General features: G+C 69.7%; 37 protein-coding genes, 1 tRNA gene and 2 pseudogenes. 18 read left to right on the forward strand and 22 right to left on the reverse strand.

Annotated elements, in window-relative coordinates; genetic code table 11:
- Nucleotides 1-1,610, forward strand: a pseudogene (locus Q0480_RS10620) (vitamin B12-dependent ribonucleotide reductase); the annotation flags it as partial.
- A gap of 243 nt (nucleotides 1,611-1,853) precedes the next feature.
- Here Q0480_RS10620 and Q0480_RS10625 read toward each other — a convergent pair.
- On the reverse strand, nucleotides 1,854-2,276 hold the full coding sequence (locus tag Q0480_RS10625) for an OsmC family protein (protein ID WP_299132731.1): 423 nt from the start codon (nucleotides 2,274-2,276) through the stop codon (nucleotides 1,854-1,856).
- A gap of 187 nt (nucleotides 2,277-2,463) precedes the next feature.
- On the opposite strand from Q0480_RS10625, the gene Q0480_RS10630 reads away from it, so the two are divergent.
- Entirely contained in the window at nucleotides 2,464-2,787 is a 324-nt protein-coding gene (locus Q0480_RS10630; RefSeq protein ID WP_299132733.1) for a 2Fe-2S iron-sulfur cluster-binding protein, read from the forward strand.
- A 388-nt stretch (nucleotides 2,788-3,175) separates the two neighbouring features.
- Nucleotides 3,176-4,660 (forward strand): nucleobase:cation symporter-2 family protein, encoded by a 1,485-nt coding sequence (locus Q0480_RS10635; protein ID WP_299132734.1) that lies wholly within the window; start codon nucleotides 3,176-3,178, stop codon nucleotides 4,658-4,660.
- 60 nt (nucleotides 4,661-4,720) lie between these two features.
- Here the strand turns inward: Q0480_RS10635 and purD are convergent, their stop codons facing one another.
- On the reverse strand, nucleotides 4,721-5,971 hold the full coding sequence (gene purD / locus Q0480_RS10640) for a phosphoribosylamine--glycine ligase (RefSeq protein ID WP_299132735.1): 1,251 nt from the start codon (nucleotides 5,969-5,971) through the stop codon (nucleotides 4,721-4,723).
- Nucleotides 5,972-6,042: 71 nt separating this feature from the next.
- On the opposite strand from purD, the gene xseA reads away from it, so the two are divergent.
- Nucleotides 6,043-7,539, forward strand: coding sequence for an exodeoxyribonuclease VII large subunit (gene xseA, locus Q0480_RS10645; RefSeq protein WP_299132736.1), 1,497 nt, complete (start codon nucleotides 6,043-6,045; stop codon nucleotides 7,537-7,539).
- Nucleotides 7,540-7,567: 28 nt separating this feature from the next.
- Here the strand turns inward: xseA and Q0480_RS10650 are convergent, their stop codons facing one another.
- Nucleotides 7,568-7,978: a hypothetical protein gene (locus Q0480_RS10650; RefSeq protein WP_299132737.1), complete on the reverse strand. Its 411-nt coding sequence runs from the start codon at nucleotides 7,976-7,978 to the stop codon at nucleotides 7,568-7,570.
- Between the two features lie 140 nt (nucleotides 7,979-8,118).
- Here Q0480_RS10650 and argS point away from each other — a divergent pair, with 140 nt between their 5' ends.
- The 6 genes from argS (at nucleotide 8,119) to Q0480_RS10680 (ending at nucleotide 14,936) form a co-directional block, all read left to right on the forward strand.
- On the forward strand, nucleotides 8,119-9,864 hold the full coding sequence (gene argS / locus Q0480_RS10655) for an arginine--tRNA ligase (RefSeq protein ID WP_299132739.1): 1,746 nt from the start codon (nucleotides 8,119-8,121) through the stop codon (nucleotides 9,862-9,864).
- A 74-nt stretch (nucleotides 9,865-9,938) separates the two neighbouring features.
- Nucleotides 9,939-10,880 carry an SPOR domain-containing protein gene (locus Q0480_RS10660; protein ID WP_299132740.1) on the forward strand — a complete coding sequence of 314 codons (942 nt, stop codon included), beginning with the start codon at nucleotides 9,939-9,941 and terminating at the stop codon, nucleotides 10,878-10,880.
- Nucleotides 10,881-11,879 (forward strand): glycoside hydrolase family 3 protein, encoded by a 999-nt coding sequence (locus Q0480_RS10665; protein ID WP_299132741.1) that lies wholly within the window; start codon nucleotides 10,881-10,883, stop codon nucleotides 11,877-11,879.
- The gene (locus Q0480_RS10670) at nucleotides 11,872-12,663 is read left to right on the forward strand and encodes a ScpA family protein (RefSeq protein ID WP_299132743.1); all 792 of its coding nucleotides are present in this window, start codon (nucleotides 11,872-11,874) and stop codon (nucleotides 12,661-12,663) included. The genes Q0480_RS10665 and Q0480_RS10670 overlap by 8 nt, the downstream gene beginning before the upstream one ends.
- Entirely contained in the window at nucleotides 12,660-13,310 is a 651-nt protein-coding gene (locus tag Q0480_RS10675; RefSeq protein ID WP_299132744.1) for an SMC-Scp complex subunit ScpB, read from the forward strand. The genes Q0480_RS10670 and Q0480_RS10675 overlap by 4 nt, the downstream gene beginning before the upstream one ends.
- A 123-nt stretch (nucleotides 13,311-13,433) precedes the next feature.
- The gene (locus Q0480_RS10680) at nucleotides 13,434-14,936 is read left to right on the forward strand and encodes a tyrosinase family protein (RefSeq protein ID WP_299132746.1); all 1,503 of its coding nucleotides are present in this window, start codon (nucleotides 13,434-13,436) and stop codon (nucleotides 14,934-14,936) included.
- Between the two features lie 29 nt (nucleotides 14,937-14,965).
- On the opposite strand, the gene Q0480_RS10685 is transcribed toward Q0480_RS10680, so the two are convergent.
- The 6 genes from Q0480_RS10685 to Q0480_RS10710 all read right to left on the reverse strand — a co-directional run bounded on the left by Q0480_RS10685 (nucleotide 14,966) and on the right by Q0480_RS10710 (nucleotide 20,586).
- A complete protein-coding gene (locus tag Q0480_RS10685; RefSeq protein WP_299132747.1) occupies nucleotides 14,966-16,090 on the reverse strand; it encodes a 2'-deoxycytidine 5'-triphosphate deaminase in 1,125 nt (374 codons plus the stop codon).
- A tRNA-Pro gene (locus tag Q0480_RS10690) sits at nucleotides 16,063-16,139 on the reverse strand. Before Q0480_RS10690 ends, Q0480_RS10685 begins: the two co-directional genes overlap by 28 nt.
- 315 nt (nucleotides 16,140-16,454) lie before the next feature.
- A complete protein-coding gene (locus Q0480_RS10695) occupies nucleotides 16,455-17,102 on the reverse strand; it encodes a thiamine phosphate synthase (RefSeq protein ID WP_299132748.1) in 648 nt (215 codons plus the stop codon).
- Nucleotides 17,103-17,115: 13 nt separating this feature from the next.
- Complete coding sequence (eno, locus tag Q0480_RS10700; RefSeq protein WP_299132750.1) at nucleotides 17,116-18,393, reverse strand: phosphopyruvate hydratase; 1,278 nt, start codon at nucleotides 18,391-18,393, stop codon at nucleotides 17,116-17,118.
- Between the two features lie 92 nt (nucleotides 18,394-18,485).
- Nucleotides 18,486-19,562: a GTP-binding protein gene (locus Q0480_RS10705; protein WP_299132752.1), complete on the reverse strand. Its 1,077-nt coding sequence runs from the start codon at nucleotides 19,560-19,562 to the stop codon at nucleotides 18,486-18,488.
- A gap of 43 nt (nucleotides 19,563-19,605) precedes the next feature.
- A complete protein-coding gene (locus tag Q0480_RS10710; RefSeq protein ID WP_299132753.1) occupies nucleotides 19,606-20,586 on the reverse strand; it encodes a zinc ABC transporter substrate-binding protein in 981 nt (326 codons plus the stop codon).
- A gap of 190 nt (nucleotides 20,587-20,776) precedes the next feature.
- Between Q0480_RS10710 and Q0480_RS10715 the strand changes: the two genes are divergently transcribed.
- The 3 genes from Q0480_RS10715 to Q0480_RS10725 are packed head-to-tail and all read left to right on the forward strand — an operon-like array spanning nucleotide 20,777 to nucleotide 22,880.
- Nucleotides 20,777-21,283: a transcriptional repressor gene (locus Q0480_RS10715; RefSeq protein ID WP_299132756.1), complete on the forward strand. Its 507-nt coding sequence runs from the start codon at nucleotides 20,777-20,779 to the stop codon at nucleotides 21,281-21,283.
- Nucleotides 21,280-22,077 (forward strand): metal ABC transporter ATP-binding protein, encoded by a 798-nt coding sequence (locus Q0480_RS10720; RefSeq protein WP_299132759.1) that lies wholly within the window; start codon nucleotides 21,280-21,282, stop codon nucleotides 22,075-22,077. The genes Q0480_RS10715 and Q0480_RS10720 overlap by 4 nt, the downstream gene beginning before the upstream one ends.
- The gene (locus Q0480_RS10725) at nucleotides 22,074-22,880 is read left to right on the forward strand and encodes an iron chelate uptake ABC transporter family permease subunit (protein WP_299132761.1); all 807 of its coding nucleotides are present in this window, start codon (nucleotides 22,074-22,076) and stop codon (nucleotides 22,878-22,880) included. Before Q0480_RS10720 ends, Q0480_RS10725 begins: the two co-directional genes overlap by 4 nt.
- Nucleotides 22,881-22,890: 10 nt before the next feature.
- Here Q0480_RS10725 and Q0480_RS10730 read toward each other — a convergent pair whose 3' ends face one another.
- On the reverse strand, nucleotides 22,891-23,118 hold the full coding sequence (locus tag Q0480_RS10730) for a hypothetical protein (protein ID WP_299132764.1): 228 nt from the start codon (nucleotides 23,116-23,118) through the stop codon (nucleotides 22,891-22,893).
- A gap of 154 nt (nucleotides 23,119-23,272) precedes the next feature.
- On the opposite strand from Q0480_RS10730, the gene Q0480_RS10735 reads away from it, so the two are divergent.
- The gene (locus Q0480_RS10735; protein WP_299132767.1) at nucleotides 23,273-24,109 is read left to right on the forward strand and encodes a universal stress protein; all 837 of its coding nucleotides are present in this window, start codon (nucleotides 23,273-23,275) and stop codon (nucleotides 24,107-24,109) included.
- Between the two features lie 31 nt (nucleotides 24,110-24,140).
- Here the strand turns inward: Q0480_RS10735 and Q0480_RS10740 are convergent, their stop codons facing one another.
- The 3 genes from Q0480_RS10740 to Q0480_RS10750 all read right to left on the reverse strand — a co-directional run bounded on the left by Q0480_RS10740 (nucleotide 24,141) and on the right by Q0480_RS10750 (nucleotide 28,098).
- Nucleotides 24,141-25,349, reverse strand: a complete 1,209-nt coding sequence (locus Q0480_RS10740; RefSeq protein ID WP_299132770.1) for an aminopeptidase P family protein — start codon at nucleotides 25,347-25,349, stop codon at nucleotides 24,141-24,143.
- Nucleotides 25,350-26,508: 1,159 nt separating this feature from the next.
- On the reverse strand, nucleotides 26,509-27,306 hold the full coding sequence (locus tag Q0480_RS10745; RefSeq protein WP_299132773.1) for an amino acid ABC transporter permease: 798 nt from the start codon (nucleotides 27,304-27,306) through the stop codon (nucleotides 26,509-26,511).
- Between the two features lie 9 nt (nucleotides 27,307-27,315).
- Nucleotides 27,316-28,098, reverse strand: a complete 783-nt coding sequence (locus Q0480_RS10750; protein WP_299132775.1) for a transporter substrate-binding domain-containing protein — start codon at nucleotides 28,096-28,098, stop codon at nucleotides 27,316-27,318.
- A gap of 187 nt (nucleotides 28,099-28,285) precedes the next feature.
- On the opposite strand from Q0480_RS10750, the gene Q0480_RS10755 reads away from it, so the two are divergent.
- The 4 genes from Q0480_RS10755 (at nucleotide 28,286) to Q0480_RS10770 (ending at nucleotide 30,908) form a co-directional block, all read left to right on the forward strand.
- Nucleotides 28,286-28,999, forward strand: a complete 714-nt coding sequence (locus Q0480_RS10755) for a CDP-alcohol phosphatidyltransferase family protein (RefSeq protein ID WP_299132789.1) — start codon at nucleotides 28,286-28,288, stop codon at nucleotides 28,997-28,999.
- A gap of 15 nt (nucleotides 29,000-29,014) precedes the next feature.
- Nucleotides 29,015-29,635: a uracil-DNA glycosylase family protein gene (locus Q0480_RS10760; protein WP_299132776.1), complete on the forward strand. Its 621-nt coding sequence runs from the start codon at nucleotides 29,015-29,017 to the stop codon at nucleotides 29,633-29,635.
- A gap of 125 nt (nucleotides 29,636-29,760) precedes the next feature.
- The gene (locus tag Q0480_RS10765; protein ID WP_366940845.1) at nucleotides 29,761-30,117 is read left to right on the forward strand and encodes a DUF1428 domain-containing protein; all 357 of its coding nucleotides are present in this window, start codon (nucleotides 29,761-29,763) and stop codon (nucleotides 30,115-30,117) included.
- An 8-nt stretch (nucleotides 30,118-30,125) separates the two neighbouring features.
- Complete coding sequence (locus tag Q0480_RS10770; RefSeq protein ID WP_299132779.1) at nucleotides 30,126-30,908, forward strand: SseB family protein; 783 nt, start codon at nucleotides 30,126-30,128, stop codon at nucleotides 30,906-30,908.
- Nucleotides 30,909-30,920: 12 nt separating this feature from the next.
- Here the strand turns inward: Q0480_RS10770 and Q0480_RS10775 are convergent, their stop codons facing one another.
- The 9 genes and pseudogenes from Q0480_RS10775 to Q0480_RS10815 all read right to left on the reverse strand — a co-directional run.
- Complete coding sequence (locus Q0480_RS10775; RefSeq protein ID WP_299132780.1) at nucleotides 30,921-31,856, reverse strand: glyoxylate/hydroxypyruvate reductase A; 936 nt, start codon at nucleotides 31,854-31,856, stop codon at nucleotides 30,921-30,923.
- Nucleotides 31,856-33,004 carry a rod shape-determining protein RodA gene (gene rodA, locus Q0480_RS10780; RefSeq protein ID WP_299132781.1) on the reverse strand — a complete coding sequence of 383 codons (1,149 nt, stop codon included), beginning with the start codon at nucleotides 33,002-33,004 and terminating at the stop codon, nucleotides 31,856-31,858. Before rodA ends, Q0480_RS10775 begins: the two co-directional genes overlap by 1 nt.
- Nucleotides 33,001-34,938, reverse strand: a complete 1,938-nt coding sequence (mrdA, locus tag Q0480_RS10785; protein ID WP_366940844.1) for a penicillin-binding protein 2 — start codon at nucleotides 34,936-34,938, stop codon at nucleotides 33,001-33,003. The genes rodA and mrdA overlap by 4 nt, the downstream gene beginning before the upstream one ends.
- Nucleotides 34,935-35,471: a hypothetical protein gene (locus Q0480_RS10790; RefSeq protein WP_299132782.1), complete on the reverse strand. Its 537-nt coding sequence runs from the start codon at nucleotides 35,469-35,471 to the stop codon at nucleotides 34,935-34,937. The genes mrdA and Q0480_RS10790 overlap by 4 nt, the downstream gene beginning before the upstream one ends.
- Nucleotides 35,468-36,385, reverse strand: a complete 918-nt coding sequence (gene mreC, locus Q0480_RS10795; protein WP_299132783.1) for a rod shape-determining protein MreC — start codon at nucleotides 36,383-36,385, stop codon at nucleotides 35,468-35,470. Before mreC ends, Q0480_RS10790 begins: the two co-directional genes overlap by 4 nt.
- A 68-nt stretch (nucleotides 36,386-36,453) precedes the next feature.
- On the reverse strand, nucleotides 36,454-37,494 hold the full coding sequence (locus Q0480_RS10800; RefSeq protein ID WP_299132784.1) for a rod shape-determining protein: 1,041 nt from the start codon (nucleotides 37,492-37,494) through the stop codon (nucleotides 36,454-36,456).
- A gap of 180 nt (nucleotides 37,495-37,674) precedes the next feature.
- Nucleotides 37,675-39,249 (reverse strand): SUMF1/EgtB/PvdO family nonheme iron enzyme, encoded by a 1,575-nt coding sequence (locus tag Q0480_RS10805; RefSeq protein WP_299132786.1) that lies wholly within the window; start codon nucleotides 39,247-39,249, stop codon nucleotides 37,675-37,677.
- Nucleotides 39,249-40,445, reverse strand: a complete 1,197-nt coding sequence (locus tag Q0480_RS10810; RefSeq protein ID WP_299132788.1) for an ABC transporter permease — start codon at nucleotides 40,443-40,445, stop codon at nucleotides 39,249-39,251. Before Q0480_RS10810 ends, Q0480_RS10805 begins: the two co-directional genes overlap by 1 nt.
- Nucleotides 40,442-40,634: pseudogene (locus tag Q0480_RS10815) on the reverse strand (ABC transporter); the annotation flags it as partial. The gene Q0480_RS10810 and the pseudogene Q0480_RS10815, both read right to left, overlap by 4 nt.

Consider the following 40,634-nt stretch of genomic DNA (forward strand, 5'->3'; position numbering starts at 1 on the left):
GCGACACCACCGGCATCGAGCCCGACTTCGCGCTGGTGAAGTTCAAGAAGCTGGCGGGCGGTGGCTATTTCAAGATCATCAACCGCGCCGTGCCGCAGGCCCTGCGCAATCTCGGCTATCCCTCGGCGCAGGTCGAGGAGATCGTCGCCTACGCCGTCGGCCACGGCACGCTCGGCAACGCGCCCGAGATCAATCCGACCGCGCTGATCGGTCAGGGCTTCGGGGCGGAGGAGATCGCCAAGATCGAGGCCGCGCTGCCGACCGCGTTCGATATCCGCTTCGTCTTCAACCAGTGGACGCTGGGCGAGGATTTCTGCACCCGGGTTCTCGGCATCCCGGCCGAGAAGCTGCGCGATCCGGCCTTCGACCTTCTGCGCCACCTCGGCTTCGGCCGGGCGCAGGTCGAAGCGGCCAACGCCCATGTCTGCGGCGCGATGACCCTGGAAGGCGCGCCGCATCTGCGTCCCGAGCACTATGTCGTCTTCGACTGCGCCAATGCCTGCGGCAAGATCGGCACGCGCTATCTCAGTGTCGACAGCCATATCCGCATGATGGCCGCAGCGCAGAGCTTCATCTCCGGCGCCATCTCCAAGACGATCAACATGCCGAACGAGGCGACGATCGGCGACTGCAAGGCCGCCTACGAATTGTCCTGGTCGCTCGGGGTGAAGGCCAACGCCCTCTACCGCGACGGCTCGAAGCTCAGCCAGCCGCTGTCGGCCGCGCTGATCGAGGATGACGAGGATCTGGAGGAGATTCTGGCTCAGGCGCCGCAGGGCGAGCGGGTCACCGTGCTGGCCGAGAAGATCGTCGAGAAGATCATCGTGAAGGAGATCGAGAAGGCCAATCGCACCCGCCTCCCCGAGCGCCGCAAGGGCTACACCCAGAAGGCGATCGTCGGCGGCCACAAGGTCTATCTCCGCACCGGCGAGTATCAGGACGGGTCTCTCGGCGAAATCTTCATCGACATGCACAAGGAAGGCGCCGCCTTCCGGGCGATGATGAACAACTTCGCCATCGCGGTGAGCGTCGGCCTGCAATACGGTGTTCCGCTTGAAGAATTCGTCGAGGCCTTCACCTTCACCCGCTTCGAGCCGGCGGGAATGGTGCAGGGCAACGACTCGATCAAGAACGCCACCTCGATCCTCGACTACATCTTCCGCGAGCTGGCGGTCTCCTATCTCGACCGCACCGATCTCGCGCATGTGAAACCGACGGGCGAAAGCTTCGACGACGTGGGGAATGGCGAGGGCGAGGGTCGGAACGGCAACGTCCGCGAGATCCGGGGCGAGGTCGCGCAGCATTCGATCGACGTGATCAAGCAGCTGTCCTCGACCGGGTATCTGCGCAAGCGGCTGCCGCAGGAGCTGGTGCTGCTGCAGGGCGGCGCCTCGGTGGCGGGGGCTTTCGATCTCGGTGGCGCGCTCAGCGGGCTCGCCGTGCGGAGCGAAACGCTGACGGCCAGCGTCACGGCGATCGACCCGCGCGCCAAGGCGCGGATGCAGGGCTACGAGGGCGATCCCTGCGGCGAATGCGGCAATTTCACGCTGGTCCGCAACGGCACCTGCATGAAATGCAACACCTGCGGCGGCACCAGCGGCTGCAGCTGACGGATGCGACGCCCGCGCCCGGGTGAGGCGCGCGGGTCTGGCAACAAGGCCGGGGGGCAAGACCGGTCGAGCAGACCAAGAAGACGTGCCTGACGCCTAAAGGGAAAGAGGGGCCGCGCGGCCCCTCTTTTCGTTTGGCCGGGGCGCGGTCAGGAGGTCGGGCGGCGACGCGGGGGCGAGAGCGGGATCGTGGGCCGGCGCGGCGGGATGGTCGCCGCCGCGCCGCGAGATCCGCGGCTCGGCTCAGGCCAGGGCCGCGTCCATGGTGATGGCGGCATTCAGCACCTTGGAGACCGGACAGCCGGCCTTCGCGCCCTCGGCGGCTTTCCTGAAGGCTTCGGCGTCCGCGCCCGGGATCTTCGCGCGCACCGTCAGATGCACGGCGGTGATCGAGAAGCCGCCCTCCACCGGAACCACCGTCACCTCGGCCGTGGTGGCGATTTCGTCCGCCGTCATGCCGGCGGCGCCGAGCGCGCCCGACAGCGCCATCGAAAAGCAGCTGGCATGCGCCGCGCCGATCAGTTCCTCCGGATTCGTGCCCTTCGCGTCGCCGAACCGCTTGGCGAAGCTGTAGGGCACAGCCGAAAGCACGCCGCTCTCGGTCGAGACCGTGCCCTCGCCGCTCTTGATCTCGCCGTTCCAGACCGCCGATCCGCTGCGCTTCATGAAAAATTCCTCCGATGCTGGGCGGCGCCCACCGGCGTCGCCGGCGCACCATGTAGCAAGGCGGAGGCGGGCGGCCAGTCAAAAAGGAAACCCGGGCTGAAACTCCCGCGCCGCCGCGCGGCGTTTCGGGGATGGCGGCGCGCGGTTGGCGTCATTAGATATGGCGCGGCGCGGCGAGGAAAGGCGAATGGCAAAGATCACCTATATAGAATTCAACGGCACCCCGCATCAGGTCGAGGTCGCGACCGGCATGACGGTGATGGAAGGGGCGCGGGACAACAGCATCCCGGGGATCGAGGCCGATTGCGGCGGCGCCTGCGCCTGCTCGACCTGCCATGTCTATGTCGATCCGACCTGGGTCGATCGCCTGCCGCCGAAGGACGCGATGGAAGAGGACATGCTGGATTTCGCCTGGCAGCCCGATCCGGAGACCAGCCGCCTGACCTGCCAGATCAAGGTCACGGATGCGATCGACGGCCTCGTCGTACGGATGCCCGAGAAGCAGATCTGAGAGTCCGTTTGAAAACCCGGACGGGTTGGTCCGGCGGGTCTTTTCGCGCCCCGTGACATCCGGCCGGCGCACAAAAGTCCCCCGCCGGCCCTCCGCCGTCGAATTTCCAAACAGACTCTGCGCGCGGCGGCCTTCGGCGGCGGCCCGTCGTCTCGCGCTTGCTCCGAAGTACGGGGTGAAACAACTGCTCAAACGCGCGGCAGTTCGGGCATTTAGCCGGACTTTCAGCCATTTCCGGAAGAAGTTTCGCCCCCCGCGTGCGTCGCGTTTCTGGACATGATGAATCTGTGAACGGATTATCTTCTCCGCGAGGGAGCGTCTCCGTGCCGGGTCGGTCGCGGGGCGTGGGCCGGGTGGTCTCCCTTGGGGCGCAACGAGGAGATCGCAGATGGCGCAAGCCGTTCATTCCGTAGACGAGGTGCTGCCGGCGCCGAAACTGTTCACGCTCGGCCTTCAGCATGTGCTGGTCATGTACGCCGGCGCCATCGCCGTGCCGCTGATCGTGGGGCGCGCGTTGCAGCTCGCGCCGCAGGACGTGGCGTTCCTGATCTCCGCCGATCTCTTCGTTTGCGGCGTGGTCTCGATCATCCAGTCGCTGGGGGTCGGCCCATGGTTCGGCATCCGCATGCCGGTCATGATGGGCGTCACCTTCGCCAGTGTCGGACCGATGGTCTCGATCGGCATGGCCAATCCCGGTTCGGACGGCGCGCGGTTGATCTTCGGCGCGATCATCGGCGCCGGTATCCTCGCCATGCTGATCGCGCCGCTGATCGGCCGGATGCTGCGCTACTTCCCGCCGGTGGTGACAGGCACCATCATTCTCGTGATCGGCATCTCGCTGATGCGGGTCGGCATCAACTGGATCTTCGGCAATCCGGTCGGCCCGACCGCGCCCCGGATCATCAATCCCGAGCACGCCGCCTGGCTGACCGCGATCACCGACGCGGCCACGGCCGGCGCGGAGATCCCGGCGCCGCCCGCCGGCCTCGCCCTCGCCCCCAAGGTGGACAACCCCGCCTATGCGCCGATCGGCAACATCGTCATCTCGCTGATCGTGCTCGCGGTCATCGTCGCCATCGCGCGCTATGCCAAGGGCTTCCTGTCCAATATCGCGGTGCTGGTCGGCATCGTCGTCGGCGGCGTGCTGGCGGCGGCGCTCGGCATGATGCATTTCGACAAGGTCGCGGGCGCCGCCTGGTTCGCGCCGATCACGCCGTTCCACTTCGGCATGCCGACCTTCGATCCCATCCTGATCATCACCATGCTGCTGGTGATGATCGTGGTGATGATCGAATCGACCGGCATGTTCCTGGCGCTCAGCGACATCACCGGCAAGAAGATCAGCCAGGCGGAGCTGACCGCCGGCCTGCGCACCGACGGTCTCGGCACGGTGATCGGCGGCTTGTTCAACACCTTTCCCTACACCAGCTTCTCGCAGAACGTCGGGCTCGTGGGGGTGACCGGCGTGCGCTCGCGCTATGTCTGCGTGGCGGGCGGTGCGATCATGATTGTGCTCGGCCTCATTCCCAAGATGGCCGCGCTGGTGGAATCGCTGCCGACGGTGGTTCTGGGCGGCGCGGGGCTCGTGATGTTCGGGATGGTGGCGGCGACGGGGGTTCGCATCCTCTCCGCCGTCGATTTCAAGACCAGCCGCAACAATCTCTTCGTCGTGGCGATCTCGGTCGGCCTCGGGATGATCCCGGTGGTGGCGCCGGACTTCAAGATGTGGCTGCCGCATGCGATCCATCCGCTGATCGACAGCGGCATCCTTCTCGCGTCGATCGGCGCGGTCGGGCTCAACGCCTTCTTCAATGGCGGCGGCGGCACCGAGGCGGAGATGCGCGCGGCGGCGATGGCCGGCGGCGAACACTGAGCCCCATCGGGGAGCGGCGGCTTCGTCGCTCCCCTTCCTGACGATCCCGGGGCCGGAGACTCAGCCGAGCGCGCGCCAGCCGATGTCGGAGCGGGCGAAGCCGCCGGGCCAGTCGACGCGGGCGAGGGCGGCATAGGCGCGGTCGCGCGCCTCGGCCAGCGTGGCGCCGCGCGCGGTGACATTGAGGACGCGCCCGCCGTTCGAGACCAGCCGTCCCTCCGCGAGGCGCGTTCCCGCATGGAAGATCTGCACCCGCGGATCCTCGATCTCGGGCAGGCCGATCGGCTCGCCGCGGGCATGGTCGCCGGGATAGCCCCGCGCCGCCATCACCACGGTCAGCGCATGGTCGCTCGCCCAGTTCAGCCGCGCCTCGCCGAGCCGCCCCTCGGCACAGGCGAGGAACACGTCGAACAATTGCGCGCCGAGCCGCAGCGCGATCGCCTGGATCTCGGGATCGCCGAGCCGGACATTGTATTCGACCAGCCGCGGCCGGCCGTCCTCGATCATCAGCCCGGCATAGAGCACGCCCTGAAAGGGCGCGCCCCGCGCCACCATCTCGGCCAGCGTCGGGCGCACGATCTCGGCCAGCGCGCGCTCGATCACCTCCGGCGTCAGGATCGGCGCCGGGGAATAGGCGCCCATGCCGCCGGTGTTCGGCCCCGTGTCGCCGTCGAAGGCGCGCTTGTGATCCTGCGCGGTGCCGAGCACCAGCAGTTCCTCGCCATCGGCGAGAATGAACAGGCTCGCCTCCTCGCCGGTCATGAATTCCTCGATCACCACCCGGGCGCCGGGGCCTTCGGCGAAGATCGCGTCGAGCGCGGCTTTGGCCTCGGGCAGGGTCATGGCGACGGTGACGCCCTTGCCGGCGGCGAGACCGTCGGCCTTGACCACGATCGGCGCGCCGGTCGCGGCGACATAGGCGGCGGCCGCCTCGGGGTCGGTAAAGGTCTGGCTGGCGGCGGTGGGCACGTCGCGGGCGGCGCAGATTTCCTTGGTGAAGGCCTTGGACGCCTCGAGCCGGGCGGCCTCGCGCCCCGGGCCGAGCGTCGGCATCCCGCCCGCGCGCAAGGCGTCGGCGACGCCCTCGGCCAGCGGCGCCTCCGGCCCGACCATGACGAAACCGACCGCGTTCTCGGCGCAGAAGGCGAGGATCTTGTCGCCGTCGAGGATGTCGAGCGCGACGCAGGTCGCCTGCTCGGCGATGCCGGCGTTGCCGGGCGCGCAGAAGACCAGGTCCGCCTTGGGGTTCTGGGCGAAGGCCCAGGCGAGGGCATGCTCGCGTCCGCCGCCGCCGAGGATGAGGATGTTCATGGCTCTCCCGCGCTTGGCCCGCCTCTGGCGGCGTTCTATGGTGGCCGCGGCGCAGGCGCAAGCGAGGCGGAATGGACTTGTTCGAGGAACCGGCGGCGGCCCCGGAGGGCCGGAACGCCCCGGAATTCACGGTATCGGAGATCGCCGGCGCGGTGCGCCGGGTGATCGAGGGCGAGTTCGGCCGGGTCCGGGTCCGGGGCGAGGTCGGCCGCGTCTCGCGTCCCGCCAGCGGCCATTTCTATCTTGATCTCAAGGACGACCGCTCGGTTCTGGCGGCGGTGATCTGGAAGGGGACGGTGCGCGGCCTCGCGGCGCGGCCGGAGGAGGGGATGGAGGTGATCGCCACCGGGCGGCTTACCACCTTCCCCGGATCGAGCAAGTACCAGATGATCATCGAGGAGATCGCCCCCGCCGGGGTCGGCGCGCTGATGGCGATGCTGGAGGCGCGGCGCCGGGCGCTGGCGGCCGAGGGGTTGTTCGACGCCGGCCGCAAGCGGCCGCTGCCCTTCCTGCCGGAGGTGATCGGCGTCGTCACCTCGCCCTCGGGCGCGGTGATCCGCGACATCCTGCACCGCCTGCGCGAGCGTTTCCCGCGGCGGGTGCTGCTCTGGCCGGTGACGGTGCAGGGACCGAACTGCGCGGCCGAGGTGGCAGCGGCGATCCGGGGTTTCAACGCGCTCGGCCCCGATGGGCCGGTGCCGCGGCCCGACCTGCTGATCGTCGCGCGTGGCGGCGGCTCGATCGAGGATTTGTGGGGCTTCAACGAGGAGATCGTGGCGCGCGCGGCGGCCGAGAGCCGGATCCCGTTGATCTCCGCCGTCGGCCACGAGACCGATACCACGCTGATCGACCACGCCGCCGACCGTCGCGCGCCGACGCCGACGGCGGCGGCGGAGATGGCGGTGCCGGTGCGGATCGACCTGCTCGCGGCGCTCGCCGGGCTCGAGGAGCGGCGGCGGCTCGCGGCCGCGCGCGGACTGGCCGCGCGGGGGCAGCGGCTGCGCGACCTCGCGCGCGGACTGCCGCGACCCGAGGCGCTGCTCGCCGATCGGGCGCAGCGGCTGGACGCGGTGGCGTCGCTGCTGCCTCGCGCGCTGATCGGGCTGGTCCAGACCCGGCACCTGCGGCTGGCGCGCGGCGCGGCCGGGCGTTTCGGGCCGGGGCTGCTGTCGCTGGGACTGGAGCGGCGGCGGCAGCGGGCGCTGCGCGCCGGCCTCGGCTTGCGGCCGGAGGCGATGACGCGGCGCATCGCCCATCTCGCCGAGCGGCTCGGGGCGCGGTCCGAACGGCTGGCTCGGATCGAGACGCGACTGCTGCGCGAGGACCGGGCCAAGCTGTCGGCGCTGGCGCGGACGCTGGCGAGCCTCGGGCCGTCGGCGGTTCTGGCGCGCGGCTATGCCATCCTGCGCGATGCGCGCGGCGCGGTGGTGACGCGCGCCGAGACGGCGGCGCGCGAACCGCGGCTCGAGGCGGAGTTCATCGACGGCCGCGTCGGCCTGCGCCCGGACCGGCCGTCGGGCAAGCGCGGCCGGGACGACGACGGACCGGAGCAGGGGCGGCTGCTGTAGCGCCTTGGCCCCGACGCCCGGACAGTGGCTACGCGCCGACGTCGGGGGCGGGGCAGTCGAGGGGGGCCTTGTCGGCGTGGCTGAAGTCGAGCGAGAAACCGGTCTCGACCCCCTGCTCGACCAGCACCGCGCGCAGACGCGCGCCGTCGCGCAGGAAGCGCCAGCATTGCGCACCGGGATCGTCGGCATAGGCAAAGCAGATCCGGTCGCCTTCGGCATGCCAGGCGCCGTCGAGGCAGGGACCGCCGTCGAAGCGCCAGAGGGTGCGACGACCGGGCAGGAACCGCTCCGCGCCGAAGGGTTGGCCGTCGCGTGTGAAATAGAGGGTGCGCCCCGCGCTGAAGGCTTCGAACTCGTCCGCCGGCACCGGTTGCGCGCGCGGCGCGGCACCCGAGAGGACCAAGGCGAGGAGCGCCACCGGAAGCACCGTCCGTATCATGTCTCGAAATCCTCCGCCGCCACGCGGCGAGGCTAGTCCAGTCCGCCCACGCTTGGCCAGCGCCCGATCGGCCTGAATGTCGTGGAGGACGCCGGCGGGCTGTGCTAACCGCACGGGATTGGCTGGGAAAGTACGACGACATGGATATGTTCGCGGAAGTAAAGGGCCTTGTGCTCTCGGCGATCGAACGTCTGGTGGCCGAGGGGAGGCTGCCGCGCGGGCTCGATCTCGGTGGGGTGACCGTGGAGCCGCCGCGCGATCCGGCGCATGGCGACATGGCGACCAACGCGGCGATGGTGCTGTCGCGGCCGGCGCGCAAGGGGCCGCGGGAGATCGCCGAGGCGCTGGCCGAAGCGCTGGCCGGTGCGCCCGGACTTACCTCGGTCGAGGTCGCGGGACCGGGCTTTCTCAACCTGCGGCTCGATCCGGCGCGCTGGTTCGCGCTGCTTCCCGACATCCTCGCGCGCGGCCCGGATTGCGGCCGCTCGACGCTGGGTCAGGGTCGGCGGGTCAATGTCGAATTCGTCTCGGCCAATCCGACCGGCCCGCTGCATGTCGGCCACACGCGGGGTGCGGTCTTCGGTGACGCGCTGGCCGGCCTGCTCGATTTCGCCGGCTACGAAGTCACGCGGGAATATTACATCAACGACGGCGGCGCCCAGGTCGATGTGCTGGCGCGCTCCGCCTTCGAGCGCTATCGCGAGGCCTGCGGATTGGAGCCCGAGATCGCCGAAGGGCTCTATCCCGGCGACTATCTGATCCCGGTCGGCGCCGCCCTGCGCGAGAAATACGGCGACAGCCTGACCGACCTGCCCGAATCGGCCTGGCTCGGCGAGGTGCGGGAGTTCGCCACCGCCGCGATGATGGATCTCGTCCGCGAGGATCTCGCACTGCTCGGCATCGAGATGGACCGGTTCTTCTCCGAGAAATCGCTCTATGGAACCGGCCAGATCGAGGCGGCGCTGGCCGCGCTCGAAGCCAAGGACCTGATCTACGAAGGCGTGCTCGAAGCGCCGCGGGGCAAGACGCCGGAGGATTGGGAGGCGCGGGAACAGACCCTGTTCCGCTCGACCGCCTATGGCGACGACATCGACCGCCCGGTGAAGAAATCGGACGGCGGCTGGACTTATTTCGCGCCGGATATCGCCTATCATTACAACAAGGTAGAGCGCGGTTATGATGAACTGATCGACGTTCTCGGCGCCGATCACGGCGGCTATGTCAAGCGGATGAAGGCGGCGGTCGCGGCGCTGAGCGACGGGCGCGTGCCGCTCGACTGCAAGCTCTGCCAACTGGTCAAGCTGACCCGCGACGGCGAGCCGTTCAAGATGTCCAAACGCTCCGGCAATTTCGTCACCCTGCGGGACGTGCTCGACCTCGTCGGGCGTGACGTGACGCGGTTCGTGATGCTGACCCGCAAGAATGACGCGCCGCTGGAATTCGATTTCGGCAAGGTGCTGGAACAGTCGAAGGAAAACCCGGTCTTCTATGTGCAATATGCCCATGCCCGGGCGTTTTCCGTGCTGACCCGGGCGGCGGAGGCGGGCTTCGCCACCGGCGATTCCGATCTCGCGGCGGTCGATCTCTCGCCGCTCGGCACCGCGGGCGAACTTCGGCTGGCGCGGGCGCTCGGCGAATGGCCGCGGCAGGTGGAGGTCGCGGCGAGCAATCACGAACCGCACAGGATCGCCTTCTATCTATATGAATTGGCATCTGAATTTCACTCGTTACAGCATCAGGGCAAGCTCGATCCCGACATGCGTTTCCTGCGCGAGGACGCACCGGAGACGACGCGGGCGCGGCTCGCGCTGGTGCGTGCGACGGCGGTTGTCATATCGGCCGGTCTTGGTATTCTGGGGGTAACTCCGATGAATGAGATGCGATAACGCATCCGAGCGTATTTCGGGGTTGGAGCAGAGGCGCATACACGATATGGTATGGCAAAACAGGCAAGAACCCCATGCGCGATCTTTACAGCGACGACTACGAGTCCGTTGCGGGCGGAAGCCCTAGTCAGGCGATCCCGTCCTCGCTGAGGCGGCTGGCCGGCGCGGCGGTATTTCTCGGGGTGATCGGGGCCATGGGCCTCTGGTCGTACCGGCTCGGCACGCGGGACGCCGCGGAGGTGCCGATCGTCAAGGCGATGGAGGGGCCGAGCCGTCTTGCTCCGGAGGAACCCGGCGGGCTCCAGGCCGAGCATCAGGGGCTCGAGGTGAACAAGGTCCTGTCGGGCCAGACCCCGCCCGCGCCAAATCCGGCCACCGCCGCGCTGACCAGGGCGCCGGAGGTTCTGACCACCGAGGACGCGCCGAAGGCGGAGCTGGTCGCCGAGGCGGAGAAGCTCGCGGAAAGCGCCGAGATCCGCACGCCCCCGCCCGAGGAGATGCCGGAGCTCGCCGCCGCGCCGACCATCCAGTCCGAACTCGCCGCCATGGTTGCCACGGCCGCTCCCGCCGAGGAGAACGAGGAAACCGCCGCGCGGGACAGCGTCTCGGCCGGCGCGCGGCCGATGGGTCGCCCGGCCAATCTCGCCGTGGCGCGGCCGACGCCCGCCGTCGAGAAGGTGGCGCAGAAGACCGCCGCCCTGACCCCGGCCAAGGCGCCCGCCAAGGCGGCGCCCGCCGCCACCCGCGAAGTGAAGAGCCTCGGCGCCGGCAGCCGGCTGGTGCAGCTCGGCGCCTATGACAGCGAGGAACTGGCGCGCAAGGCCTGGAACCAGCTCGTCGCGCGGCAGGGTGACCTGCTCGGCTCGAAGAGCCTCTATGTCGAGCGGGCGACCTCCAACGCGCGGGTGTTCTACCGGCTGCGGGTCGCGGGCTTTCAGGACACCGAACAGACGCGGGCGATGTGCGAGGCGCTGCGGGCGCGCGGCATCGACTGCATCCCGGTGACGCTGCAATAGATGGCGGCCCGGGCGGTCATCCTCGGATGCTCTGGCCCGACGATCGGGCCGGAGGAGCGGCGGTTCTTCACCTCGGCCGACCCCTGGGGTTTCATCCTCTTCGGCCGCAATGTCGAAAGCCCGGAGCAGGTGGCCCGGCTGACGGCCGATCTGCGCGCCGCCGTCGGCCGGGACGCGCCGATCCTGATCGACCAGGAGGGCGGCCGGGTGGCGCGGCTGCGCGCCCCCGCCTGGCGCGAATGGCTTCCGGCGTTCGACGAGTGCGCGCGACTGCCCGGAATCGGCTTGCGCGTGCGTGCGATGCATCTGCGCTACCGGCTGATCGCGGCCGAGCTGCGCGCGCTCGGCATCGACGTGAATTGCGCGCCGGTGCTTGATCTCGCGCGGAGCGAGACGCATGGCGTCCTGCGCAACCGCTGCTATGGCGATGATCCGGTGGAGGTGGCGGCGATCGGCCGCGCGGTGGCCGAGGGGCTGCTCGCCGGCGGCGTCCTGCCGGTGATGAAGCACATGCCGGGGCAGGGGCGGGCCGGGCTCGACAGCCACCTCGCGCTGCCGGTGGTCAGTGCGACGCGGGCCGAGCTCGAGGCGGATTTCGCGCCGTTCCGCGCGCTCGCCGACCTGCCGATGGCGATGACCGGGCACGTGGTCTACGCCGCGCTCGACCCGGAGGCGCCGGCCACGCTCTCGGCACCGATGGTCCGGCTGATGCGCGGCGAGATCGGCTTCGATGGCCTCCTGATGACCGACGACGTCTCGATGCGCGCGCTCAGCGGCGATTTCGGCGACCGGGTGGCGCGGGCGCTCGGCGCCGGCTGCGACGTCATCCTGCATTGCAACGGCAAGCCCGAGGAGATGGCGCCGGTGGTGGCCGCCGCGCCGCGCCTCGCCGGCCGATCGCTCGCCCGGGCCGAGGCCGCGCTCACCCTGCGCGGCGGCGAAGCCGACGCGGGCGAGGCGGAGGCGGAGCTGGCGACGCTCGGGCGGTCGCATGCCTGAGGATTTCTTCGACCTCGCCGATGTTGCCGAGCGCCGGGCCGCCGAGGCGCTGGTGGTCGAAGTCGGCGGCTTCGAGGGCCCGCTCGATCTGCTGCTGACCCTCGCGCGGGTGCAAAAGGTCGATCTGAGGCGGATCTCGATCCTGCGGCTCGCCGAGCAGTATCTCGGCTTCGTCGAGGCGGCGAAGCGGCTGCGGATCGAGCTCGCCGCCGACTATCTGGTGATGGCGGCTTGGCTCGCCTTCCTGAAATCGCGCCTGCTCCTGCCGCCCGACCCGGCGGAGGAGGGGCCGTCGGCCGACGATCTCGCCGAGCATCTTGCCTTCCAGCTGCGCCGGCTCGAGGCGATGCGCGAGGCGGCGGCGCGGCTGATGGCCCGAGACCAGCTCGGCCGCGACGTCTTCGCGCGCGGCGCCGGCGAGAATGTGACCCGCGCGCTCCGCGTCACGCACACGGCGAGCCTCGTCGATCTGATGCGCGCCTATGCCCGGATCAAGACCAGGGACGATTTCCAGCCGCTCTATCTGTCGCGCGGGCCGGTCTATACGATGGAACAGGCGCTGGAGCGGATGCGCGGCCTGATCGGCGCGGCGACCGACTGGGTCACCCTTTCGGCCTGGCTGCCCGACGACTGGGCGGTCGAGCCGAAGCGCCGCCGCTCCGCGACAGCCGCCAGCTTCGCCGCCGCGCTCGAACTGGTGAAGTCCGGTCGGCTCAGCCTGCGCCAGGACACGCCCTTCCAGCCGATCTATCTGCGCCAGCGCCTGCCCGAGGAACCCGGATGAACGACACCACCCGCGCCTTCGTCGCCGATCCCGCCTTCACGCTACCGCCCCCGCCGGAGCAGGAGCGCATGGTGGAGGCGATGCTCTTCGCCAGCCCCGCGCCGCTGTCGGCGCGCGACATCGCCGAACGGCTGCCGACCGGCTGCGACGTTGGCGAGGCGCTGGCCGGGCTCCGCGCGCGCTACGCCGGTCGCGGGGTGGAACTGGCGCGGTCTGGCGACGGCTGGGCCTTCCGCACCGCCGGCGATCTCGGCTTCCTGATGAGCCGCGAGGTGGTCGAGACGCGCAAGCTCAGCCGCGCGGCGATCGAGACGCTGGCGATCGTCGCCTATCACCAGCCGGTGACCCGCGCCGAGATCGAGGAAATCCGCGGCGTCTCGGTTTCCTCCGGCACGCTGGACCTGCTGATCGAACTTGGTTGGGTCAAGCTCGGGCGCCGGCGGATGTCTCCCGGCCGCCCGACGACCTTCGTGCTGACGCAGGGCTTTCTCGACCATTTCGGCCTGGAAACCGAAGGCGACCTGCCCGGCCTCGCCGAACTCCGCGCCGCCGGCCTGCTCGACAACCGCCCCAATCCGGATGCCTTGCCCGAGGCTCGGGACGAGGGGGACGACGACCCCGACGCTTCGCAGGGTGCGCTGCTCTGAAATCCTGCGAGGGCCGCGCGGCGACCGATCCGGAATCATTGAGACGAAACCCGCGGTCTGATACCTTCGGACGCGCGGGAACTTTGATCGTCCCGCGCCATAATACCGGTTCGGGGGTCTGGCATGCGACTTGTGCCCGCGCGGCTGTTTGCGTTCCTGGTGGCGTTCTTCGTAGCGATGTCCCTTCTCGCGCCCGATCTGGCGCTGGCACAGGCGGCGCGCAAATCCGTCACCCAGCTGACCACGGCCGAGCTCATGTCGCTGCGGCGCGGAGTTGCGACCATGATGGCGCGCAACAGCGCCCCGCGCACGAGCGCCGACTTTCGTCGCAGCTGGATTTACTGGGCCAATATGCATGGACATTTCGGCACCGATTGCCGGGGGCCGATAGCCGGGGCGGGCATGGCGGGCGTGACCGTCTGGACCGCCTCGAACAGCGCCGAGACCGCGACCTGGTGCAAATGCGAGCATGGCACCGACCAGTTCCTGACCTGGCACCGAATGTATCTCTACTATTTCGAGCGCGTGCTCCAGCAGGCGTCCGGCGACCCGAACCTGCGGCTGCCCTATTGGGACTATGGGACCGACCCGGTGTTGCCGGCGGCGTTTCGGGCGACGACCTACGTCAATCAAGCCGGGCAGACGGTGCCCAATCCGCTGCGCGTGACGGCGCGGCGCGCGGCGCTGAACAGCGGTACCTCCGGGCTCGCGGCGTCGACCACCTCGACCAGCAACGCCATGGCCGCCACCAATTTCTCGACCTTCCGCGCGCGGCTCGAATCGGCCCCGCACGGCGCGGTGCATTGCTCGATCGCCAGTGGCGGTTGCCCCACCGGTCTGATGGGCGCGGTGCCGGCGGCGGCGCTCGACCCGATCTTCTATCTGCATCACGCGAACATCGACCGGCTCTATGAATGCTGGCTCAGGGTCAGTCCCTCCGGCCGCCTGCCGACCAGCGCGGCGATCCTCGACAAGACCTATTCCTTCATCGACGCCGACGGCGCGCTGAAGCAGCGTCGGGTTCGCGACATGCTGACGCTGTCGCAGCTTGGATACAGCTACACCGCCGGATCGGGTTGCCCGGGCGCGCCGGCCGTCGCCGCGAACACGGAGGTCGCCCAGATGTCGCCGACCGAACTGGGGCGCGGGGTCACCTCGGTACCGCTGACGATGGAGGGCGCCCCGGCGGCGGCCCAGGGAGCGCCTGAGGGTACGTCCCGCAAAGCTGCCCCGGGCGCGACCGCGCGGCCCGCGACCGTGGTCATCGACGGGCTCGAGGCGACGGAGGTGCCGGGCGTGCTCTTCAACGTCTATCTCGGCAATCGCGCCGGCGAGCGCGCGCTGATCGGCGTGATCGATTTCTTCGGTTTCGACGCCGGCGGAACGGGCGGCGGTGGAATGGGCGGAACGAGCGGGGCGCATGCCGGCCACGGCGACCACGGGCGGCGGTTCGAGTTCGATGCGACCGCGGCGGTGGCGGCGCTGGGTCTTTCCTCGACCCGAAAACCCGAGCTGATCTTCGAGCCGACGACCGGCCTCGACGATTCCACCGTCGCCCAGGCCATGGCCAGCGTCCCCGCCGAAACCAAGGTGACCTTCCGCCGCGCCTGGCTGCGCGTCGATTGATCCGCGGCCAACGAGGGCCGGGGGGGCGCTCAGGTCCGGAAGTGCTTGGAGAGCTTCAACCCCTGGCCCTGGTAGTTCGAGCCAAGGTCTCGGCCATAGAGGATCTCCGGCCGTTCCGCCATGCGCTCATAGACCAGGCGCCCGACGATCTGGCCATGGTCGAGCGCGAAAGGCGCCTCGTGGCAGCGGACCTCGAGCACGCCGCGCGCGCCGGCGCCGCCCGCCGCCGCGTGGCCGAAGCCGGGGTCGAAGAAGCCGGCGTAATGTACCCGGAACTCGCCGACCATCGCGAGATAGGGCGCCATCTCGGCGGCGTAGTCGGGCGGCACATGCACCGCCTCGCGGCTGACGAGGATATAGAAGGCGCCGGGATCGAGGATCACCCGCCCCGCCCGGGTCCGCACCGGCTCCCAGAAATCGGCGGGATCGTAGTAGCCGATCCGGTCGAGATCGATCAGCCCGGTATGCGGCTTGGCGCGATAGCCGACGAGATCGTCGTCGCGCGGCTCGAGGTCAACCGAGAAGCCGAGGCCGCCGGCGATATGCGCCTCGCCATCGACCAGCCCCTCGTCCGCGTCGAGCGCGGCGAGGGCGTCGTCGTCCAGCACGGCCGAACCCTGCCGAAAGCGGATCTGGTTCAGCCGCATCCCCGGCCGCACCAGCGCCGAGAAGGAACGGGGCGAGATCTCGGCATAGAGCGGGCCGTGGTAGCCGGCGGCGATCCGGTCGAATTCGGCGCCGCGATCGGTGATGAGCCGGGTGAAGAGATCGAGCCGCCCGGTCGAGCTCTTGGCATTGGCGACCGCCGAGACACCGGCGGGCAGCGCCAGCGATTCCATCAGCGGCACGACATAGACACAGCCCTTCTCCAGCACCGCGCCGTCGCGCAGATCGATCCGGTGCATCTCGAAATCGGCCAGTCGCTCGGCGAGCGTCGCGCGCGCGCCGGGCAGGAACGAGGCGCGTACCCGGAAGGCCTCGACCCCGAGCCGGAGATCGAGGCTCGCCGGCTGGATCTGTCCCGGGACCGGCGGCGCGGCGGCGATGATCCGCCCGTCGGCCAGCATTGCGGAAATGCCCTGCGCCGGGATCACACCGGGCGCGGAAGGGTTGGATTTGGGGGATTTGGTCGGGCTAGCGAGATTCGAACTCACGACCTTTCGACCCCCAGTCGAACGCGCTACCAGACTGCGCTATAGCCCGACACCGAGGCGCTTTATAGCCACCCCGCGCGGCGGGGCAAGCGGAAAGCGCCCCGCCGCGGACCGTGCGCCGACCCGTCCTCGCGCGCCCCTTCGCTGACCCGGGGTTCAGCCCTCCAGTGCGCCGGAAGCCCCGCGGGAACCCGCCGCCGCTGGGCGTTCTTCCAGTTTCATATTGGCAGAATTCCTATCGGGCAGGACGAGGGGCCCCGCCAAAGGGCAGGGAGAACAAAGGACTCGCGGCCAACAGGCCGCTCCTGTGGCGGCCGCGCCGCGGCCGCCGGGCCCAAGGGCTACGCCCGCGGGAGCCCCCTTTTCAGGTCCGCTCGGCGCCGAGGGTCTCGACGAAGGCCGACAGCGCCGCCTCCGGCCCGTCGGCATGGGTCCAGATCTCCTCGCCGAGTGCCAGGAAATCCGCTACGCCCGCGAGGTCGGCGGCGAGTTGGGGCGTCAGACCTCCCTCGGCCACCACCGGCAGCTCGATGAGCTCGGACCACCATTGAAAGAGCTCGAACGGCGCCAGCGCCCCATCGCCGAGGCTCGATTGCGTCATCGGTCCGAAGCTTACATAATCGGCGCCGAGCTCGCCCGCCGTCATGCCGTCGTGGCGCGAGGCATGCGCATAGGTTCCGACAATGGCCTCCGTTCCGAGCGCGGCGCGGGCGGCGCGCACCTGGCGGGCGCCGTCGCTCAGATGGACTCCGTCGAGGCCGAGCGGCCCGACCAGCCGGAAATGATCGGCGATCACCAGCGGCACATCGCGCGCATGGCAGACCTCGCGCAATGCGTCGGCCGCCCGCCCCACCTCCTCCTCCGAGCGGGTGGCGAGGGCGAGGCGCACGCAGGCGATCTCGAACCGGTCGAGCAGGCGGGCGAGCGTCCCGGCGAAGCCGCCGAGCGCCAGCGCCGGGGGGGTGATCAGATAGAGCCGGGCCGCCGCCGGCGCCTCGGCTTCGGGCGGCATGGCTTGACCCCGCTCAGCGGCGCAGGATCGAGCGGCCGGCGAAGATCGCGTTCTCGCCCAGATCCTCCTCGAGCCGGATCAGCTGGTTGTATTTGGCGAGCCGGTCGGAGCGCGACAGCGAGCCGGTCTTGATCTGGCCGCAGTTGGTCGCGACCGCGAGATCGGCGATGGTCGCATCCTCGGTCTCGCCCGAGCGGTGCGACATGACGGCGGTGTAGCCGGCGCGGTGCGCCATGTCGACGGCGGCCAGCGTCTCGGTCAGGCTGCCGATCTGGTTCACCTTGACCAGGATCGAATTGGCGATGCCCCTGTCGATCCCCTCGGCCAGCCGCGCGGTGTTGGTGACGAAGAGGTCGTCGCCGACCAGCTGGCAGCGGTTGCCGACCGCCTCGGTCAGCAGCTTCCAGCCCTCCCAATCATCCTCGGACATGCCGTCCTCGATCGAGATGATCGGATAGGCGTCGACCAGGTCGGCGAGATAGGCGGCGTTCTGCGCGGCGGTGCGCTTCTTGCCCTCGCCGGCCATGTCATAGATCCCGTCGGCGAAATACTCGGTCGCCGCGCAGTCGAGCGCGAGATAGACGTCCTCGCCCGGGCGATAGCCGGCGATCTCGACGCTCTTCATGATGAAGTCGAGCGCCTCGGTGCTCGAGCTGAGGTTCGGGGCGAAGCCGCCCTCGTCGCCGACGGCGGTATTGTGCCCGGCCTTGCCGAGCTGCTTCTTCAGCGCGTGGAACACCTCGGCGCCGACGCGCACCGCCTCGGCGATCGAGTCCGCGCCGACCGGCATGATCATGAACTCCTGGATGTCGATCGGATTGTCGGCATGGGCGCCGCCGTTGATGATGTTCATCATCGGTACCGGCAGCACGCGGGCCGAGGTGCCGCCGATATAGCGATAGAGCGGTGTTCCGAGGCTCTGGGCCGCCGCCTTGGCGCTGGCGAGGCTGACGCCGAGGATCGCGTTCGCCCCGAGCTTGGCCTTGTTCGGCGTGCCGTCGAGATCGATCAGCACGGTGTCGATCGTCAGCTGGTCGGTGACACGCAGGCCGGTCAGCGCGTCGCAGATCGGGCCGTTCACCGACTCGACCGCGCGCCGCACGCCCTTGCCGCCATAGCGCTTGGGATCGCCGTCGCGCAACTCCACCGCCTCGTGCGCGCCGGTCGAGGCGCCCGACGGCACCGCCGCCCGCCCCATGGCGCCATCCTCGAGCAGGACATCGACCTCGACCGTGGGATTGCCCCGACTGTCCAGTATTTCGCGCGCCACGACGTCGATGATGACCGACATGATCAGAAAATCCCCCGCATTCGTCTGGGCCCCGTTCGCTTCCGTGATTAGACGAAACCGCCCTGCTGGGGAACCGCGAAAACGCCGTCGCGTCAGGCGTGGGCGAGTGGCGCCGCCTGCCACTCGGAAAGCGACGGGAGGTGCCGGGCGAAGGCCTCGCGCACCACTCCGCGCCGCGGCCCGCGTGCGATCACCACCACCCGCGTCCCGGGCGGGCCGGTCCAGCGGTCGAGCCGGCTCGGCGGATGCAGCACATGCTGGACGGCGTGCAGGATGACTGGCCGCTCCGGCTCCTCGTCAAGGCAGGCGATCGCCTTCAACCGCAGGAGATCCGGGCCCAGTTCCTCGCGCAGGCCGTCGATCACGTCCTGCAGATCCCAGGCATTCACCGGCGCCGCGCCGAGATAGCAGAAGGCGCTGATGTCGTCGCCATGCCGGTTCGGGTCGTGCGCGTGACGATGCCCGTCGTGCCCGTGAGAGTGCCCGTCGTCTCGCTCGAACCGCAGCCAGTCCCGCGCCTCCGGTGCCTTCAGCGCCGGGTCGAAGGCGGCGAGCCCGAAGACCTCGCCGGGACCGGCCGCCCGCGCGTCCATCACCGCCGCGTTCGGATTCATCGTCCGCAGCCGGGCGCGGAGTTCGGCGTCCTCGGGCGCGAGATCGGTCTTCGAGACCAGCAGGAGGTCGGCCACCCCGACCTGCGCCCGCGCCTCGGCGAAGCGGTCGAGCGTCGCCGCTCCGGTCGCGGCGTCCACCACCGTTACCACGCCGTTCAGCGCGTAGCGCGCGATGACGAGATCGCTGGTCATCAGCGCGTTCAGCACCGGTCCCGGATCGGCGAGGCCAGTCGTCTCGATCACCAGCCGGGAAAACGCCGGTCCCTTGCCGGTCGCCGCTTCCTCGGCCAGCCGCAGCAGGGTCAGTCGGACATCCCCCGCCACCGTGCAGCAGAGGCAGCCCGAGGTCGTGGCGAAGGCGGCGCCGTCCGCCTGCTCGACGAGGTCGCCGTCGATGCCAATCGCGCCGAACTCGTTGACGATCACCGCCGTGTCGGCAAAGCGCGGATCGGCCAGCAGCCGGTTGAGCAGGCTGGTCTTGCCGGCACCGAGAAACCCGGTCAGCACGGTGACCGGAACGCGCGGAAAGTCCGCCTGGGTGGTGTCTTCGCTCACCGATATTCCTCCGAACGGGGGGCGCGCCGCCTTGCCCGGCATACTACTCCGGCTTCGGCGCGAGGCAATCGGCGAGGCTCTCGGCGAGGCCGCGCATCAGCGCGGGATAGAGATCCGGCCCCGGGGTCAGCGCGATGCCCTCGGGATCGAGTGTCCCGGCGCGCACGGCGCTGCCCTCGATCACCGTCTCGATCAGCTTGGGATCGAACGACGGCTCGGCGAAGGCGCAGACCACGCCCTCGGCGCCGATCCGGGCGCGCAGATCGGCGATCCGCGCCGCGCCCGGCGCCTCGCCGTCGGTCAGCGCGAGGCTGCCGGCGGCGGGCAGGTCGAAGCGCTTCTCGAAATACTGATAGGCGTCGTGAAAGACGAGAAACGGCTTGCCCCGCGCCGGTGCCAGCCGGGAGGAAATCTCGTCCGACAGCGCCGTGGTCTCGGCGCCGAAAGCGGCGGCGTTCGCCTCGTAGACCGCCGCGTGCTCCGGATCGGCCTCGGTCAATGTCGCCGCGACCGCTTGCGCGAAGGCGGCGGCGTTCGCGGGATCGAGCCAGACATGCCCGTCCATGCCGTCGAGGCCATGCGCCCCCTCATGCCCCTCGGGACGCGCTGCCTCTTCGGGGCCCTCGCCCTCGTGGTGATCCGGTTCGAACGGCCCGCCGTCCCGCGCCGGCAGCAGCGTCACCCCCGGCGCCTCGTCCAGCATCAGCACCTTCGCCCGGCCGGCGAGCGCGTCGATTGGCCCGTCCATCCAGGGCGTCATGTTCGGTCCGACCCAGACCACCACGTCCGCGCCGTCGATCAGCGCCGCGTCGGAGGGGCGCAGCGCATAGTCGTGCGGCGAGGTGCCGGCGCGCAGGATCAGCCCTGGCGCGTCGACGCCCTCCATCACCCGGGCGACGATCGAATGGACGGGCGCGATATCGACGGCGACCCGCGGCGCGGCGAGCCCCGCGCCAGCGCCGATCAGCGCGGCGAAGAAGGCGAGGGTGCCCGGCACGATCGGGCGGCGGAGGATCGGCGGCATGTCCTGTTCCTTCGAAGAGCGTCGGCCGCCGCGGGCGCGATTGATGCCGGCCGCGGCGGGCGCGATTGATGTCGGCCGCGGCGGGCGCGATTGATGTCGGCCGCGGCGGGCGCGATTGATATTGTGGCCTGTGGGGCGCCTCGGTATGGTGCCGGTTCGATGTTGCAAGAACTGTTATAAAGTAACAATCATGCCGTCAAGCGCGGACCCGTCCCAGACCGAGCCGGAGGCCTTCCGTCCACATGACCATGGCGCCTGCCGCGGTCAGGCGATGGCAGCGGTGGCGACGGCCTGCGCCGCGCGGCGCCTGCGGCTCACCCCGGCGCGGAACTTCGTGCTCGAGACCCTGCTCGAATCTCACCGCGCGCTGACCGCCTACGAACTGCTCGACCGGCTGGCCGCCGCCGGGCTCGGCAGCCAGCCGCCGGTGGTCTATCGCGCGCTTGATTTCCTGATCGAGAACGGCTTTGCCCACCGGATCGAGCGACTCGGCGCCTTCGTCGGTTGCGTGCATGGCGGCGCCGAGCACAACGCCGCCTTCGTTGTCTGCCGCGCCTGCCGGATGGTGGCCGAGACCAACCTGCCACGCAGCATGCGCGGCCTTGTCGACGAGGCCGCGGTCGCCGGCTTCGCGGTCGAGAAGATCGTGGTCGAGGCCGAAGGCCTTTGCGCCCGCTGCCGCGAGGCCGCCGCGTGACCCCCGGCGCGACGCTGATCGAGACCCGGGGCCTCGGCGTCGCACTCGGTGGGACTCGCATCCTGCGCGACGTGAACATCACGCTGCGCGCCGGCGAGATCGTGACGCTGGTCGGCCCCAACGGGTCCGGCAAGAGCACCCTGCTGCGCCTGCTGGTCGGCGCGCTGCGCCCGACCGAAGGCGCGGTGATCCGGGCGCCCGGCCTCGCCTTCGGCTATGTGCCGCAGCGGCTGGCGATCGACCATACCATGCCGCTGACCGTCGCCCGCTTTCTCGACTTCGCCGGCGGCGCGCCGCGGGCGCGGGCCGGCGCGCTGGAGCGGGTCGGCATCCCCGGTCTCGCCGGCGCGCAGATGATCGACCTCTCGGGCGGCCAGTTCCAGCGGGCAATGCTCGCCCAGGCCCTGCTGCGCCGACCGGATATGCTGGTGCTCGACGAGGCGGCGCAGGGGCTCGACCAGCCCGGCGTCGCCCGTTTCTACCGGCTGATCGAGGAACTCCGCTCCGAACTCGGTTGCGCGGTGCTGATGGTCAGCCACGACCTGCATGTGGTGATGGCGGCCTCGGACCGGGTGATCTGTCTCAACGGTCATGTCTGCTGCGAGGGCACGCCGACCGTCGTCTCCGCCGCCCCGGCCTATCGCGCGCTCTTCGGCCACGGCACCGGCGGCACGCTGGCGCTCTATCGCCACGACCACGATCACAGCCACCCGCGGCAAGACCCGCCGGCTTCCTGTCAGGATCACGATCACACCCACGACCATTCACATGGCCATCCGGAGCCGCGGGCGTGACACCGCTCGACAGCTTCCTCGTCCGGGCGGCGCTGGCCGGGATCGGGGTCGCGCTGGCCGCCGGGCCGCTCGGCTGCTTCGTGGTCTGGCGGCGCATGGCCTATTTCGGCGACGCCACCGCCCATGCCGCGTTGCTCGGGGTGACATTGGCGCTGGCGCTGCGGCTGCCGATCGTGCTCGGCGTGACGGCGACGGCGCTCGCCATGGCACTGACCGTGTCGCTCGCCTCGGGCCGGGCCTACGCGGTCGATACCATGCTCGGCGTCGCCTCCCACGCCGCGCTGGCAACCGGCCTCGTGGCATTGTCGCTGCTTCATGGTGTGCGGGTCGATCTGTCGGCCTATCTCTTCGGCGACATCCTCGCCGTGACGCGCGTCGACCTCGCCGTGATCTATTGCGGCGCGCTCCTCGTGACGGCGCTCGTCGCCTGGCGCTGGCGGCGCCTGCTCCTGGCCACGCTGAACGAGGATTTCGCCGCCGCTTCCGGTGTCGAGCCGCGGACCGAGCGGTTGATCCTGACACTGGCGCTCGCCCTGCTGGTGGCGGTCTCGCTGAAGGTGGTCGGCGCGCTGCTCATCACCGCGATGCTGATCGTCCCGGCCGCCGCCGCCCGCGGCTTTGCCCGCACGCCCGAGGCGATGGCGGTCATCGCCGTCGCGATCGGCGCGGTGTCGACCCTGCTCGGCCTCGGCGGTTCCTGGACCCTCGACACGCCGACCGGCCCCTCGATCGTCGTCGCCGCCGTCCTCTGCCTCGTCGCCGGCACGCTCTTCTCAAGCCTCCGCGCGGCCGAGCGCCGCTGATGCGCCGATCTCAGGTTTCGGGCGCCGGATCGGCCTCCGCCCTGTTGGCCGGGGTTTCGAGGTCGTCCTCGAGATATTGCTCGAGATCGACGAGATCCTCCGGCAGCGGCAGGCCCATCGCCCGCATCTCGGTCAGCTTCTCGCGCAGGCTTTCCTGCAGCTGATGCGAATCGTCGGGGTTCTTCGCGATCTCGTCGAGCAGCATCGCAATCCCCAAGCGGAAATCCTCGAAAGCCATGCAATCCTCCCGGTTTCCCAGCGCCACGCGCCATGCGACAGTAGCCCACCCGGCGCGCCGCTTCTTGATCTAGCGCATTGGCGCCGCGCGCGCACGAGCGCAGTAGGGACGCAGTAAAGGGCGCATGCGCCCCCGCAGGCAATGGAGACTTCCCATGTCCTTCAAGACCGTGTTCTTCACGATCGGAACCGACCAGGACACCGCCGATCTCGACCGCGTCGCCGCCGTCTGCGGCGAACTTAGCGCGCATCTGACCGTGCTCGTGCTCGGCGTCGCCGCTCCGCCGCCGGCCTCGCCCTACGGCGTTATTTCCAACGACGTCTGGGCCGGCGAGATCGACCAGGGCCAGGACGCGGCGCGCGCCAAGGCCGCCGAAGTGACCGACATCCTCGAGAAATCCGGCATCTCCTTCGAAGTCAATCCGCAGTTCGTCGACCGCGCCACGGTGACGACGCTCGCCGCCCGCTTCGCGCGCTATGCCGACATCACCTTCGTCGCGCCGCACGCGGCGCGGGCCGAGACGCAGCAGGACTGGGTGATGAACGGCGCCCTTTTCGAGTCGGGCCGGCCTGTGCTGCTTCTGCCCGGGACGCCGTTCGTGTTCCCGCCAAAGGGCCGGGTCGTGCTCGCGTGGGACGCCAGCGTCGAGGCCTCGAAGGCGGTGCGCGACTCGATCGACCTCCTGGCGCGGGCGGCGTCGGTCGATGCCGTGCTGATCGACCCGGTGCCGTCCTTCGACGGCCACGGGCCGGAGCCGGGGGCCGACCTGGCCGCCTATCTCGCCCGGCATGGCGTTGTCACCACCATTCACCGCCTGCCGCGCGAGGGGCAGGAGGTCGGAGATATCCTGCGGCGGACGGCGACCGATCTCGGGGCCGATCTGATCGTGATGGGCGGCTTCGGCCATTCCCGCTTGCGCCAGCGCTTCTTCGGCGGGACCACGTCGACCATGATGAAGCAGGTGACGATCCCGGTGCTGATGGCGCATTGAGCGGGCCGGCCGGGGCCCACCCGCCGCCGTATCACGCCGCGACGATGTTGTGCGCGGGGCCGTAGGGGAAGCCGGTGATGTTCTCCGCCCGGTCCTCGTGGATCACCAGAATGTCGTGCTCGCGATAGCCGCCGGCGCCCGGTGTGCCGAGCGGCACGGTCAGCATCGGCTCCATCGAGATCACCATGCCGGGCTCCAGCACCGTGTCGATATCCTCGCGCAGTTCCAGCCCCGCCTCGCGCCCGTAATAGTGCGACAGGATGCCGAAGGAATGGCCATAGCCGAAGCTGCGATAGCGCAGCAGGTCGCGTTCGGCGAAGAGGGCGTTGATCTCGGCCACGATGTCGCGGCATCGCGCGCCCGGCACCAGCAGCCGCAGGCCGAGTTCATGCGCCGCGACATTCGCTTCCCACAAGGCGAGGCTCGCCGCGTCGGGCTCGCCGAGAAACAGCGTCCGTTCCAGCGCGGTGTAATAGCCGGAGATCATCGGAAAGCAGTTGAGGCTGAGGATATCGCCGGCCTCCAGCCGCCGCGTGGTCACCGGGTTATGCGCCCCGTCGGTATTCAGTCCCGACTGGAACCAGACCCATGTGTCGCGCAATTCGCTGTCGGCATGCGCCTCGGCGATCGCCAGTTCCATCGCATCGCGCCCGGCCATTGCCACGTCGATCTCGCGCGCGCCCGGCCGGATCGCGTCGCGGATCGCCGCGCCGCCGAGATCGGCGATCCGCGCGCCGTCGCGGATCAGCGCGATCTCGGCCGGCGACTTCACCATCCGTTGCCGCATCGCGGCCGGGGCGATATCGACCACCGCCGCCGGGGCGAGGAACGCCTCCAGCGCCGCCCGGCCGGCGAGGGTCAGATGGTCGCCCTCGATCCCGAGCCGCCGGCCGGTCCCGGTCAGCGAGGCGACCGCGCGCCAGTAATTGTCGCGCTGCCAGTCGGTATAGGTCAGGCTCTCGCCATGACAGCGCCGCCCGGGCTGGCCGCCATCGATATTGGCACTGACCGTCACCGCCCGGTCCTGAGTCACCACCAGCGCATAGGGCCGCCCGAAGGAGCAGTAGAGGAACCCGCCGTAATAGGCGACGCAGTGCATCGAGGTCAGCACGGCGGCGTCGAGCCCCAGCTCGGCCAGCGTGTGACGCAGGCCGGCCAGCCGCGCCTCGTATTCCTCGGCGGCGAAGGGCAGCGGCGCGGGCGCGCCATTGGGAAAGGCGAAGAACGCGGGACGGGTCATGGCGAAGTCTTTCGCGGGGGCCGGAGACGCGGGAACGCCCCGCTCCGGCGGGCAATCCCGGCGTACAGGACGGTGCGGACGGCGGCGAAGCGCGCCGGCCCGGGTCGAGGAACCAAGGCCCCTCTCGGCGACGCCATCGCCGAACCCGCGCCCTTCATCGCCGGACCCAGCGCCCCGGTCGCGCCGCTTTGCGCCATGGGGCGGCGAAAAACGACCAAGCTCAATCGCGATGAAGTGCGTTCGGCCTTAGGACTACGCTATATTGCGGTGTCGGTAGGAAGCCAAAAATTCGGACGTTGGCAATCCAGCCTGCTTCTCCGTCGGATCTGCGAATCCGATTGTACGTGATGCGATGCATATCGTCGGTCACTGCCTCGGGCATCTCCGCCCCCAAAAAAAGTGAGCTATCACCTTTTCCTTCAATGATAAACTGGGAGACAAGATGATCTCGAATTGACGAGTCAACAACTCTTATAGCTTCACACAGGGCAATTTTTGCAATGCAACGCTCTAAATCGGTCGGATTGAACCTAGTCCACCCATCCTCAAAACGTGGAGGAAGCGGAGCCACAAAATCATTTAGAGCAATGGAAGCGAGGGAGCGCACGCCATGCTTTGCGCCAAGTGGCTCCCCTCGAAGGACTCTTGGTGAGTAGTTTGGAAATGCCAAGTGGAGCGCTATAACGCCATGTGTGAGCGGCGCCTCCGCCTCATCGCCGGTTATCCGGTCGGTGCCACGCCGGTTTCCCCGCCACCTACCTGCTTTCTTCGATTTCCGCGTAGGGAACTCAAGATATTCGCGAACTTGACCGAAGGTATCTCGCAACAGCCGCTGCTCGACTCGTTGCGTTTCTATAGCGCAGCCGGAGCAAGTTGCTTTTCGTAGCTTCGCAATCCCAAACAAAGAGTACGGTATACTGTGTTCGTCAGTCAGTCCATCTGATCTTCCGCAATATATACATTCTCCTATAAGGGGAGAAGATGTAGACTGCCGAATAAATATCGTACCGTCACCAGGTATCTGCCTGCCGAGAGCGGCTCTTATATGCACCTTTGGTAGTGGCTTGGACATTCAAGGACTATAGGTGGTCGCGTTGGAAAGGGCCAGCGGACTTCGTCGCGACCCAATCGCAATACAGGCGGGCCTTTGCGGGCTTCCTTACCCCTCCCCCCGCGCCCGCAATCTCCGCTCCAGCCCGCGCAATGCCAGCGACAGCCCCACCGTCATCACCAGATAGAGGAACGCCACCACGTTGTAGGTCTCGAAGAAGCGGAAGGAGCCGGCGGCGTAGATCTTGCCGAGTTGGGTGATGTCGGCGACGCCGAGGACCGAGACGAGGGCGCTGTCCTTGATCAGGGCGATGAAGTCGTTGCCGAGCGGCGGCAGGATGGTGCGGATCGCCTGCGGGAAGACCACCAGACGGAAGCGGTGCCAGCCGTTGAGGCCCAGCGCCTTCGACGCCTCGATCTGGCCCGCATCGACCGACTGGATACCGGCGCGGAATACCTCGGCGATGAAGGCGGAATAGCCGATGGTCAGCGCGAGGATCGCCCGCCACATCAGCGACAGATCCCGCGTCGCCACCTGCCCGAGGCCGAGCGGCGCGGCCAGCGCGTTCCAGCCGGCGACCAGCGCCGGCGCGCCGACGAAGGCGATATAGAACAGCAGCACCAGGATCGGCACGCCGCGCACGATCTCGATATAGAACCGCGCCGCCTGCCGCGCCACGACCGAGCGCGACAATACGCAGACCGCGAGCGCGAGGCCGAGCGCCGAGGCGAGGGTGAAGGCCGCCGCGGTGACGAAGATGGTGACGCCGATGCCCTGCGACACGGTGGCGAGGATCCGGGCATAGGTCTCGTCGGTCACCATCAGCCAGAGCAGCGCGGCGGCGATCAGGCCGGCGGCGGCCAGCCACCAGGGAAATTCGCCCCGGACGGGCGGGGGCGACCCCAAGGCGCCGGCCTACTGGCCCGCCTTGTAGTCGAGGAACCATTTGGTGTTCAGCTTGTCGAGCGTGCCGTCGGCCTTCATCTCGGCGATCGCTTCGTTGACCGGTGCGACGAGATCCGAGCCCTTGGGGAAGATGAAGCCGAAATCCTCGGCGCCCATGGCCTCGCCGGTGAGCTTGAAGACGCCCGGATTGGCGTCGACATAGCCCTTGCCGCCGGTGCTGTCGGTGAGGACGAGATCGACGTCGCCGGCGCGGAGCGCCTGCGCCGAGGCGCCGAAGGTCTCGAAGAGCTTGATCCGGGGGTTGGCCTCGTTGCCGTCGAGCAGGTCGTAGACCGCGACATAGAAGGGCGTTGTCCCGGCCTGGGCGCCGATCAGCAGGTCGTCCGGCCCGGCGATGAAGCTCGCCTCGTCGGTGAAGCGGGTCTCGTCGGCGCGCACCAGCATGAAGGTCTCCGAGCGCATGTAGGGGTCGGAGAAATCCACCTGCTCGGCCCGGTCGTCGCGGATGGTGATGCCGGTCATGCCGATGTCGTACTGGCCCTCCGAGACGGCGGGGATCATCGCGTCCCAGCTCGAATTGGCGTAAGCGAGCTTGAAGTTCAGCCGCCGCGCGATGTCGGCCATCGCATCATATTCCCAGCCGATCGCCTCGCCGGTGCCGGGCGCCACGAATTGGAGCGGCGGATAGGCGTTCTCGGTCACCACCACCACCTCGCGGCCCGCGAGATCGGGCAGGTCGGCGAAAGCGGGCAGCGGCAGGAGCGCGAGGAGGGCGATCAGCAGGGGGCGCATGGGCGTGGCCTTGGGCGGAGGGGAGGGACGCGGCCGACAATGGGACAGCCCGCCGGGCAGGGCAAGCCCGCGAACGGGTCCGGGACGAATGCCGGCCAAATGCGACCACCCCCGCGGGTCCGCGCGGGGCGGGCCGCTTCGGCGAAACAGGCTTTATGTCGCGCTGATTTGCGACTATCTGGTGACGATGAAGAAGACGAAGCCGCTTGCCTTCTCGGTGCATCTGCTGACCGGCTCCGGCGCCGCGCTGGCTCTTCTGGCGCTCGTCTCCGCGACCCAGGGAGCCTGGCCCGCGATGTACGGCTGGTTGCTCGCCGCCTTCATCGTCGATGGCATCGACGGCCCGCTGGCGCGCAAGGTCGATACCAAGAACAATGCCAGCAACTGGGACGGGGCGACGCTCGATCTCGTCATCGACTATCTCAACTATGTCTTCATCCCGGCCTATGCGCTCATCTATTCCGACCTGCTGCCGAGCCCGCTTGGCCTGATCGCCGCGCTCCTGATCGCGCTGACCGGCGTCGTCTATTTCGCCGACGTGCGGATGAAGGCGCCGGACAATTGCTTCGTCGGATTTCCGGCGGCCTGGCAGATGCTTGTGCTGGTGCTTCTCGTCTTCACCCCGCCGGTCTGGGCGACGATGGCAATCGTGGTGATCCTCGCGGTGGCGCAGTTCACGCCGCTGAAATTCATCCATCCGGTACGGACCGATCGCTGGCGCGCGGTGAACCTGCCGGTGCTGCTGCTCTGGGGGATGTTCGCCGCCTGGTCGGCCTGGACGCATTTCGACCCGCCCTCGGCCGTGCGGCTCGGCCTGTTGCTGACCAGCGTCTGGCTGCTCTTCGTCGGCATGGTCATGCAGGCGCTGCCGACGCGGGAAAAGGTCGTCAGCGCCGAGTAGGGCCGGGGGCGCGTCGTGGCAGTCGAATCACCCAGCGTGCTCGATCCATTGGTCGCCGAGATCCGGGCCTGCCGGATCTGCGCCCCGCGCTTCGCCGCGACCCGGACCGCCCATGCGCCGCGTCCCGTGCCCTGGCTGTCGGCCGTGGCGCCGATCCTCGCCGCGGGTCAGGCGCCGGGCGCCAGGGTCCATGCGGGCGGCCTGCCCTTCGACGATGCGTCGGGCGACCGGCTGCGCGACTGGATGGGCGTCGACCGCGCCTGCTTCTACGATCGCGCGCGGTTCGGCGTGCTGCCGATGGCCTTCTGCTTTCCGGGCTACGACGCCAAGGGCTCCGACCTGCCGCCGCCACCGATCTGCGCCACGACCTGGCGCGCCCGGGCGCTGGAGGCGATGCCCGGGGTCCGGCTCGTGCTGCTGATCGGCGGCCACGCGCAGCGCTGGCATCTCGGCGCGGCCGCGCGGGCCGGAGTGACGGCGACGGTGGCGAACTGGCGCGCCTTCGGGCCGGGGATCCTGCCGCTCCCGCATCCTTCCTGGCGCAACACGGGCTGGCTGCGGCGGAACCCGTGGTTCGCCGAGGAGTTGCTGCCCGAATTGCGGGGGCGGGTTTCCAGCCTGCTCGCCGGGGTCTAGAACTGCGCAGGAACGGAGTCCGACGCGGCGAAGCCCGATCGCCCAGGGCTTTGAACCTGCGCGATTTCCTGACCATCAGGCGATTCCGCCTGATGGGGAACCGCTCCAGCGACGAGGAGGCGACCATGGGTTACGTCGACGGCTATCTGATCGCGGTCCCGACCGGCAAGCGTGCCGAATACGAGGCGCTGGCCCGCGACGCCGCCGCGGTGTTCAAGGAACACGGCGCGCTCGAAGTGGTGGAATGCTGGGGCGAGGATGTGCCGGAGGGGAAGCTCACGTCCTTTCCCCTGGCGGTGAAGCTCGAACCGGGCGAGACCGTGGTCTTCTCCTGGGTGCTCTATCCGTCGCGCGCGGCGCGGGACGCGGCCAATGTGAAGGTGATGGAGGATCCGCGGATGAAGGCGATCGACCCCGCCAGCATGCCGTTCGACGCAAAGCGCATGATCTTCGGCGGCTTCGACGTGCTGGTCCGGGCCTGAGCGTGGCGGTGGCGGAAACCCCGATCGACGCCGCCTTCCGCGCGCAGGCGGCCGATCCGGACAGCGAGGCGGCGCGCCTGCGCTTTCACGAACGGCTGCTCGACGCGGAGCTTCTGCTGCTGCTCGAGGAAGAGCCGGAAGGCGAGAGCCTGCGCCCCCGTGTCTTCGAGCTCGACGAGGGGCGGTTCGTGCTCGCCTTCGATCGCGACGACCGGCTCGCGGCCTTCTTCGAGGCACCGATGCCGTTCGCCGCTTTGTCGGGGCGGCGGCTGGTCGAGTTGCTGGCGCGGCGTGGGCTCGGCCTGGGACTGAACCTCGGCGAGGCGCCATCGGCGACGCTGTTGCCCGCCGGGGCGATCGACTGGATGGCCGACCTCGCCGCCGCCGCGGCGCCCGAACCCGCCGCGCCGCCGCGCGAGATCTCGGCGCCGCGGGTGGAGCCCGGGCTGATCGCCGCGCTCGATCCGAAGCTCGCGGCCATGGCTCCGGTGATCGGCGCGGCCTATCTGGTGACCGCGCGGTTCGACGCCGGCGAGGAGCGGCCGATGCTCGCCCTGGTCGGCGTGCCGGAGGCGGCCCGTGTTGGCGTCGCGGCGGCTCTGGCCGAAGCCGCCCGCTTCGGCGGCCTCGCAGCGGGCCTCGACGTCGCCTTCCCCGAAGACGGCGCCGCGGTGCTTGACCCGATCCGCCGCCTCGGCCTGGAATTCGAGCTTCCCCGCCCGGAACCGGTCACGCCAGTGACCCCCGCGCCCCCCGGCTCGGACCCGAACCGCCCGCCGATCCTGCGCTGATCCTGCCGGCGCTCAGTATCCGTGCGCGCGGTCGACGACATGGAGCAGGGGCAGGCCCGCCTCGCCGCGGCGGATGTTCTCGGCGATGGCTTGCGAGGCGGTGTCCGGCCGGGTCTCCGCCGCGACGTGCGGTGTTACCGTCACGCGGGGATGTGCCCAGTAGGCATGGCCGGGCGGCAGCGGCTCCTGGCGGAAGACGTCCAGCGTCGCATGGGCGAGGTGGCCCGCGTCGAGGGCGGACAGCAGCGCGTCGTCGTCGATCAGCGTGCCGCGGCCGGCGTTGATCAGGCGCGCGCCGCGGGGCAGCAGGGCGAGATGCCCCGCGTCCAGCAGGTTCTCGGTGTCCGGCGTCGCCGGCAGCAGGCAGACGAGGATCTCGGACCGGGAGAGCAGCGTCGCGAGGCCGTCGGCGCCGGAATGGGTCGCAAAGTCGCCCGGGGCGCGCGGCCGGCGGCTCCAGCCTTGCACCGCGAAACCGAAGCCGGCGAGCGCCTCCGCCACCGCCGTCCCGAGCACGCCGAGGCCGAGCAACCCGACTCCGCGGTGCGTCGCGAGCGGCGGGACGACGGCGTTGCGCCAGACCCCGTCCTGGCCGGCGAGATGCGCGTCGATCCCGAGGTGATAGCGCAGGACATGGCCTGTCACCCATTCCACCATGCCCCGCGTCAGGCTCTCGTCCACCATGCGGCAGAGCGGAACGCGCAAGGTGGCGTCGCCCGCGATGCGCTCGACCCCGGCCCAGAGGCTGAGCACCGCCTTGAGGTTGGCAAAGCGGGTGAAATCCGTCACCGGGCCGCCGGGCCGATAGATGAGATAGTCGAACCCCGTCGGCTCCGCCGGATCGTCGGTCAGCGCGACCTCGAGTCCGCGGTCGGCGCAGGCGCGGAGCAACGGCTCGCGATAGAGCGGCCACCATTCCGGCGGCGCGGAGAACAGCAGCCGCGCCATCAGTCCCGCGCCCGCGGGCGGTGGACATGCGCGCTCTGGGCGAGGCCGAACGCCGCCATCAGCACCAGCATCGCCGAGCCGCCATAGGAGACGAGGGGCAGGGGCACACCGACCACCGGCATCAGCCCCATCACCATGCCCATGTTCACCGCGAAGAAGAAGAAGAAGGTCGCGCCGACGCCGCCGGTCAGGAGCGCGCCGAACCGGTCGCGGTTCGAGACCGCGCTCGACACGCAGAACACCACGACCAGCGTGAACAGGATGAGGAGCGCGATCGAGCCCATGAAGCCGAATTCCTCGGCGAGCGTGGTGAAGATGAAATCGGTGTGCTTCTCCGGCAGGAAGTTCAGCCGGCTTTGGGTGCCCTGCATGTAGCCCCGACCGGCGAGTCCGCCCGAGCCGAGCGCGATCTGCGCCTGGGTGATGTGATAGCCGGTGCCGAGCGGGTCCTTCGACGGGTCGAGGAAGGTGTCGATCCGGTTGAACTGATAATCGCGCAGCAGCTGCCAGTCGGTGCCGCGTGATTCCAGGACCACCGTCACCAGCCCGACCGCCGCCGCGATCGCCGCGCCGAAATACCAGAGGCTGACGCCGGCGAGGAACATCACCGCGCCGCCGCCGGCGAGCAGCATGATCGAGGTGCCGAGGTCGGGCTGGGTCAGCACGAGCGCGACCGGCGCCAGGATCAGGACCAGCGGCGGGACCACCCAGAGCGGCCGCGACACCTTGGCCGGATCGAGCCAGGAATAATAGGCCGCGAGCAGCATCACGAGCGCGATCTTCATCATCTCGGACGGCTGCAGGACCATGAAGCCGAGATTGATCCAGCGCTGCGCGCCCATGCCGACATGCCCGGCAAGCTCGACATAGAGCAGGAGCAGGAACGAGACGACATAGGCCAGCGGCGACATTGCCTTCCAGAAGCGGATGTCGATCATGGCGATCACGAACATCACGCAGAGGCCGAGGGCGAAACGCATCATCTGCGGCCGCGCCCAGGGGTCGAGCGCGCCGCCGGCGACCGAAAAGAGCATGAGAAACCCGGCGCCCGCCACCGCGCAGAGCACGAGGATCAGCGGCCAGTTCAGCGCGGCGACCTTGGCGAGGCCGCGCGGCATGCCCCGACCGGGCGCGTCGCCGAGAATCATGCCCGGTTCCGCCGCTGGCCGGGGGGCAGAGGCACCGGCGGCGCCGCTTCGGCGGCGGGCATCCTGGCGCGCTCGTCCTCGATCTTGCCGCGCTGCTCCGGTGGATAGGCGCTGAGCGGCGGCAGGCCGCCATAGACGGCGTAGAGCAGGATGTCGCGCGCGATCGGCGCCGCGACGGCCGAGCCGCCGCCGCCATGCTCGACGATCTGGGCGATGGCATAGCGCGGATTGTCGGCGGGCGCGTAGGCGATGAACAAGGCATGGTCGCGCCGGCCCCAGGGCAGCTGCTCGTTCTTGGTGACGCCGGCCGCGCGCTCGGCGGCGGTGATGACGCGCACCTGGCTGGTGCCGGTCTTGCCGGCCATCAGCGGCTCGGCCGAGCGCGAGCGATAGGCGGTGCCCTCGTTCGACACCGCGAACATCCCGCCCTGTACCGCGCGCAGATGTGCCGGATCGAGGCCGAGCGACTTCCGGGGCGCGACCGGGATCTCGACGCCACCCACCGCCTTGACGATGCGCGGCACCACCTCGACGCCGGTGGCGACGCGCGAGGCCATGACCGCGAGTTGCAGCGGCGAGGCGAGGGTGAAGCCCTGGCCGATGCCGTAGTTGAAGCTGTCGCCGGTGGTCCAGGACTCGCCCCGGTTCGCCTTCTTCCAGGCGCTGTCGGGCATCAGCCCCTCGGCCACGGCGGGCAGCGGCAGGTCGTGCCGGTAGCCGAGGCCGAGCCGGTGCGCCATTTCCGAGATCGCATCCGCTCCGGTCCGGCGCGCGACCTCGTAGTAGTAGCAGTCGCAGGACTGGGAGAGGCTCTTGCGCAGGTCGACCGATCCGTGGCCGCCGTGCTTCCAGCAATGGAAGCGCCGGTTGCCAAGGCTGGTAAAGCCCGGGCAATGCACGCTGTCGCCGGGGCGAAGGGTTCCCGCCGTCAGTCCGGCGAGGGCGACCACCGGCTTGAAGGTCGAGCCGGGCGGATAGGCGCCGGTCACCGCCTTGGCCGCCAGCGGGCGGTATTCGTCATGCAGCAGCGCGTTCCAGTCGCGCCCGCCGATGCCGAAGACGAAGAGGTTCGGATCGAATCCCGGCGAGGAGGCGAGGGCGACGATGTCGCCGTTGGAGACATCGATCACCACCGACGCCGCGCTTTCGCCGGCCATGCGCCGCATGGCGTAGGTCTGCAGGTTCTCGTCGAGGGTGAGGGTAAGGTCGCCACCGGCGGTGCCTTCGACCCGGCCGAGCTCGCGCATCACCCGGCCGGCGGCGCTGACCTCGATCTTGAGCGTCCCGGCGTGGCCGCGCAGGTCGGCCTCCATCCGCTGTTCGATCCCGGTCTTGCCGATCTGGAATCGCGGAATCTGCAGGAGAGGATCGGGGCTTTCGAGCTTGGCCAGGTCGCTTTCCGAGACCGGGCCGACATAGCCGACGATATGCCCGGTATCGCCGCCGTGCGGATAGTAGCGGCTGAGCCCGACCTCGGTCAGCACGCCGGGCAGGATCGGGGTATTGGCCGAGACGCGCACAAGGTCGTCCCAGACCAGATGCTCGGCGACGACGACGGGGACGAAGGCGCTGCGGCCCTCCATCTCGCGCAGCGCCTTTTCGCGGGCCTCGGGCGGCAGGTCGATGATCTCGGCGAGACGGGCGAGCACGGCGGCGGGGTCCTTGGCCTGCTCGCGGACCATGGTGACGCGGTAGTTCTGGCGATTGACGGCCAGCGGCGCGCCATTGCGGTCGTAGATGATGCCGCGCGCCGGCGGGATCAGCCGCAGGTTGATGCGGTTTTCGTCCGCGAGCATGGCGAAATGCTCGTTCTGCTCGATCTGAAGATCGCGCATCCGCCAGCCGAGCACGCCGACGACGCCGAGCTGGATGCCGAGCAGCATGAGGCCGCGGCGGGTGATCCGGGGCGGCGGGGCGTTCGGCCCGGGTTTCACGACAGGCGTCCGAGGCGGGTGCCGACCGGCGTCGCGCGAGGCGCGGCGAAACCGAGGCAGAGGATGAGGAGCAGCGCGACGAAGGGATAGATCGCCACCGTCGCCGCGATATGCCAGCCGAGCGGCGCGAGACCCGGCGCATCGGCGAAGCTGACACGCAAGACAAGGGTCTCGACGGCGAGCATGGCGACGAAGAGCACCATCGCTGCGATCCATTCGAGGACGAAGGGCACGCCGCGCAAGAGGCCGGCGCGGCCGCGGATGATCTCGGAGGCGAGCACGAGACCGAGCGCGCCGAGGCCGATCGGCCGGCTCAGCAGGAAGTCGGCGAGCAGGCCGAGGCCGAGGACGACGGCGAGTGGCGCGCTCGCAGGGCGGCGGAGCACCCAGGCGATGACGAGGCAATAGAGAATGTCGGGCACCGGCGCGCCACTGCCCGGCGAAAACGGCAGGAGGGCGGCGTAGATCGCGACGATCCCGAGCAACGGCAGGGCGATCCGTTCGGTCAGGGGGGCGAGGCGGGAGGCGCTCATCGGGTGGCTCCGGCGCTGTCGCCGGCGGCGACGGGAGTGCCTTCCGGCGCGGGCTGGACCGGGCCGATCAACTCGCCCGGTCCGATGACCGGCGCGGGCGGCGGATTGCGCAGCACGCGGACGAATTCCAGGCGGCGGTTGTCGGCTGCGAGGCGTACGCGCTGGCGGCCGTCGGCCGCGACGACGATCTGGCCGATCAGCAGGTCCGGCGGATAGAGCCCGCCGTCGCCCGAGGAGACGACGCGGTCGCCGGGGCTGAGCTCATCGGCCTGGTCAAGGAATTCGACGGTGGGCGCGAGGCTGTTGTCGCCCGCGACCAGCGCCCGCTGACCGGAGGGCAGGACCGAGGCCGGCACGCGACTCGATCCGTCGTTGAGCAGGATGACGCGGGCGGAACGTTCGCCGACGCCCGCGACGCGCCCGACGAGGCCGAGCCCATCGACCACCGCCGAGCCGTCCGTGACCCCGTCCGCGCGCCCGACATTCACCATCACCGAGCGGCGAAAGGGCGAACCCGAATCCGACAGCACCTCGGCGGTGACGAAGGTCATCCGCGGGCTCAGCCGGACGTTGTTGAGGGCGAGCAGGCGGGCGTTCTTCTGTTCGAGCTGCAGCGCCGCCTCGCGCCACCCCTGCATCCGCTGCAACTCGCGGCGCAGCTCCTCGTTCTGTTCATAGACCCGGGAATAGGCGCGCAGATCGGCGACCATGTGGGTGGCGCCGGCGATCGGGCGCAGCGTCCAGTCGAAGCTCGGCACCAGCCGGTCGACGAGGCTCATGCGCAAGGCCTCGACCCGCGCGTTGTCGATCCGCCAGACCAGGAACACGGCGAGCAGCAGGACGCAGGCCACGCCGAGCAGGACCCGGCGAACGCCGCTCAGATAGTCGGGTGAGGAGCCGTTCTGAAACGCCACGCTCGTGCCTATGCCTCAGGTTGGCCGCCGCTGGGGCGACCCGGTCCCGGACCGGTCTCGCGCCGCCCTCAGGTACCGAAGTCTATCACATGGGAGAGCTGGGTTTCAAATTCCAGCGACTTGCCGGTGCCGAGTGCCACGCAATTCAGCGAATCCTCGGCCACCGTGATCGACAGCCCCGTCTGCTCGCGCAGCGCGAGGTCGAGATCGCCGAGCAGGGCGCCGCCGCCGGTCAGGATCACGCCCCGGTCCACGATGTCGGCGGCGAGATCGGGCGGGGTCTGTTCCAGCGCCACCATCACCGCCTCGACGATGGTCTGCACCGTCTCGGCCAGCGCCTCGGCGATCTGGCCCTGGCTGACCTCCATCTCCTTCGGCACGCCGTTCAGGAGATCGCGCCCGCGCACGTCCATCCGCGCGCCGCGGCCGTCCTCGGGCATGCGCGCTGTGCCGATCGTCGTCTTGATCCGCTCCGCCGTCGCCTCGCCGACCAGAAGGTTGTGCTGGCGCCGAAGATAGGCGATCACCGCCTCGTCCATCCGGTCGCCGCCGACCCGTACCGAGCGGGCATAGACCACGTCGCCGAGCGACAGCACCGCCACCTCGGTGGTGCCGCCGCCGATATCGACCACCATGTTGCCGGTCGGCTCGGTGATCGGCATGCCGGCGCCGATGGCCGCCGCGATCGGTTCCGCGATCAGCCCGGCCTTGCGGGCGCCGGCGGCCATCATGCTCTCGCGGATCGCGCGTTTCTCGACCGGGGTCGCGCCATGCGGCACGCAGCAGATGATCTTCGGCTTCGCCCAGTTGCCGCGGCGATGCACCTTGCGGATGAAGAACTTGATCATTTCCTCGGCGACGTCGAAATCGGCGATGACGCCGTCGCGCATCGGCCGGACCGCCTGGATCGAGCCCGGCGTGCGGCCGAGCATCAGCTTGGCTTCCTCGCCGACCGCCAGCACCCGCTTCTTGCCGTCCTTGATCGAATAGGCGACGACCGAGGGCTCGTTCAGGACGATGCCCTTGCCCTTCACATAGATCAGCGTGTTGGCCGTCCCGAGGTCAATCGCCATGTCGGACGAGAAAAGTCCGCTCAATCCGCCAAACATCGCATCTCGCCCTTCAAACACTCGACCCGGCTGTTCTTGAGCTCGCCGCGCCCGGACCTCGGCGCCGTTATGGCCCGCGAAGCGACCATGGTAAAGGGAGGGAGAGGGGATTCCGGCGGCAAAGCTCAACTTTTAGTTGAAGTGTTGTTTTCCCGCACACAGAACGGGCGGCGCGGCGCGTCAGGGCCGTCGCGCGAGGGCGAGAAGCGCTGCTTCGTCCATGTCGGGATGGGCGCGGAACTCGACGAGATCGGCCCAGAAGCGGTCGAGCATGGTCAGAAGCCGCGCCTGTCCCGAATCCGTCAGCTCGCGCCGCAGCAGCGCATAGGCGTCCTCGGCCTCCGCCGGGTCGATCTCGGTCGAGAGCGTGGCAAGGCCGCCGCGGAAGGAGAGCAGATAGGTCCGCCCGACCCGGCGCAGTTCCTCGAGGTCCGAAGCGAGGCGGTTCAGCGCCTCGGTGCGCTGGCGCCGTTCCTCGCCCTGCGACACCTGCAGCAGGTCGGTCGCGACGCTGAGGTTGGTCCGCATCTGGTCGATCGCGGCGGCATTGGTGGTCAGCGTCTCGACGAAGACCGCGCCGCTCAGCAGTGTCGATTTCGCCGCCTCGCGCAGCGCGGTGCGCGCTTCGTCGCGGGCGCGGCGGAATTCGAGCTGCGCTTCGGTCAGCGCCTGGCGCCGGCGCGGATCGGTTTCCTCGTCGATCAGCGCGGTCAGTTCGGCCATCGGGTCGGCGCCGCCGCTCGCCACGCTGTTCGCAAGCGCGATCCAGCGCCGCCGAATCTCGGTCAGCCGCGCGTCGGAGGATGCGACCTGGGTGCCGAGTACCAGCCGCAGGCCGAAGGTATCGACCGCCTGCGCATGACCGTCGCTGGAGCGGAAGGGCGGATATTCCGTGCGGGCGGCGCTGTAGATCTGATCGTCGGTCGAGAGCACCGAGCCGCCGCGGGTGACGACGCCCCCGGTCTGCCCATGCGGCCGGCCGACGGCGTTCAGCCGAAACGGCTCCAGCATCAGCTCCTCGGCATTGCCGTAGATGTCGTAGAGGCCGAGCGGGTTCGGCTTGCGGATCCCGACCGGCCCGAGCTTGCCGCGCGCCGAGCCGGGCGCCTGAAACAGGGCGAAGTCGCGCAGCGGCGCGTCGCCCTGGAAGCGGCGGCCGGGGAAATCGGTCGGTGCGATCCGGGTGCCGCCGCGGGCGGCGTATTCCCATTCGGTCTCGGTCGGCAGCCGCGGAAAGGCCACCGCGTCGCCGTCACGGGGCAGCGCGTCGCGGGCATCGGCGAACAGCCATTCGGAATAGCGGCGCGAGAGATCGACCGCCTCGAACCAGGAGAGGCCTCCCTTTGCGATCCGGTCCTTGCGCTCGGGTGGCGCGCAATCGCCATTCAGGGCGCGATACTGGCCCTCGGTCAGTTCGTAGCGGGCGATATAGTAGAAGGATTCATCCGCCGCCGAAAAGGAGCCGCGCAGATAGTCCGGGCGGAGATAGTCGGAATAGCCGGTCTGTTCCTGCGACTGGCCAAGGCGCAGCCGGCGGTCCGACAGCGGATCGGCGGTATCGACCGGCACCCCGACGCGCTGGAAGGCCATGGCGCCGCCGCAGGGCATCGGCAATACGAGGTCGGCCGGCGCGGTCCCGGCGCCGGGGTCGTAGAATTCCACCGGCCAACTGATCGCCGCGGTGGCCGGCACCGGTTCCTCGGCCAGCGCCGCGGAGGCGAGGGCGGAGAGGGCGAGCGCGAGGGCGGCGCGCATCAGCTCCATTCCCGCAGGACACTCGCCGGATCGAGCCGCTGGGCGGCGCGGGCGGCGAAGAGCGCGGCGGCGGTGACAAAGCCGAGGGTGCCGAGGCAGATCAGCGCCGCGTCGCGCCCGCCGATGACGACAAGGCGCCCCCCGTCGGCTATCCCCCCGCCAAACAGCCGCTCGGCCGCCGCCGCGGCGAGCAGAAAGGCGATGAACGACACCGCGAGTCCGGCGACCGCCGTGATGAAGCCCTGGATCAGCGGGAACAGCGAGACGAGGCGCGGCCGCAGGCCGAGCAGGCCGAGCGTTGCGATCATCCGCCGCTTGCGCGCCACCTCACCCCAGAAGCCGAAGATGAGCGAGGCGGCGAGCCCGATCCCCGCCACCGTCGCGGTCAGCGCCAGCGCGAGGTCGAGGTTGCGCCCGAGCGCCAGCGTGCTTTCGATCTCCGCGACACGCGCTTCGGTACGGAGGCCGAAGCGCTGCTCGATCCGCGCCTGAAGCGGGGCGACGGTCTCGAGCGAGCCGGCGAAGACCCGCATCCCCTCGAAGCTCGGGCTGCGCTCGGACAGCGGCTTGCCGGCGGTGATGCCGTGGTCGGGCAGGGCGTAGGAATCGTAGAACGCCTCGATCAGGTCCAACTTGCCGATATCGGCGAGGACGACGCGCCCGGACAGCCGTTCCGCCGGAGCGACGAGGCGCACGGTCGCGGTCAGACGCAGCTGGCGCGGCCGGTCGTCCGCCTGGGTGACGAGCTCGACTTCCGAACCGACGGCGAGGCGCAGCTGGTCCGCGAGCGCCGCGCTGATCGCCACGTCCTCGGGGCCGAAGGCCGCGCCGCCGAGGATCGGGTCGCCGGTTCCGGTCGGTTCCAGCACCGCCTCGCGCTTCTCGCGGCCGCCGACGGCGCGGATGTTCACATAGTCGAAGAGCGCGCGGGTCTTCAGCGTGGCGAAGGCGGTCTGGGGCCAGCCGCGCACCTCGGCGATATCGGCCTCGCCGAAGGCGCTGTTGCCGGCGGTGTCGATCTGCATGGTCGCGGGATTGTCGAGGAGCCGGCCGATCAGCGCCTGATAGACGCCGTTCTTGACCCCGAACAGCACGAGCAGCGGCACCAGCACGCCGGCCAGGACCGCGACATTGCAGATGAGATGCACCCGGTCGCGCAGCAGGTCGCGCAGCGCGAGCCAGATGACGAGCCTCATGCCGCCCGCCGCGCGCCGGGGGTGAGCGCGCTGACGATGGCGCCGGGGTTTTCCACGCGCGCCTCGAGGCGGTAGCGGGTGACGGGAAAGCGGTCGAGCAGGTCGGTGTCATGCGACGACAGGATCACCGCCGCGCCGCCCTCGCGCCCGGCCTCGAACAAAAGGCCCATGGCCTCGGCGGCGTTTTCG

It is taken from the genome of uncultured Amaricoccus sp., assembly GCF_937891315.1.
GTDB lineage: Bacteria > Pseudomonadota > Alphaproteobacteria > Rhodobacterales > Rhodobacteraceae > Amaricoccus.

What these genes read in the sequence shown, in the direction of transcription:
- Q0480_RS10810 (WP_299132788.1), bottom strand. Translation starts at nt 40,445, where the DNA reads ATGAGGCTCGTCATCTGGCTCGCGCTGCGCGACCTGCTGCGCGACCGG.
- xseA (WP_299132736.1), top strand. Translation starts at nt 6,043, where the DNA reads ATGGACTTGTTCGAGGAACCGGCGGCGGCCCCGGAGGGCCGGAACGCC.
- Q0480_RS10675 (WP_299132744.1), top strand. Translation starts at nt 12,660, where the DNA reads ATGAACGACACCACCCGCGCCTTCGTCGCCGATCCCGCCTTCACGCTA.
- Q0480_RS10660 (WP_299132740.1), top strand. Translation starts at nt 9,939, where the DNA reads ATGCGCGATCTTTACAGCGACGACTACGAGTCCGTTGCGGGCGGAAGC.
- Q0480_RS10665 (WP_299132741.1), top strand. Translation starts at nt 10,881, where the DNA reads ATGGCGGCCCGGGCGGTCATCCTCGGATGCTCTGGCCCGACGATCGGG.
- Q0480_RS10750 (WP_299132775.1), bottom strand. Translation starts at nt 28,098, where the DNA reads ATGCGCCCCCTGCTGATCGCCCTCCTCGCGCTCCTGCCGCTGCCCGCT.
- Q0480_RS10625 (WP_299132731.1), bottom strand. Translation starts at nt 2,276, where the DNA reads ATGAAGCGCAGCGGATCGGCGGTCTGGAACGGCGAGATCAAGAGCGGC.
- Q0480_RS10670 (WP_299132743.1), top strand. Translation starts at nt 11,872, where the DNA reads ATGCCTGAGGATTTCTTCGACCTCGCCGATGTTGCCGAGCGCCGGGCC.
- Q0480_RS10740 (WP_299132770.1), bottom strand. Translation starts at nt 25,349, where the DNA reads ATGACCCGTCCCGCGTTCTTCGCCTTTCCCAATGGCGCGCCCGCGCCG.
- Q0480_RS10755 (WP_299132789.1), top strand. Translation starts at nt 28,286, where the DNA reads ATGAAGAAGACGAAGCCGCTTGCCTTCTCGGTGCATCTGCTGACCGGC.
- Q0480_RS10730 (WP_299132764.1), bottom strand. Translation starts at nt 23,118, where the DNA reads ATGGCTTTCGAGGATTTCCGCTTGGGGATTGCGATGCTGCTCGACGAG.
- Q0480_RS10715 (WP_299132756.1), top strand. Translation starts at nt 20,777, where the DNA reads ATGCCGTCAAGCGCGGACCCGTCCCAGACCGAGCCGGAGGCCTTCCGT.
- Q0480_RS10765 (WP_366940845.1), top strand. Translation starts at nt 29,761, where the DNA reads ATGGGTTACGTCGACGGCTATCTGATCGCGGTCCCGACCGGCAAGCGT.
- Q0480_RS10735 (WP_299132767.1), top strand. Translation starts at nt 23,273, where the DNA reads ATGTCCTTCAAGACCGTGTTCTTCACGATCGGAACCGACCAGGACACC.
- Q0480_RS10800 (WP_299132784.1), bottom strand. Translation starts at nt 37,494, where the DNA reads ATGTTTGGCGGATTGAGCGGACTTTTCTCGTCCGACATGGCGATTGAC.
- Q0480_RS10635 (WP_299132734.1), top strand. Translation starts at nt 3,176, where the DNA reads ATGGCGCAAGCCGTTCATTCCGTAGACGAGGTGCTGCCGGCGCCGAAA.
- Q0480_RS10630 (WP_299132733.1), top strand. Translation starts at nt 2,464, where the DNA reads ATGGCAAAGATCACCTATATAGAATTCAACGGCACCCCGCATCAGGTC.
- argS (WP_299132739.1), top strand. Translation starts at nt 8,119, where the DNA reads ATGGATATGTTCGCGGAAGTAAAGGGCCTTGTGCTCTCGGCGATCGAA.
- Q0480_RS10805 (WP_299132786.1), bottom strand. Translation starts at nt 39,249, where the DNA reads ATGCGCGCCGCCCTCGCGCTCGCCCTCTCCGCCCTCGCCTCCGCGGCG.
- rodA (WP_299132781.1), bottom strand. Translation starts at nt 33,004, where the DNA reads ATGATTCTCGGCGACGCGCCCGGTCGGGGCATGCCGCGCGGCCTCGCC.
- purD (WP_299132735.1), bottom strand. Translation starts at nt 5,971, where the DNA reads ATGAACATCCTCATCCTCGGCGGCGGCGGACGCGAGCATGCCCTCGCC.
- Q0480_RS10790 (WP_299132782.1), bottom strand. Translation starts at nt 35,471, where the DNA reads ATGAGCGCCTCCCGCCTCGCCCCCCTGACCGAACGGATCGCCCTGCCG.
- Q0480_RS10680 (WP_299132746.1), top strand. Translation starts at nt 13,434, where the DNA reads ATGCGACTTGTGCCCGCGCGGCTGTTTGCGTTCCTGGTGGCGTTCTTC.
- Q0480_RS10650 (WP_299132737.1), bottom strand. Translation starts at nt 7,978, where the DNA reads ATGATACGGACGGTGCTTCCGGTGGCGCTCCTCGCCTTGGTCCTCTCG.
- eno (WP_299132750.1), bottom strand. Translation starts at nt 18,393, where the DNA reads ATGTCGGTCATCATCGACGTCGTGGCGCGCGAAATACTGGACAGTCGG.
- Q0480_RS10695 (WP_299132748.1), bottom strand. Translation starts at nt 17,102, where the DNA reads ATGCCGCCCGAAGCCGAGGCGCCGGCGGCGGCCCGGCTCTATCTGATC.
- Q0480_RS10710 (WP_299132753.1), bottom strand. Translation starts at nt 20,586, where the DNA reads ATGCCGCCGATCCTCCGCCGCCCGATCGTGCCGGGCACCCTCGCCTTC.
- Q0480_RS10775 (WP_299132780.1), bottom strand. Translation starts at nt 31,856, where the DNA reads ATGGCGCGGCTGCTGTTCTCCGCGCCGCCGGAATGGTGGCCGCTCTAT.